Here is a 55,666-nt window from a genome sequence, read left to right as displayed (position 1 = left end):
TGCGGCGGAAGGCCGGACCGGCGGCGGCCTCCTGCTGCAGGGCGATCTGGAGGTGGTGGCCGGGGACGGCCTCGTGCAGCGTCAGGGCGGGCAGTTCGTAGAGCGGACGCTGGTCCAGCTTGCCGGTGTTGACGATATAGCCGCCGGGCGTCCCCTCCTCGAGCGAGCCGCCGTTGTAGCGGCCGGTCGTATAGTTGTCCTCGATGTCCAGCGGCACGGGGCGGACGTTGTAGGTCAGGCGCGGCAGGGTGCGGAACAGGGCGGGCAGGCCGCCGTCGGCCCGTTTGGCCATCTCCGAGGCCTTCTCCAGCATGTCCTCGCGCGAGGTGGCGTAGAACTGCGGATCGGTCCGCAGATGATTGAGGAAGCCGGCGAAGTCGCCGGTCCAGCCGGAGGCCCGCATCTCCGTGTCCATGCGGGCCCGGATGCGGGCGACTTCGTCCAGCCCGATCTGGTGGATCTGGTCGGGGGTCAGGTCGGTGGTGGTGTAGCGGCGGGCCTCGAAGGCGTAGAACTCGCGCCCGCCGGGACGTGAGCCGATGCCGACCTCGGCCGGGGCGGCGGGAAGGTACTCATTGGCGGTGAAGTCGACCCAGGCCTGGCGGCGCGGGACGATCCGTTCGGCAACGATGGCGGCGGCGCGGGTTCGGAGGCTTTCCTGATCCGCGGCGGAGATGGTCGCGGGCAGGCTGGCGAAGGGCCGAAGGAGGGGGTCGGTCGCGGGCGTGAAGGCCGCCTCGTTGCGGAAGATGGCGAGGGCGCTTTCGACGACGGATTTCGGCTGGACGAAGCCAGTCTCGAGCCCGCGCCGGGCGTCGGCCAGGCCTTCGTCGTACCATGCAGGCAGGGCGGCGAGGCGGCTGAGCCAGGCGTCGGCGTCGGCGCGGCTGGTGATACGGGTGCCGGCGGCGAGGAAGCCGGCGCTCTGTCCCGGCCCGCCCTCGGAGTTGAAGGCCAGACGACCGCCGTCGAGGCCGATGGACTCGATCGACCGGTCGACGATGTCGGCGAGGAAGTCGCGGTTCAGGCCGTCGTTCGACGACAGGGTCGAGGCGTCGAGGGCGGCCAGGCGTCGCTTGAATTCGTTCAAGGGTTGTAGGCGGGCGATCTCGGCGGCGCGGGATTGATCGGACAGGCGGGACTTGGCGGCCTGGTCGCCCTCGCGTGCCGCCTGGATCGGGTTCAGGCTCAGCTGCCAGGCGTCGTAGTCGGCGATGATCGAGGCGAGGGCGGGGTTCTCTGCGGTCGCGGCTGTCGTCGCGGGCTGGATCTGGGCGGCGGCGGAGATGGCCGTCACGGAGAGGAGCAGACCGGCGACTGCGGCGATGGCGAAGCGATTCATGTAGACCCTCGAACTGAGGGCGGCATGGGGACGGAAGAGGGGGGCGAGGTCAATGGGGAACGGCTTGACCCGAAGCCTCGCGACATCGCAACTGGCGCCCCGGAGGCTTCACGATGCGACATGTTCCCCTGACCGCCCTCAGTCTGATCCTAGCGCTCGGCGCGGGTGCGGCGGCCGCGCAGATTCAGGATCCGGCGGCGGAAGCGGACGCCGCCTTCGCGCGCTGGAGCGGCGACAGTACGCCCGGCTGCGCCGTTGCGGTCGAGCGGGACGGTCGCACCCTTCTGAGCCGCGGCTACGGCATGGCCAATCTGGAGCACGGGGTGCGGGCGACAGACGAAACGGTCTTCGAGGCCGGTTCGGTGGCCAAGCAATTCGTCGCGGCCGGCATCGTCATGCTGGCGCTGGACGGCCGGCTGTCGCTGGACGACGACGTGCGTCGGCATGTGCCGGAACTGCCTGACTACGGCACGCCCATCACGCTCAGGCATATGCTGAACCACACCAGCGGCCTGAGGGACTGGGGGGCGATGGTGGCGATCGAGGGCTGGCCGCGTGGGCAGCGCTATATGACCAACGCGCGGGTGCTGGACGTCATCACGCGCCAGCGGGCCCTCAACAACGTGCCCGGAGCCGAGTTCATCTATTCAAACTCGAACTACAACCTTCTGACCATCGTACTGGAGCGGGTGTCGGGGCAGAGCCTGCAGAGTTTCACCGAGGCGCGAATCTTCCAGCCTCTGGGCATGAGCCATAGCCGATGGCGCGACGACTACGCCGCCGTGGTGCCGGGTCGGGCGACGGCCTATGGCCGCGACGGCGCCGGTCGCTGGCGCGCGGACATGCCGCTGGAGGATGCGCATGGAAACGGCGGTCTGCTGACCACGGTCGGCGATCTGCTGATCTGGAACCGGGCCCTGGACGACGGGCGGTTCGGCCCGATCTTCATGGCCGAAATGCTGCGTCCGGGCGTGCTGAACGACGGGCGGGCCATCTCCTATGCCTCGGGTCTGTTCGTGTCGGGCGAGCCGGGGCGAAGGGAGGTCTCGCATGCGGGGGCGACGGCCGGCTATCGAGCCTGGCTCGGCTTCTATCCGGACCAGCATCTGTCCCTGGCCCTGCTGTGCAACGCCGCCGACGTGAACTCCGGCGCGCTGGCCCTGCGAACCCTCGTAGCCTTTGCGCCCGAGCTGGCCCCGCCGGTCCTGCCGCCCGTCGTGCTGCCGCCGACCGGGGATTTCGTGAGCGATGCGTCGGGTGAGCTTCTGGCCATCGCGGCGGCCGATGGGGTGGCCCGCACGGCGGACGGGCGGGTGATCGCCGCCGGGGAGGGCGGGCGGTTCAACCTGGGCGACGAGGTCCTGATCTTCGACGGACCGGACCGGTTCGAGCGGACGGACCGGCAGGGCCGGCGTATCCGGTATCAGCGTGCGGCGGCCCCCGCCCTGGCCGCCGAGATGGTCTCGAGCCTGATCGGCGACTGGCGCAGCGACGAGGCCTTGGCCACGGCGCGGATCCGGGCCGGGGATCAAGGCGGACTGACCCTTCAGTTCCCGAACGGGCGACCTCAGGCCGTGACGGCGACCCGGGGAGAGGCGCTGGCCTTTCCCCAGGGCGAGATCCTGATCGATCGGGACGCGTCCGGGGCGCCGGTCGCGCTGAGGATCACCGTCGACCGGTCGCGCGGGATCGTGTTCCGGCGGGTGGGTTAGCCCGCCAGAGCCGCCCGCACGGCCGCGAGACCGTCTTCAGCCTTCGACCCGTCGGGCGCTCCCCCTTGCGCGAAGTCTGCCTTGCCGCCGGCGCCCTGGCCGCCCATCGCGATGACGGCGGCGCGGGCGAGGTCTGCGGCGTTGACCCGGTCGGTGACGTCACTGGTCGCGGCGACGGTGACCGCCGCCTTGCCGTCGGTGACACCGATCAGGGCGACGACGCCGGAGCCGACCTGGGTGCGGAACTCCTCGGCCACGCCGCGCAGGCCCTTGCCGTCGACGCCGTCGAGGATGCGGGCGATCAGTTTGACGCCGTTGATCTCTTCCGGCGCGGCATTGGCCGATGCGCCGCCGCCTCCGAGGGCCAGTTGCTTCTTCAGGTCGGCGACCTGTTTCTCCAGCGCCTTGCGTTCGGCCGTAAGGGCCTCGACGCGGGCGGGCACGTCCAGCGGCTGAACCTTGAAGGACTGGGCCAGCGTCTTCGCCACCCCGGCCTGAGCCAGGAGATACTGGCGCGCGGCCTCGCCGGTCACGCCCTCGACGCGGCGGATGCCGGCGGCGATGCCGGTCTCGCCCGTGATCTTGAACAGGGCGATGTCGCCGGTGCGGGCGACGTGGGTGCCGCCGCACAGTTCGACGGAGTAGGGGCCGTTGTTGTCGCCCGTCAGGGCGCGGCCGAGGGTGACCACGCGGACCTCGTCGCCGTATTTCTCGCCGAACAGGGCGACGGCGCCGGCGTCGATGGCGTCCTGGGGCGTCATCAGCTGGGTCGTGACGGGGACGTTCTGGCGGATGACCGCGTTCACCTCGGTCTCGATGGCGGCCAACTGGTCCTCGGTGACCGGGGCGTTGTGGCTGAAGTCGAAACGCATGCGTTCGGCGTCGACCAGCTGACCCTTCTGGGCCACGTGCGGGCCGAGCACGTTCTTCAGCGCCGCGTGCACCAGGTGGGCGGCTGAGTGGTTGGCGCGGGTGGTCAGACGTTGTTCGGCGCCGGCGCGCAGCTGGGCGCGGGCGCCGATGGTCAGGGTCCCGGACTCGATCTCGATCTTGTGGGCGTAGAGGTCGCCGCCAGCGTGCTTCTGGACGTCGAGAACGACGCCGAAGCCCTGCTGGCCCGAGGCGTCGGTCCACTCGACCTCGCCGCGATCGCCGGTCTGGCCGCCGCCTTCGCCGTAGAAGGGGGTCTGGTCGAACAGGACCTCGGCGGTCTGGCCGGGCTCAAGGGCGTCGATGGATTCGCCGCCGCGCACGAGAGCCAGCACCTCGCCGGAGCCTTCGATGGCGTCGTAACCGGTGAAGACGGTGGGGCCGAGGCGGTCGCGCAGGCTGAGCCATTCGCCGGCGGACGCCGTCTGGCCCGAGCCCTTCCAGTTGGCCTTACCGCGTTCGCGCTGCTGGGCCATCGCGGCCTCGAAGGCGTCGTTGTCGACGGTCAGGCCGCGACGGCGGGCCTCGTCCTGGGTCAGGTCGAGCGGGAAGCCGTAGGTGTCGGACAGGGTGAAGGCCGTCTGGCCCGAGATGACGCCGCCGGCGGACAGACCGCTGGTGGCCTCGTCGAGCAGGGCCATGCCGCGGCCGAGGGTGGTGCGGAAGCGGATTTCCTCCTGCTTCATCGTGTCTTCGATGGAGGCCTGGGCACGGCTGAGTTCCGGGAAGGCCTCGCCCATCTCGGAGACGAGCGTCGGCACCAGGCGGTGCATCAGGGGATCGGCGGCGCCGAGCAGGTGGGCGTGGCGCATGGCGCGGCGCATGATGCGGCGCAGGACATAGCCGCGCCCCTCGTTCGACGGGGTCACGCCGTCGGCGATCAGGAAGGACGACGAGCGCAGGTGGTCGGCGATGACCCGGTGGCTGGCGGCGCGGTCGCCTTCGGCCTTCGTCGAGGTGGCGTCTTCGGAAGTGGCGATCAGGGTCTGGAACAGGTCGGTGTCGAAGACGGAGTTCTTGCCCTGGAGCACCGAGGTCATGCGTTCCAGGCCCATGCCGGTATCCACCGAGGGCTTGGGAAGGCTGCGAACGATCTCGTCGTTCTCCTTCTCGAACTGCATGAAGACGTTGTTCCAGATCTCCCCGTAGCGGTCGCCGTCTTCATCGGGCGAGCCGGGAGGGCCGCCCGGGACGTGGTCGCCGTAGTCCCAGAAGATCTCGGTGCAGGGGCCGCAGGGGCCGTTGTCGCCCATGGCCCAGAAGTTGTCGGAGCCGGCGATGCGGATGATCTTGTCGTCGCCGAAGCCGGTGACCTTTTTCCAGATCGCGGCGGCCTCGTCGTCATCGATGTAGACCGTGACCAGCAGACGGTTGGGGTCGAGGCCGTAGTCCTTCGTTACGAGGTTCCACGCCCGGTCGATGGCGTGTTCCTTGAAATAGTCGCCAAAGGAGAAGTTCCCCAGCATCTCGAAGAAGGTCAGGTGGCGGGCGGTGTAACCGACGTTGTCGAGGTCGTTGTGCTTGCCGCCCGCGCGGACGCATTTCTGCGAGGAGGTGGCGCGCGGATACGGAGGCGTCGCCGCCCCGGTGAAGTAATCCTTGAACGGCACCATGCCCGCGTTGACGAACATCAACGTCGGATCGTTCTGCGGCACCAGCGGCGCGGACTGGACCCGGGCGTGACCGTCGGCCGCGAAATAGTCGAGGAAGGTCGAGCGAATCTGTTTCAGGCTGGCCATGGGCTGTTCAGTCGTTTGCGCGTCGAGGATCGGGGAAGGCGCATATAGAGACCGGCGGGGCCGTGAGCCAAGAGTTTCCGGTCAGGCGGGGCTGTCAGTCTCGTCCACGGCGTCGTCATCGTCGGACAGAAGGGCGTCGAGGGCCTCGATGATGGCGTCGATCTGTTCGGCGCTGGCGGCGACGCGAAGCAGGGTCCCGTCCGAGCCGCCGATCTCCAGCAGGTAGCCGTCGTCGCTTTCCGCCAGGTTGAACTGGGTCAGGGTCGGGATGGTTTCGGCCATGGGACGTCTCCTCGGCGGGTGCGCCGCCAGCGTCGTAAGGCTGGTGTTCTAGGGCGTCGGCATGACGCGGGGCAATGACGCGCCCGGGTGATATGCTGGGGAATGTCGACGCTCGAAGTCTGGTTTGATGGTGACTGCCCGCTTTGCCGGCGGGAGATCGCCTTGCTGCGGCGTCTTGATCGACAGGGTGCGATCGTTTTCACCGATGTGGCGACGGGTGAAGGACACTGTCCCATCGATCGCGCCGAACTGCTCAACCGGTTTCATGCGCGGGAGGACGGGCGGCTGGTTTCCGGCGCTGAGGCCTTTGCGGCGATGTGGCGGGCGATCCCCTTGCTGGCCCCTCTCGGACGTCTGGCGAGAAACCGGTACGTGCTGGCCGTTCTCGAACGGCTTTACCTGGCGTTTCTGAGAGTGCGGCCAGGCTTGCAGCGCGCGCTGGGTCGCCTGGGCTGAGCGCGGTCGTCGGGTTTAGAAAACCGCCTGACCGGAAAGAAAAGAGCCCGCCCGGACGAACCGGGCGGGCGGCTCCGCCCGGCCCGAGCCCCGCGGGGGTCGGCGGCGGGTCGCAGGGACCGGCCGGGCGGAGTGTCTTGTTACTCCTCCCCATCGGAGGAGGTGGCGCGTCGCCTCTTCAGCGACGTGGCGGAGGGGGCCGCGAACTCGGTGTCTGGGGTCGCCCCCTCCACCGCGAAGACGCGGTCCACCTCCCCCAACGTGGAAGGACCCTCAGCCTTCGAGATCCTGACCTTCGTCGGGCTCGGGCGTGCCCAGGAGCTCGTCGGCGATCTTGGAGGTCGACTTGCGGACCTTGTCCTCGATGGCGTCGGCCATGTCGGGATTGGCCTTGAGGAAGGCGCGGACGTTCTCGCGGCCCTGGCCGATCCGGGTCGAGTCGTAGGAGAACCAGCTGCCGGACTTCTCGATGATCCCGGCTTTGACGCCCAGGTCGATGATTTCACCCAGCTTGGAGATGCCTTCGCCGTACATGATGTCGAAGATGACCTCACGGAACGGCGGGGCGACCTTGTTCTTGACCACCTTGACCCGGGTCGTGTTGCCCACGACCTCGTCGCGGTCCTTGATCGCGCCGGTGCGGCGGATGTCCAGACGGACCGAGGCGTAGAACTTCAGCGCATTACCGCCGGTCGTCGTTTCCGGCGAGCCGTACATGACGCCGATCTTGTGCCGGATCTGGTTGATGAACAGCACGATGCAGTTCGACTTGGAAATCGAGGCGGTCAGCTTGCGCAGCGCCTGAGACATCAGACGCGCCTGAAGGCCCGGCAGGCTGTCGCCCATCTCGCCCTCGATCTCGGCGCGCGGCGTCAGGGCGGCGACGGAATCGACCACCACGATGTCCACGGCGCCCGAGCGCACCAGGGTGTCGACGATCTCCAGCGCCTGTTCCCCTGTGTCCGGCTGGGACACCAGCAGGTCATCCAGGTTGACGCCCAGCTTCTGGGCATATCCGGGGTCGAGCGCATGTTCGGCATCGACGAAGGCGGCGGTGCCGCCGGCTTTCTGAATCTCGGCCACGGTGTGCAGGGCGAGCGTCGTCTTGCCCGAGGATTCCGGTCCGAAGACCTCGATCACCCGTCCGCGCGGCAGGCCCCCGATGCCCAAGGCCATGTCCAGACCCAGCGAGCCGGTGGACACCGAGGGGATCACGTCGGCGACCCCGCCCTTGCCCAGTTTCATGACCGAGCCCTTGCCGAACGCACGGTCGATCTGTGCGATCGCCGCCTCCAGCGCGCGCTGCTTGTCGCCGTCGTCCTTGCCCACCAATTTCAGATTCGCCTGAGCTGCCACCTTGCCACTCTCCTTTGCCATGATTCCTGTGAAACCCTGGGGAGAGGCCCGCCTTCGGTCCTGTGACCGTGACCCGCTCCCTGTGAGACCGGACAGTACACGGTTTGTTCTGGTTGCCAATATGTTCTTTTCGGAGCGGCTGCTGCAACCTCCGGGGTACGTCCGTTTCTGACGCCTACTCCTTCAGGTGCGCATCCAGCAGGGCGTACCAGCTCGTGCTCAACCGTTCGAACTCGGCCGGGCACTGTTCGGCGCGGTCCTCTGTCAGCCATTCGTCTTCCAGCAGGTTGGCGTATTTCTCGGTGTCGGAGCCGTAAACCAGGCAGGTCAGGGTGTAGTAGCGCTGCTGGCTCAGGCTGTGCTCGCCGGCGAATTCGCTCTCGTCGACGTCGGCGGCCTCTTCCGGGTCGGTGTAGAAGCTGAGGGCGCCGGCGATGGCGGACTGTTCGCCCTCGTCGCCGTCGATCAACCACCAGGCGGCCAGACTGTCGACGGTGTCCTCTTCGCGGCCGGTGAAGGGGATCTCCAGCACATCGACCAGGGCGTGGCCGACCTCGTGGAAGACGGTGAACAGGAACGAGCCGTTGACGGCGTCCTCGATCTCTTCCTCGGTCTCATAGTAGGCGGCGAAGTTTTCGCGCTCGCCTTCAAACATCTCGATGCAGATCTGAATCTCGCGATCGTCGGGGATGTAGTAGGCGTTGTTCTCGCCGCATTCGGCGAAGCGCATGCCGATGTCGACCGGCAGGATCAGGCTCTCGTTCAGGACGTCGGCGACGTCCTCCAGCCAGCGCTCTTCAGAAAGCTGTTGGGCCAGTTCCGTGTATTCGTCGGTCTCAAGGACGGCTGGCCGGACGACGAAGTCCCCCCGGTCCTGGGCAGGACGGGCCACGGCGGACTCAGCCAAGGCCGTGCCCTCCTCGCACGCGGACAGGGTCAGGGCCGCGAAGGCGATGAGCGTGAAGCGGCGTGCGTGCGCTCCGATGGACATGGACATGTTGTTTCCCCCGAACGCGCCGTTCTCTAGCGTCCGCAGGACGCTACGCCAACGTCCGGGACCGGACTGTCAGACCTCGTCAGTGCGAGGTGGGGTCGCGGACGGCGATCAGGGACTTGGTCAGGCCGGCGACGACCTCGTCGTGGTGGGCCGCGTCCGGATAGAGGAAGCGGAACTGGGCCTTGTCCAGCAGGCGGGCATGCTGGACGTCGCGCATGGCCGCGCCCATGTCGGGCGCTTTCTGCGAGAAGCCGTGGCGGCGCCTGAGCAGGGAGCGGGCGCGGCTCTGTTCCGAACGCCAGTGGAAGAAGGGCGCCGAGAAATGGGGTTCCACCGGGAACCAGAAATAGGGCGTCTGGACGTAGTAGCGCGGCGCCAGGCGACGACATTCAGCGGCGAAGGCCTCCATTCGGGTCCAGTCGCCGACGTGCTCGATGACGCTGTTGGAGTGGACCAGGTCGAAGGCGTGGTCGGCGTATTGCGGCAAGGCGCAGGCGTCGCCGTCGATGACGGTGAACAGGCGGGGGTCGGCGACCTCGTCGATGCCGCCCGGATTGACCAGGGTGATCCGCACCTTCGAGGCCTGCAGGAATTGGGGATCGAACAGGGTCCAGTAATTCGCCTCGCCGCCCAGATCGATGATGTTCACCGCGCCCTTTTCGGAGTGGATCCTGGTGATCAGATCGACAATCCGTTTCGCGCGGGCGCGGCGGAAACGCGACACCAGAGAGTTGGGATCGGTGTTGTCCTGGAGGGCGTGGATCAGATTCATGAGCCCCTGACTACAGGACCGGCTTTTCCGTCCGCTTAAGTGGCAGGGTTAGCGGAAACCTAAGTGGGTCCGTCAGCGGCGGGCGGCGGCGCGGGCTCGGCGAACCGGGCGGTCAGGGACAGGCCGCAGGCGAGGATCAGGCAGGCCGCCGCCGCCGCCGCCAGCGTGTTCTTCGAGCGCGGGGCGAGGGGGGCGAGGAACAGCAGGACCAGCACGGTCATCAGGGCGAGGACGCCGGGCAGGTCCATGCCGACGCCGAGGAAGACCTGGTGCGACAGGTTCAGGATCCAGGCGCCGCCGATTACGGTCGCGACGACCGCGGGGATCAGGGACCGGGGGCTCTCCAGCCGGGCGCCGATGACAGCGCAGGCCGCCGCCGCGGCGGCTGCCAACAGGCCTGGCCAGATCAGGATCGAGGCGGCTTCGGGCGCCGCGGCCTGGGCCGCGCAACCGAGGACGAAGATCAGGGCGATAAGGCCGAGCCAGCCGCCCCAGATGGTCTTCGGCGCGGCCTGGGACCACAGCGACAGACCGAGGGCGATGACGCCGGCGCCCAGGACGACGGGATCGAAGCCCCCGAGCGCGAGGCTGATGACCACGGCCCCGAGGATGGCTCCGGCCAGCAGTTTGGGGCTTAGGGCCTGACGTCCGGCGAGAAGAGCGAGGGCGACGGACGCCATGGCCAGACCTGTCCCGGACTCCATCCACGGCAGGCGACGCAGCAGGGTGTAGTAGACATCGGCGGACTCGGCGCGTGACGAGAGCGGCCCGGCCAGCACGCGCACGCCCTGGGCGACTACGATCCCCATGGCCAGGACCCACAGGCCCGACAGCATGCCGCGGCCGACGTCGACGGCGGTCAGCCGGGTCGCGTGGCGCGCGCCCCAGGCCGCGAAGGCGCCGAGCAGGGCGGTGATCGCCAGCAGGGTCCAGCCGAGGTCGAGCGAATGGACGATGGTGAACAGGCCCAGGTAGTCGCCATAGACGACATTGCGGCCCGCGGCGGGCAGGGCCTCGGCGCGGAGAAGGGCGTCGGTCGCCTCAAGCGCCTGGGAGCCGATGTGCTGGACCGCGCCCTGGTCGAGGTTCTCCGGGGTCGACGTCGGGGAATGGTACTGGGACGGGCGGCCGATGAAGGCGAAGTTCAATCCGTCGATGCCCCGGCTCTTCGGGATGGTGAAGTCGGTGCCGTTCGGCATGTTCTCGTAGACGAAGATCGACAGGGAGCTGGACGAGGCCCCGCCGTCGGCGCGGCGCGCCGCCCGGCTGAACAGGTCGATGGTTTCGGCGTTGCCGCGCCCGGTCTCGAACATGAAGGCGCGCCCGCCCCCGCCCCGGGCCTCCAGATTGACCACCGCGCCGATGCGGTCGCGCAGGGGGTGTTCGGAGAAGAAGATGCGGGCGCCGTCGAGATTCAGCTCTTCGGCGTCGGTGAACAGGATGACCAGACTGCGGTCGGCCGGGCCGCGTTCCCTGATCGCGCGCACGGCCTCGAGGACGGCGGCGACGCCGGCGCTGTCGTCGGCCGCGCCGGGAGAGTCCCAGGCGCTGTCGTAGTGGGCCATCATCAAGACGGCGGCGGCGGTGGGGTTCCGGCCGGGCAGGACGCCCACGATGTTGACCGCCTGATTGCCCGCCGCCGCCGGGTCTCCGCCCCATCGCGAAAGACGATTGATCGCATCGGGCGAGAGGGCGCCGGCCTGAAGCGCCGGGTCGAGGCCGAGGGCGGTCATGCGGCCGAACAGATACGACTGCACCCGCGCATGGTCGGCTGATCCGACGGGGTGGGGACGGGCGGCGATGGCGCGCACGTCGGTCATGGCGCGGGCGGCGGAGAAGTCGATGCCCGGGGTTTCGGTTCCGCGCGGCGCGGGGACCTGAAGGGCCCAGACGCCGATCAGCAGGGCGACGGCCAGCGATCCGAGAAACAACGCCCAACGCATAGTGAATTCCCCTCGACGTTCCGCCGACCATAGGAGGGCAAGCGGGGCCGTGTCGACCGGGATCAGGCTGCGCGGCTGAGGGCGGAAGGCGCCTTGACGAACAGTCCCTTGCGTCCCGTCACGGGGCGGAAGGCGACAGTGTCGCCCTCGATCCGTTCGTCCGCTCCCAGGATCAGCACGCCGTCGTCAACCAGCCTGCGTTCCAGGCCGTCGACGACCTGCCCGCGTTTGGCCGGGTCCATCTCAGAGAGGATGTTGCGGCACAGGATGACGTCGAACCGGGCCCCGTCGGCGGGCGCGTCCAGAAGGTTGTGACGGGCGAAGCGGACGGCGTCGCGAAGGGCCGGCTTGGCGACCCATGCGTCGTCCGCCGGGTCGAACCAGTTGAGCATGGTCTGGGCCGCGAGACCGCGCTGGATCTCGAAGGCGGTGTAGGCGCCGGAGCGTCCGCGCTCGACCGCGCGCTGGGACAGGTCGGTGGCGACGATTTCGACATTGGCGCCGGTGTCGAGCGCAGCCATGGCGAGGGAATAGGGCTCCTGTCCGTGGGAGCAGCCGGCGGACCAGACCCGAACCAGACCCTCGGGCCGGGCGCGGCCGATGGCGGGCAGGAGTTCGCGGGCGAAGGTGTCGAACACGGTGCGGTCGCGGCGGAACCAGGTCTCCGGGTTCAGCAGGGCCTCGATGACCGCCCAGCCGAGGCTGGCCACCGGCTTGGCCCAGAGGCTGGCCAGCATGTCGTCGACGCTGTCGAAGCCTTCGCGGCGAGCGACGGGGGCCAGCCGGTGCTCGGCCAGATGGATACGATCGCGCCCGAGTCGGAAGCCGGCGCGCGAGACCATCAGGGCCTGCAGACGGTCGAAGTCGTCCTGGATCATGTGACAGCTACGGGGCGGGTCATGACTGGTTTCAGACCGCTCCGACTTCAGAGAATTTGGAGTGCAGGATCTCGCTGTCGAAAGGTTTCATGACGTAGTCGTCGGCGCCCGCGGACAGGGCCTCGGCGATTCGGTCGGGCGCCGTCTCTATGGTGCAGAACAGGACCTTGGGCCTGTCACCGCCCGGGGTGGCGCGCAGTCGACGCAGGAAGGTCAGGCCGTCCATGACGGGCATGTTCCAGTCCAGCAGGACGACGTCCGGCATCATGCCGGCGCAGTAGGACAGGGCCTCGACACCGTCCGCCGCTTCATCGACCTCGAAGCCCAGACCTTCCACGATGCGGCGCGCGACCTTCCGGATGATCCGGCTGTCGTCGACGATCAGGCAGGTGCGGATGTCCAACGCGGTAGTCTCCCAGCGGCTGGAATCAGGCCCCGCTTCAACCGCCAATATCGCTTCCGGGCGGTTAACGAGGCGTTGGGATTCGGGATTAAGACGGCATCCGCGCCGTCATCGACACGCGGCCTTCCACAGCTTCGACCGTGAGCGTCCCGCCCGCCTGATCGGCCGTCAGCCACAGCCAGTACGGCTGTATCCACTGGCCTGCGAGGCCTTCGGTCAGGCGCTGGCCGGCCAGACCCGTCGCCGCCTCGGCCTTGAGCCGGGCCCGTGCGCCTTCGGCGACACCCTCGATCACCAGTTGCGCGCCCTCGCGCCGCACGGCGACTGTGGCCGCGCCGCCCATCGGCAGGGCGCCGACGGTCAGATAGGCCAGGTTGACCAGGGCCCGGGCCTGGGGCTTGCCGAAGTCGCCGTCTCCGAGGTTCCAGGCCAGGGTCGCCCGGCCACCCGCGACGACATTGTCGACCAGGCCGGTCAGCTCAGCGCCGGTGAACCGCTCGGCGGTGGTGGCGGCCCCGAAGGCGACCCGGCAGAACTGGACCAGGGCGACCATCTTCTTAGCGCTGTCGGCGATCAGGCCCATGGCGTCGTCGCGCATGTCCTGGGCCGTCGGATCGCTCAGCAGGTCCAGACCGGACATGATCGCGCCCGACGGCGAGATGAAGTCGTGGCAGAGCTTGGCCGCGATAAGGCTGGCCAGTTCCTGGCCGTCGACGGGCAGTTCGGCCAACGGCGAACCAGACTGGGCGGAGAAGGCGGCGTCGGTCATGCGGGGACTGGCTCGTCGAGGACTGCGGATTTGACCGGCAGGCTGGCGTGATTTGCCGTTTCGCGAAACCGCCCGCGATGGTCTATCCCCCGGCGAATGAGCAGCAGACTTTCTTCCGACCTCGCCTCCGGCGCCCTGCACGACCACCTCGCAGAGATCGCGGAGGAAGCCGCCGCCGTCATCCTGCCGTTCTGGCGGGCGGACGGAGAGGTCTTCTCCAAGGCCGACGACAGTCCGGTGACCCTGGCGGATCAGCAGGCCGAGGCCCTGATTCTGTCGCGCCTCGCGGCCCTCTATCCCGAGGTCCAGGCCGTGGCCGAGGAGCAGTCCGAGGCGGACGGCAAGCCCGAGAGCGCGGACGAGCGGTTCTGGCTCATCGACCCGCTGGACGGGACCAAGGGCTTCGTCCAGGGCAAGGAGAGCTTTACCGTCAACATCGCCCTGATCGAGGGAAGCCGTCCGACCGTCGGCGTGGTCTCGGCGCCGGCGACGTCGTTGACCTGGCGCTCGGCGCCGGGCGGCGGGGCGCAGATGCGGCGCTATGGCGACGTCTGGCGCGCCATCAAGGTGCGCAACCGGCCGGATGAGGGGTTCGCCCTGCTGAGCCACAGCGTCACGGATGAAGAGGCCGCGCGCCTCGCCGCCCGTCACGGTTGCACCCAATGGCAAGGGACGGACTCGTCACTGAAATTCTGCCTGATCGCCGAGGGGCGGTTCGACGCCTATCCCCGCACCGGTCCAACGATGGAGTGGGACACGGCGGCGGGGCAGGCGGTGCTCGAAGCCGCCGGGGGGCGGGTGCTGGGGCCGGACGGCCAGCCGCTGGCCTATGCCAAGCCGGGGTTCCTGAACGGGGCGTTCGTGGCGATGGGCGGGTAGATTTCGTCAGCAGCCGATCGGTCTGACCGCTTGTCGGTCCGATACGGCAAAGCTACACCGTTCGCTGACATTGCCGATCCGGGGGGATCATGAAGTTTCGTCGTGACGCGCCCGTCGCCCTGATCACCGCGGTGGTGCTGGTGGTCGGGGTGCTCACCGTGGCCTCCAACCTGCTGTTCGGCGGCATGACCACGGCGGTCGAGCGCAGCCAGGTCCAGCTGATGAGCGCCATCATCAGCTTCAACCTCGACGGCGCGTCCGGCAACGCCCTGGCCCGGGCCGAGATCATCGCGGCCGAACCCGAGGTCCGGGCCGCCCTTGCGCGCCAGGACCGGCCGGCCCTGCTGGCCGCGACATCGGGCATGTTCGCCACCCAGAAAGACAAGTACGGCGTCACACAGGTTCAGTTTCATACGGCCCCCGCGACCTCGTTCCTGCGACTTCAGGCGCCCGAGCGGTTTGGTGACGACCTGTCCGGATTCCGGCCGATCGTGGTGGCGGTGAACCGCGAGCAGACGGCCAAGAAGGGGATGGAAACCGCCCGCTCGGGCCCTGCCATCTTCGGCGTCGCCCCGATCACGGCGCCCGACGGCGGACACGCCGGATCGGTCGAGGTCGGAATGGATTTCGGCCCGGTTCTGGACCGGCTGAAGGCGGCCTATGGCCTCGACCTGACCCTGTTCCTCGACGAAGCCCCGCTGCGGCAGACGGCGACCGGGATGGATCCGACCGTTCTGGCGGAACAGAACCGCGTCGGCTCGACCATCAAATACTATTCGACCGACTGGGACCTGATGCGGACCCTGGTCACGGCCGAGGACCTGCGGGTCCATGACGAGGCCTCGGACTATGTGCGCAAGGCCGCCGGCAAGCCCTATGGCGTCATCATCGTGCCGGTGCGCGGGGCGTCGGGTGAACTGCTGGGCGCCGTCGCCGTGACGCAGTCGTTTGCGCCGACGCGTGGGGCGGCGGGCCGATCACTGGTACTGCAGGGTCTGTTCGCCCTGTTCGCCATGATCGTGCTGGTCGGGGTGGTTCTGGTCGTGGTGCGCGGCTTCCTGCTGCGGCCGCTGCGGGCCATCTCGGCGCGTTTCGCCGCCATCGGTACGGACGAGACGGTTGAGGAGGACGAGGACGACGATCGTCTGTCGGTCGAGATGGCCGAACTGGCGGCCGAGCAGAAACGGATCGCGGCGCTGGTCGCGGCCCAGGGCGCGGGCAGGCGAGGCCGGGGGTCGTGAGCGCCCGTCGTCTGATTGCGATCCTGCTGGTTCTCGGCGGGTTGCTGGTCGTCGGCCTGCTGTTGCCGGGTCTGGGCCAGACCCGGAACGCCGCCCAGCTGCCTGAGCCGCCCCTGTCCGCGCCGGCGGCCCAGGGCACGACGATCCCGCTCGGGGCCGGCCTGCCGCTGGTCGTGCGCAGCGGGCTGTCGTTCGTCGATGTCGAATCGATCGACGAGAACGAACAGACCTATGTCGCCACCGTCGACCTGCGCCTGCGCTGGACCGATCAGCGGCTGCGCTATCCGGCGTCGGAGGCCGCCGTCGGCTATCGCGAATGGCGCGGCGAGCCGGCGGTCGAGCAGCTGGCGACGATGTGGACGCCCGATGTCGACATCGCCAATCTGGTCGGCGATCCCGATGCCGACAGCCGGTCGTTGCGGGTCTTCCCCGACGGTCGCGTCGAACTGCTGCGGCGGGTGACCGCGACCTTCAAGGCACCGCTGGACGTGACCCGCTTCCCCTTCGACCACCAGGCGCTGTCGATCGAACTGGTGTCGCGCGGCGAGCCGGTCGACCGCGTCGCGCTCGACTATCGTCAGGAAGACCTGGAGTTCAGCCGGGCCCGCGCAGGTCCGGCCCTGGACGGCTGGGAGATCGGCCGGGTCAGCCTGACGCGCGATCCGATTTCCGGATGGTACGGCGAGACCTATGCCCGGCTGAGGGCCTCGCTGGACGTGGGCCGGGTGGCCGGATCGACCGTGGCGGGGCTGTTCATTCCGCTGCTGGCGTCCCTGCTGATCCCGTTGCTGGCGACCTGGCTGAACTCCGCAAAGGACGGCGAATTCCAGACCGAGGCGTTCGAACTGACCAATATCGTCATCGGCGGCCTGTTCGCGGTCATCGCCCTGAACTTCACGGTGAACACTGACCGCGCCAGCCTTGCCAACGGCCAAAACACGGTCGCGATGCTGTTCGGGTTGAACTACATCACCCTGGCGCTGGCGCTGGCGATCAACATCGTCCTGTTCCGCTTCAATGCCGCCCGCAAGCTGGCGGGACGGCACGTCCAGCACGAGGTTTTCCTCTACATCACCTGGGCCCTGCCGCTGACGGTGGCGGCGACGGCGGCGGCGATCGTGCTGGTCGCGGCGGTCAGCTAGACGCGGGCAATCAGGCCCTTACCGGCAGACTTCCTATCAATCCACGGGCGCGGTCGGCGATGACCGGGACGCCGTGGTCGCGGGCGGCTTCGGCGGCTTCGGCCAGGACGAAGGCGGCCTGATCCGGGTCCGAACCCATCAGTTCGCTGCGGGCGATCATCAGCCGGGCCATGGCGATCTGGTCGACGGCCCAGTCGACGGCCGTGGGGACGACCGTGCGGTCGGCGAGGCGGCGACGGACGCGGGTCTCGATCCGCGTGAGTTCGGTCAGGTCGCCGGCGGTGGCGGCGGCGGCGAGTTCGCGCGCCACCAGCAGGTCCAGCGCCAGCGCGCCGAGGATCGTGCCCCGACCCGTGGTCAGGGCCACGGACTGGCGGATCGGCTCGATGGGGGCGGAAGGGTCGATGGAGCGGGCGATCTGGATCGCGACCCAGTCCAGCGGGCTATGATCGACGAAGAACTGGTCGGCGGCGGCGTCGAACATCTCATTCCCCGTCTTCATGGCCGCGTCGTCATTGGCCATGGCGGCAAGGGCTGAGAGACCGGCGGCGCACAGGGCGAGAGCCCGGGCGCGGGTCAGGGGACGGGTGTCCGGCGAGGAGGCCTCAACGAGGGCGGTCAGGTCGCGACCGGCCTGGTCCAGCAGGCGGGCGTCGCGCTGGATGATGCCGCCTTCGAGGGCGAGGGCGGCGGCGTCGAGGCGCAGGTCGTCGGCCTCAAGCGGATTGTGTTTGGTCAGGGCGTGCAGGGCCGCGTCCATCAGGGCGGCGGCGTCCTGACGGTCGTTGGTCTTTTCGCTCAGCCGGGCCTGGCGGGCGCGGATGCGGGCATGGACTCCGGCGATAGAAGCGAGGGTCGGCAGCCGTTTCGAGGTCGCGTCGCGGGCCATCTCCATCGCCTGGACCACGGCGTCGCGGTCGCCGAACAGGTCGAATTTCGAGATCAGGGCCTGGGCGCCGGCCAGGAGGGCGCGGGCGCGTTCGTCCTCGGTGCGGGCGGCCTTCAGAGCGTCTTCGGCGGTGGCCAGGGCGCGGGCGATACTGTCGGGGGCGCCGCTGCGGCGGGCATGCTCACGCCACAGGATCGAGGCGCGATGCCAGGTCTGGGAAGGACGCGAGCACGAGATGCGGCCGCCGTCGGTGGTCAGGGACTTCGCCTCGCGCGCCAGAAGATTGACCCCGATCAGCTCCAGCCAGCCGAGGTCGTCGCTTTCGCGCGCCTGCACGAAGAGCCGTCTCAGATCCTTGCCGAACTCGAACATGGCCACGTCGTCACTCTCCGCGCGTCCCGGATCGGGACCGTCTCAGGCGTTCGCTTCCCTGTCTAGCAAACCCGACGCCGCGCTGCGGTTCCACGGCGGCCTGTTGCGCTGCACACGACCGGCGCCTACCTGAATCAGACCGCAACACCAGGTGTTTCACATGACGACCCTCTTCGACCCCATCGACCTCGGCGCGATCCATCTCGAGAACAGGATCGCCATGGCGCCCCTGACCCGCAGCCGCGCTATCGCAGGCGAGGTCCCGAACCCGCTGGCGGTCGAATACTACGCCCAGCGCGCCTCGACCGGCCTGATCGTCTCGGAAGCGACCCAGATCAGCCAGTCCGGCCAGGGTTATCCCAACACCCCCGGCATCTTTACCGACGCCCAGGTCGCCGGCTGGAAGGCTATCACCGACGCGGTGCACGCCAAAGGCGGCAAGATGGTCGCCCAGCTGTGGCATGTCGGCCGGGTGTCGATCCCCGACTACCAGCCCGACGGCGGCCAGGCCGTCGCGCCGTCGGCGATCGCCGCCGTCGGCAATGCGATGAAGCGTGACTTCTCCCTGACGCCGTTCGAGACGCCCCGTGCCCTCACAGTCGACGAGATCAAGGGCATCGTCGGCGACTATGTCCATGCGGCCGGGATGGCGAAGAAGGCAGGCTTCGACGGGGTCGAGGTCCACGGCGCTAACGGCTATCTGATCGACCAATTCCTCAAGGACGGCTCGAACCAGCGCGACGACAGCTACGGCGGTTCGGTCGAGAACCGCGCGCGCTTCCTGCTGGAAGTCGTGGCCGCCGTGGCCGCGGTCTGGGGCGCCGACCGCGTCGGCGTGCGCCTGTCGCCGTCCAACGGATCGAACGGGACGCGGGATTCGAACCCTGAGACGATCTTCGTCCACGCGGCCGGCGCCCTGAAACCCTTCGGTCTGGCCTATCTGCACATCATCGAGGGCGAGCCCGGCACGGCCATGGCCAGCTGGGACGGCGCGCCGAAACTGGCGGCGAAGATGCGCGAGGCTTTCGGCGGCCCCGTGATGCTGAACGGCGGCCTGACCCGCGAACTGGCCGAGAAAGCGATCGAGGAAGGTCGCGCCGACCTGGTCAGCCTGGGCGTCCCGGCCCTGTCCAACCCCGACATCGTCGAGCGCTGGAAGCAGAACGCGCCGCTGAACGCGCCCGACAAGGCGACCTTCTATGGCGGCGGGGCCAATGGCTACACCGACTATCCGTTCCTGGAGACGGCGGAGTCGTAGGACTTTAGAACACGTCCGGCTCCGGCGTCCTCGCGCGCCGGGCCGGGCGGTCACCGATCCGGCCCCAGGCCTCCGCCAGGGCGTCGACCGCAGCTTCGAGCTCACGCTCTGGCAGGCAGTAGGGCAGGCGGACGAACCGGTCGAAGGCGCCGTCGACACCGAAGCGGGTGCCCGGCGCGATGATGACTCCGGACTTCTGGGCCTCCGTGACCAGGGCGCCGACGACCGGGCGGGGCAGGGCGACCCACAGGGACAGGCCGCCGGTCGGGCGGGTCGTCTTCCAGTCCGGCAAAACCTGAGCCAGCCGCGCGTGAAGCACGGCCTCCCGCGCGGCCAGTGCGGCGCGGCGTTCAGCGACCGGGGTTTGATCCCCGGCCAGAAGGTGGGCGGCGGCGAGTTGCTCGATCACCGCTGCGCCGAGATCGAGCGAGGCTCGCGCCCGGACGGCGGCGTCGGCGGCCTCGGTCTCCGCCCGCATCCAGCCGATCCGGAGACCGCCCCACCAGGTCTTGCTCATCGAGCCGACCCGGACGACGTGCGGTCCGGGCGCGGCGGGTGGCGGCGGGGGCGTGTCGAACCAGAGCTCGCGCTGGGTGTCGTCCATAACCATCAGTGCGCCGACGCTGGCGACCGCGCGGGCCACCACCGCCTCGTCCTCGGCGGCCATGACGTGGCCGGTCGGGTTCTGGTGCGCACCCAGCAGATAAACGAGTCGCGGTCGGACCCGCTCGATGGTGGCGACGAGACCGTCAATGTCCCAGCCGGCGGGAGTCAGGGCCACGGGCACGGGCCGCATGCCGGCGCGCACGATGGCCTCGATGGCGTGGGGGTAGGTCGGGTGGTCGATCACAACCGCGTCGCCCGGTCGCCCGAAGGCGCGCAGCAGGATGGCGAGACCGTTCTGGGCGCCCGCCGTCACCACGATCTGGTCTGGCGTCGTCGGCAGGCCGGCACGATCATGGGCCTCGGCCGCCGCACGTCTGAGCGGGAGGAGACCGATGGGGTCGTAGCCGTGTCCCGGCAGGTGGGCCGGCAACGAGTCCAGCGCTCGCGCATAGGCGGCGTGGACATGCGCCCCGGCGGGAAGGACGGCCGTCGCCATGTTGACGACCTCCGGCCCCGGGGCGACGTGGAACAGGCCTTCGAGACGCTCGGCGCGTCGGAAGGGCAGGGCGGTATAGGTCCCGGCGCCGACGCGACTGGTCAGGAAGCCGTCAGCGCGGAGCCGGTCCATCGCCGCGCTGACCGTGATGCGGCTGACCCCCAGCGCCTCCGCCAGGCGTCGCTCACCGGGCAGACGGGCGTCGAGCGGCAGGCGGCCGTCGAGCACCAGACCCTTCAGGGCATCGGCCAGGCTGCGATAGGCGACGTCCTCCGCGCCGGACGCGCGCCAGTCGCCGAGGTGGCGGGACAGGCTGATGAGGTTGATGACGGACATGAGGCCACCGTCGCCAAAGTGGCTATGGATTACAAGGCCGGTTGTTCTAGCGTAGCCGCATGTTCATTCGTCGCTTCATCCAGCTCCAGATCGGCCTGCTTCTGTACGGGATGTCGCTGGCCCTCATGGTCCGCGCCGACCTCGGGCTGAATCCGTGGAGCGTCTTCCATCAGGGTCTGTCGGAGATGACCGGGCTCAGCCTCGGGCTGATCGTCAATATCGTCGGGGCTCTGGTGCTGCTGATCTGGATCCCGCTGAGGCAGAAGCCGGGCGTGGGGACGATCTGCAATGTGCTGGTCATCGGCACGGCGGCGGATGTGAGCCTGCATTTCCTGCCGGAGATCCACGGACTGGGGCTGCAGATCGGGTTCCTGATCGCGGCCATCCTGCTGAATGGCGTGGCGACCGGGGCCTATATCGGCGCGGGTCTGGGGCCGGGGCCTCGCGACGGGCTGACGACCGGCGGGGTGCGGGCGACCGGCTGGGAGGTGCGGTGGGTGCGGATGGCGATCGAGGGGCTGGTCCTGGTCATGGGCTGGATGCTGGGCGGCACGATCGGAGTCGGCACTGTGGCATACGCCCTGTCGAACGGGCCGCTGCTGCAGGTCTTCCTGCCGATGTTCGAGATCAGGCCGGAGTCGAAGGTCGTTCCGGCGCCCTCGCCGACCTGACGCCTAGGAGCCGAAGCGGGCGTTCTCGGGCACGTCTTCCAGACGGCAGAAGTTCCACAGGTCGTCCTCGGCGGTGTCGATATCATCGCCCAGCCGGGCCTGCCGCCTGATGACGTCCGTGCCGAGCACTTCGTAGGTGACGTTGTAGGCGCCCGCGTCGCCGCCGCGCTCGGTCCTGCAGCGCTGTTCCTCACCCCAGCTGTTGGGCCCGGTCTGCAGGAACTGGCCGGGCTCGCATCCGCCATAGTCGATGGTGAAGGCGGTCGGCGTCAGGAAGGCCAGATCGCCCTCGCCGGGCCAGACCTGTTCGCAGTCCTTGTCGCCCCGGACATAGTAGCCCAGCGTCATCGGGATGGGCTCGGGCTCGGTCTGGCCGGGGGCGAGGGTGACGCCGGTGGGACGTTCGGTCCCGGCGGTCTCGCCCAAGAGGTCTTCGAGGGTGCGGTCGGCGGTTGAAGCTGGCGGGCGCGTCGTTTGCGGGCGCGCCGCTTGCGGCCGTTCGGCGGCGCTCAGCGGCGGCTGCGCGTTGGGGCGAGGCGTCAGGGTCGATTGGGTCGGGGCAGTGTTCAGCGAGCGTGTGGTGGCCGAGCTTTGGCTCTGCTGGGCCGAGGCGCCGCCCGCAAGCAGCAGGGCGCCGGCCGCCAGGGCCAGGGTCGTTCCACAGGTCTTAACTCGTTCGATCATGTCGTACCTTCGATCATGCATGAACGACAGAACGATGGCGAACCGCCGAGGTTCAGAGCCGAAACGACTGACGGAACGTGACGCCTAGCCGCGTTCCTTCGTCTTGGTGAACGCCACCTTCGGGAACCGCTCCATGACGTAGCCGGTCTCCCAGCTCGACTTGGCCAGGAAGACCGGGGCCTGGTCGATATCGCGGGCCATCTGGCCGCGGTATTTGGACATGAAGTCCTCGACATCGGCTTTGTCCCCGTCGATCCAGCGGGCCTCGGCATAGGGGCTGTGCTCGAAGATGACCTCCAGGCCGTATTCCTCGCCCAGACGGTCGGCCATCACCTCGAACTGAAGCTGACCCACGGCGCCGACGATGAAGTCCGCGCCAATCTCGGGGCGGAACAACTGGGTCACGCCTTCCTCGGCCAGGCCGTCGAGCGCCTTCTTCAGGTGTTTGGCCTTGAGCGGATCCTTGACCCGCACGCGCTGAAGGATTTCCGGGGCAAAGTTGGGCAGGCCGGCGAAGCGGATCAGACCGCTCTCCGACAGGCTGTCGCCGACGCGGAGCACGCCGTGGTTGGGGATGCCGATCACGTCGCCGGCGAAGGCGTCGTCCGCCAGCTCGCGGTCGCTGGCGAAGAACATGATGGGGGCGTTCACCGACAGCTGTTTGCCGGTGTTCTGGACCTTCAGCTTCATGCCGCGCTTGAAACTGCCCGAGGCCATGCGGAACATGGCGATCCGGTCGCGGTGGTTGGGGTCCATATTGGCCTGGACCTTGAAGACAAAGCCGGTGACCTCGGCATTGCCGGGCTCGACCGTCAGTTCGACGGGCGTGGGGGCGTTGCGGGTCTCGGGCGGCGCTTCCTTGCGGGCGGGCATGGTCTTCGGCGGCGGGGCCCATTCGCCGATGGCGGCCAGAAGCTCGTCGATGCCGAAGTGGCGGAGCGCAGAACCCCAGAGGACCGGGGTCATGTGGCCTTCGAGGAAGGACTGCCGGTCGAACGCGGGGTAGCCGCCCTCCACCAGTTCCCGGGCGTCCATCAGGGCCTGGAGCTCGCCCGCCTCGAAGTATTCGCCGGCGTCGGCGAGCGGCAGGGCGGCCGGGTGAGGCACGTCGTCCTTCGAACCGGCGGGCTTCTTGGCATAGGGCTGGAACTTTCCGGTGCCCATCTCGACCATGCCGCGCAGGCGGTTGCCGCTTTCGGCCGGCCACCAGATGGGGGAGGGGTCGAGCTGCAGGCGCGAGGCGATCTCGTCCAGCAGGGCCATCGGATCCTGGGCCTCGCGGTCCAGCTTGTTGATGAAGGTGATGATCGGGATGTCGCGCAGCCGGCAGACCTCGAACAGCTTCAGGGTCTGCGGCTCAATGCCCTTGGCGGCGTCCAGCACCATGATGGCGCAGTCGGCGGCGGTCAGGGTGCGGTAGGTGTCTTCCGAGAAGTCCTCGTGCCCGGGCGTGTCGAGCAGGTTGAACATCTTGCCGTCGTGCTCGAACGTCATGACCGAGGCGGAGACGGAGATGCCGCGCTCCTTTTCGATCTTCATCCAGTCGGATTGGGTGCGCCGGTTCTCGCCGCGCGCCCGCACCGCGCCGGCCGCCCGGATGGCCCCCCCGGACAGCAGGATATGCTCCGTCAGCGTCGTCTTGCCGGCGTCCGGGTGCGCGATGATCGCGAAGGTCCTGCGCCTCGCCGCCTCGGCGGCGAGTTTCTTGTTGGAAGGCTGGGGGGCCTCCTGTTCGAGGGTCAGTTTCGACATGGGGGCGGGAGGTAGCGCGCGACGGCGTCAAAGTCACGCGGACGGGCGCGAGGGCTTATTCTCGAAGATCCGTCGAGAACCGGCGAGATTCTCCTCGCCAGGCAGGGTCTTTGGAGCCATCCTCCGATTGCGAGACGTTCCGGACACGAGCCGGACGCCGCAGGGAAGAAGGAAACGGCTATGGCTTTGCTGGACTCAGCACACCGCGTTTCGAGGGTCCGGGCTCCGTCGAAGCACTTCACGGAGCGCGAGATTCACCCCGCGATCTGCCTGCTTTCGGGCTTCGGCGTGATCATCGGGGCGGCGGCCCTCGTGCATGTGGTGTTCAACGTCCTGATGTAGGGACGTCAGTCGTCGACCAGTTCGGCACCTTCCGGCGAAGCCTCTTCCGAGGTCGCCAAACCGAGCTGGGCGCGTGCCTGGGCGATCAGACGACGACCTTCCGTGCGTAGGCCGCCGCCGTGTGGACTGTTCGCTACGGAATGCAGGATCGCAACAGCGCGCTCGGGTTCCCCGCGCGACATCAACACACGCGCATAGCGCATTCGTGCATCGAAAGACTGGGGCGCGAGGGCCACTGCGATCTCGAGCGTGGCCATGTCGTTGGCGCTGGGGTAACCCGACATGCCCTGCCGCATGCGATCCAGCTCCAGATAGGTCAGGAAATCCAGCGGATCGATCTCCAACGCCTGGACCAGGCGGCTGCGCGCCTGCCGTATCTGCTCCAGCCGCTCGTCGCCCTCACTCTTCGCCGCCTGGTCCAGGTAGGCCTCGGCGGAGTAGCGCAGGGCGCGCGAATCCCGGGATTCCGGGCGGGTGAGGGGCTCCAGAGCAGCGATGGCTGCGCCTGGGTCGCCGGCCAGCCGATGCGCCCTCGCCCGAGCCTTCACACTGGCGGGATCGTCCGGATGGATGGCCGAGGCCGTCAGGGCATCGCGTATCAGGGTCTGGCGTTCCTCGGCAAATGCCTGGATCACTTCTTCCCGCCTTTCAGCGAAGGCCCGGTCCGTCTCGCCCTCACGTTGCTCCGGCGAGGGTTCGGGACGGTTCGGATCCTGCCGGCCCAGGCGAAGATCGATCCAGGCCAGCCGCCCCTCGTTCGGGGTCATCGGGGATACGGTGACCGTCGGCGAAGGCAGATCGATCTGCGGTGTCAGGTAAGGGATGGACCCGCTCAGATACCGCCACACATCGTCGCGGAGCTCAGCCGGCGTTCGGTTGATTGTCCCGTCAAGCGCCGCGATGGGGTCCGCCCCCTGGGACACAGCCGAAAGATAGGCGCCCAGGAGCCGGGTCCGTGCCGGATCGCTAAGCATGTAGTGGGTCAGGGCCCAGGAAACGGAGTAGTATTCCGAACCGCGATACCTACCGCCCGGCGAAACGCGCCAGCGCAGCACGTCCTCCATCGGCACCCAGCTATTCGCCGGCCTGGTCAGCGCATTCATTCGGCCGGGCTGATGTAGTCCGATCTGATAGCGACCGTTCCGGATTCGCATCGTGGCGTAGTATTCCGCGAACCCTTCCACGAACCAGGCAGGGTAGGCGGTGGACTTCATCTGGAACATGAAGTGGTGGGCGTATTCGTGGAAGATGACGTCGTCCGACAGCGTACTTTCGACATTGGCGATCGCGAAGATCCGGCCGCTGTTGGGAGCGTAGAAGCCGAGAACGCTTCGACTGATGTTCGGCTCTGCGCGCTTCAGGTCGTCGGCGCTGTTGGCCATGTAAAGTTCGAGCTTGGGAACTTCATGATCGACCGCGATGGGATAGTAGGTGCGCACCAGGGCGTCGAAGCGCTCCACCTTCTCGGCATAGGCCCGAATGTTCCGCTCGGACGTGTCGCCATAGATAATGAAATGATCCGTTTCCGCCCGGAGCCATTCGGCCCGCGCAGGAGACGCGAGACCCAGAGTGGCCGAGACCACGGCGACGACCGCCGGGACAAAACGCATCGACAAGACGAACCCTCCAAACCGACTTCCATTCTAACGTGCGGAAGACGGGAGAGCCAGTAAGGATCAGGCGGCCATTCGGCCCCAGACGGCGCGGTCGGCGGAGACCGCGTCCAGCTTGCCCTTGCGGCCGCGCGACATCAGCTGGTCGAGCACGGCGGCGGGCAGGGCGCAGAACTGCGGTTCGACCAGGGCCGGGTCGCAGTCGGTCTCGGGCGCGGCGAACAGGGCGGCGTTCACTTCCGGCGAGCGGTCGTGGATCAGCCAGGCCAGGCGACGGGCGCGTTCCGGATCGTTCCGATGCAGCATCGGGTCTTCGGCGAACAGCTCGCAGCCGAGTTCCATCAGATAGTCGAAGCCCAGCTTCTCGAACCGGCGCGCATCGGCCGACGTGACCGGAGAGGCCTCGTTCAGGTCGAAGACGACGTCGTTCATGAGAAACAGCATAGGGAGGGCACTCGCCTGACGCCGACGTTTCTCGCCGACACCGTGACCCTAGGCCCGAGTGGTTTTCGGTTCCGTTCCCGAACGGGGTTAGCGAGGGGTTATCCTCCCCAGAGCGCAGCGAAGGGGGAGAATCATTCTCCCTCGACCCTTTCCGTCAGGAAATGCCGGCCCTGGCGGTCTTCCACCTCGACCACCCAGATGTCCGGGTCATAGCCGCGCTGGCGTTCGATGTAGGCGTCGATGTCGCTCTCGGTCCCCGCCGTTGGCTGGATCCACAGGCGCTCGCCGTCGCTGCCAAAGGCTTCGCTATAGATCCGCGCGGTCCGTTCGGACGTATTGTAGGCCTTCACGATCACGGTCCCCGCGCGCATGTCGCCCTTGCGCACGACGGTCGCATTGGCCCCCTCGATCTGGGCGCGACGGATCAGGGCGCCGACCCACAGGTCTGAGTTCAGAAGCAAATCGGTAACCCTGCTCGGAAACGGGACCGGAACGCCGTGGCGCTACGATGGGCACATGAGGATAGGCCATTCGACCCGCACCGCCAGAGCCGTGATCGCCGCCGTCGTGATGGCGACGACCCCCGTGGCCGCCTTTGCCGACGGCACGGGGACCTTCTACGACCGGACCTTCGTCCTGGCCGCGCACGAGAAATGCCGGCTATTCGGCGCGCCGGTCGCCGGGGCGCTGTCGGCCGCGACCCTGCAGTCGCGGGGCGCGGCCCTGCGCGCCGGCACGACCGAGGCGACGCTTCAGGCGACGGCTACACGGGCAAGGTCGCGGGCGCGTCAGGTCGCCTGCGCCAACCCCGAACTGGCCATGGTGCGCGACCGGGTCGCTGACGCCTTCGCCGGATGGCAGCGTATTCCCCGCATGGACTTCAACGGAGACCACGCGATGTGGACCGCCGACCGCGTCCGGCGCGAGGCCGCGACCTGGCGGCTGGTGCAGACCTCGCTGACCGGGGCCTCGCCCGTCCGCTTCGGTCTCAGCGCCGCCGCGCCGGGTTCAGGCAATGTGTCCGGCGGCGAGACCCTTTCCGCCGTCGTCTCCTTCGTGGGGCGCCCGCGTCCCTATGCGGCGCGGATGGTGATGCGCGACCCGGCCTTGGCCGCCCGTCCGTGGCTGACCGCCGCCGGTCGCGCGGTCCTGCCGCCAGAGAACGCGCGCCAGGAGGTCTGGTCCGCCGGAACCGCGCCCGCACCCGCGACCCTGTTGGCGACCGGCAAGACCCAGGGCGAGACCTGGTATTTCCCCGCGAGCGGCGGCGATCGCCTGTCGCGCCTCGATCCGCGCGAGCCGTTCCTGATCCAATTCCTGTTCAGGGACGGCAGCGTCGCGACAGCCACGTTCGAGGCCGGGGACTTCGCGGCGGCAAGAGCGTTCGTGGCGCTGGGAACGGTCTGACGGTCCCGCCGCGGACGGTAAGGAGAGGGATCTAGCCGCCCACGTTGAGGGGGATGATCTCCGCCCCGCCGTCGGGCGCCGGCGCGCGCACCGCAACCGCCACCGGCATCCGCACCGTGACCGCCGTGCCTTCGCCGAGAGTGCTTTCCAGACTCATCCGGCCGCCGTGCAACTCGGCAAGGGCGCGGACCAGTGACAGGCCGAGGCCGGTGCCCTGGACCTTCTGCTCGACGGCGCCGGCCTGTTCGAACGGGCGGCCCAGGCGCTTCAGGTCGCGAGAGGCGATGCCGACACCGGTGTCGGAAACGACCAGCTCCAGATAGGGGCCGATCACTTCCAGCGTCAGGGTCACGGAGCCGCCCGCCGGAGTGAATTTGATGGCGTTGGAGAGCAGGTTCAGCGTGATCTGCTTCAGCGCGCGACGGTCGGCGTCGACGCTCAATGGCTCGTCCGGGACAAGGCTGTTCAGGCCCACGCCCTTGTCGGTCGCGGTGACGCGGACGAGGGCGACGGCGGCGGAGACGACCTCTCGGGCGTCAAAGGTCTCTCGCGAAAGCTCGTAGCGTTCCGCCTCGATCTTGGACACGTCCAGAACGTCGTTGATCAGGTCCAGAAGGTGGCCGCCGGCCTCGTGGATGCTGTCGGCATAGTCGGCGTATTTCTGGGGCAGGGGGCCGAAGAGGCGCTGGCGCATGATGTCGGAGAAACCGAGCACGGCGTTCAGCGGCGTGCGCAGCTCGTGGGACATGTTGGCCAGGAAGCGGGTCTTGCCGCTGTCGCGCGCCTCTGCTTCTGCGCGGGCGGCCTCCAGACCGATTTCGGTGGCGAACTGGCGGGTGGCGTCAAAAGCCTGGGCGATGAGGCGCGGGCCGGTCTCGCCGTCGTCCATGCGGCGCAGGATCAGATTGACGCGGCGGTCCAGCGCGATGCGCGGTGCGAACTGGGCCTGGCCCTCCTGACCCGCCACCGCCCGGTCGATGGCGGCAAGAATCGCAGGACGGTCGGGGGCGTGGACCGCGGCGAACAGGCCGGACTGGAACAGGGCCTCTGGCTGCAGAGCGGGCGGGGGCGAGCCATAGGCGGCGAGGACACGACCGGACGGCTCGAGCACCAGGGTGAGCGCCGGCTGGGCGGCGAGCAGGGTTTCGACGCGCAGGGTCATGGCCTCGGCGGCGTTCAGCCTGATCTCACGCAGCCGCCAGGCGAGCCGCACGGCCAGCACGGCCGCGATCATGGCGAGGAGGACGGAGATTGCGGCCGGCAGGGGCTGGCTTTGCGGCGGACCGACGAACAGGGCCGACAACTGGCCGCCGAGGGCGACGACGCCCGAGCCTACCGCTCCCGCCTGGGCCAGTCTGACGCCATGGCGGGGTCCGCCCAGGGCCAGAGCCGCCACGAACGGCATGCCGACATAGCCCACCAGCGGCCCCGCCAGTCCGCCGGACAGCATGGAAGCCGCCAAGGCCGCCAGGGTCCAGACCACCAGCAACAGCGACCGCTCCCCCGTCCCGTCCCGCCACACCAAAGCCAGGCCGGCGAGGCCAGGCACAACCATGGCGGCGACTCCGAAGATCGCTGAGCCGCCGAGCCAGCCCAGTGTGGCGCCGGCCACGAGCGTCAGAATCACGCCCACGGCCCAGGCAGCATGCCAGGCTGTCAGCGCCGACAGGCCCTCGCCCATCGCGCGCGTGGGCGATGGAGAGGCGTCCGGGTCGGGGCGGGCGACAGAGGTCAAACAGATGTCCGGGCGGCCGGGGCGAGGGGCCGGGGAGGGGAGCGCGCCGACCGACGAGACTAGCGTCGCAGCCGAGTCGTCTAAAGCCTGCACCCGCAGGAGGCGACTCGGTCGGGGGGCTGTGAAGCCGACGACTGGGGATGGACAGGCCGGTTGTCGTTAATCCGCGCGCGGCCTATCTGGCGGACCATGACCGAACCGGCTGACACCATCGACGCGACCCTGGACGAACTGGCCGAGGATTTCGAGGTGCTGGAGGACTGGGAACAGCGCATCGCCTACGTCATCGACCTGGGCAAGGATCTGGCGCCGTTGCCGGAGGTCGACCGGATCGAGGCGAATAAGGTGCCCGGATGCGCAGCCCAGGTCTGGCTTGCGACCGGGCGGGACGGCGACCGGCTGACGTTCCGCGCTGACTCGGACAGCGCGATCTCCAAGGGCAATGTGGCCTTGCTGCTGAAACTCTATTCCGGGCGTCCGGCTGACCAGATTCTGGCCTTCGACGCGAAGGCGGCGCTGGACCGGCTGGGGTTGCCGCAGGCGCTTACGCGGCAGAGGGCCAATGGGCTGAACGCGATGGTCGGGCGGATCCGACAGGAGGCGATGGCGGCGGCCTGATCAGCCGATGCCGTAGTGCCGCGCCAGCGTCTGGAGGCCGGCCTTCAGAACCGCCCTCCCCTCGCGCCGTCGACAGCCCGCCTCCTGTTCGGCGAGCTGCAGGCTGCCCTGGCGGATGCAGACCTGTTCGACGAGGGCGCGCGTTCGGGGATCGATCGATGCGAGGGCAAGGGCCGCGCGACGTCCGGCCGCGAGGGCGCGGTCGCCGGGTTCGACACGCGCCGAAGAGCCGCTGCTGCCCGTGCGGGGCAGGGCGTCCCAGCGCATGGTCATGGATGGACCCGATCGGGCCAGCTCGGCGTCGAGCCTGAGGCGTTCCGCGGCCGCGATCTCGGCGGGGGTCAGCCAGGGGCGGCCCTCGACGTCCTTGCGGCGGGCCAGCCAGGCGACGGGGCTCTCGCCCAGATTGGCGCGGCGCAGGGTCAGGCGACCGTCGGGCTCCATGATCGCCCGTTCTCCCTCTATGCGGCCGGGGGCCCCGGGGGGGTACGAGACTGTTTCGGCGGATGTCGGACGCTCGACCCAGCCGCCCCCGGGCCGGGCCTTGAGGCCGGGGCTGTCGATGAGTGCGCGGAACGTCCCTTCGTTCAGGGTCATGGCCGCGCGCGCCCGGCGGTCGCCGCCGATCCGGAGGGCGTAGCTTCCGTCCAGAGCCGCGACGTCGATCCAGCCGCCGCGCGCCAGCAGACCGCGCGCCCGGGCCGCCGGGCCGCTCACGCCACCTCAGGCAGGTCAGTGACCGGCGGGGCATCGCACAGGCCGAGGATGGTGGCCGAAAGTTCGTCGAGGAGGTCGTTCAGGTGAGGTTCGTCGCGCGCCTCCTCCATTCGGGTGCAGGCTCTCGCCACTGTCTGGCGGTTCAGCCCGAAGGCGTGACCCACGCGTTCGAGCGTCCAGCCCAGCGCCACATGGGCGAGATAGAGCGACACGCGCCGGACCCGCAGCGCCGGCAGCGACAGCCGGCTTTTGCGGGTCAGGGTCTCCATCGGCGTTCCCAGACGCATGGCCACCACGTGAACGGTCAGGTCGGCCCGGTCGCGATCCTGTGACGGCACGATGATCCGATAGGGTTTGTTCAAAGCGGTCCTCCAAAGCCGATGCGCGATCGCCAGACTAAATGCGACCGAGCACCATGCTAGGAATATGGTCCGTTGCGACGTCAGGATCGGTCGTACCTCCAGTTGCGGCGGGGCCGAGAGGTTTTTGATGAGGGCGCATAGGGCGTGCCCGAACGCCCATCGCGAAATAATTCGAATCGTTGACTCGTGGAGTCTCGACGCGATTCGCAAATCACCCCAGATTCGCCTTCATGGGGTGACGTTAATACTTCTTAAGGGTTCGACGGGTTAACTCTCGAACAAGGTTACCCGGACGTATGCGCCGGGTCATATGGTCTAGCTTTTGCCTGGAGGGGCATGGATGCGCGTTCTGCTTATCGAAGACGATCATGCGACAGCGCAGAGCATCGAGCTGATGCTGAAGTCGGAAGGCTTCAACGTCTACACGACTGACCTGGGTGAAGAAGGCATCGATCTGGGAAAGATCTATGACTACGATCTCATTCTTCTGGACCTGAACCTTCCGGACATGAGCGGTCTGGAGGTCCTGCGCCAGCTACGCGTTGGAAAGGTCAACACCCCGGTGATGATCCTGTCGGGCTCGACCGAGATCGAAACCAAGGTCAAGACCTTCGGCGGCGGCGCCGACGACGACATGACCAAGCCCTGCCACAAGGACGAGCTGATCGCGCGCACCCACGCCGTGGTCCGCCGCTCCAAGGGTCACGCGCAGGCGATCATCCACACCGGCGAGATCGCCGTGAACCTGGATGGCAAGACGGTCGAGGTGCACGGTCACCGCGTCCATCTGACCGGCAAGGAATACCAGATGCTGGAGCTGCTCTCACTCCGCAAGGGCACGACCCTGACCAAGGAAATGTTCCTGAACCACCTCTACGGCGGCATGGACGAGCCCGAGCTGAAGATCATCGACGTCTTCATCTGCAAGCTGCGCAAGAAGCTGGCGACGGCCGCAGGCGGCAAGCACTACATCGAGACCGTCTGGGGCCGCGGCTATGTCCTGCGCGATCCGTCGGAAGTGTCGGCGCCCGCGCCCCAGAGCGCCGCCGCCTAAGAGCTTCGCCCTCAGCAATAGTCAAACGCCCGCCGGTCATGCCGGCGGGCGTTTTGGTCCGTGCAGTGCGAGGGCGCGCGAGGCCGAACGCCGGCCGCCCGCTCAGGCGTGTTTGCGGTCGGCTTTGAAATCGTGAGCCCAGGTCACGGCAGGCAGGCTTGCGACCGCCGGCTTGCCCAGCAGATAGCCCTGCATCAGGTCGACCCCGAGATCGACAAGGGCGTCATGTTCGCCGACCGTCTCAATCCCCTCGCAGACCGGCTCGATGCCCAGGTCGCGCATCATGTTCAGCGTGTTGCGGACGATCGTCCGCTTGACCGGATCCGTGTCGATATCCCGGACGAGGGCCATGTCCAGCTTGACGATGTCCGGCTGGAAGCGGGTCAACAAACCCAGGCCCGCAAAACCCGCACCGAAGTCGTCGATCGCCGTCTTGAACCCCATCGCGCGGTAGGAGCGCAGAATGTTCAGGAGATGGTTGGCATCCAGCGCTTCCTCCTCGGTGAACTCAAAGATGATCCGGTTCAGCGGGAAGCCGGTCCGCATCGCGGCTTCGAGCGTGATCCGGATGCAGGCGCGGGGTTCGTAGACGGCGTTGGGCAGGAAGTTGATCGAAAGGTGCGCCCCGTCAGCAGCGAGGTCCAGCCCGGCCGCGAGTTCGATCGCGGTCTTGCGGCAAACCTGATCGAAGGCATAGCGATTGTCCGCCGACACCTGCGCCAGAACAGCGCCGGCCCCTTGACCGTCCTGGCCACGAACGAGCGCCTCGTAGGCGAAAACCGTCTCGTTGCGTACGTCGACTATGGGCTGAAACGCCATTGTGATCGGCACATCAAAACCGGCGCCATCCCTGCAGCCAACGCAAGACATCATTCCACTCCGTTAGAAGTCGATGGTGACGCAGAAGGATTAATATTGGTCTTTCATAGGCGCAAAAAGCAGTGTCCCCGCCTACCGGAAAGCCCCGGCCACCGCTTCGAACATCGGATTGGGATGGCTGGCGGCGTTGAACAGCAGGGGGCTGTCCTTGCCGTCGTCGCGGGCGTCGCGACGCAGCCAGCTGTCAGTGTCGCGCAGGCCCCAGACGGTGAAGGCGAACCGTTGCGCGGCCGGCAGGTCCATGAAGGCGGCGGTCAGTTCGGCGACGCGGGCGGTCTGTTGCTCGATCTTCCGGCTCGGCGAGCGGGTGTCGAACCTGCCCTCGGACCGCAGGGAGGCATCCAGCTCGGAGACATGGATCGGCAGGCCGAACTGCGCGGCCTCCCGGAAAAAGGCGGCGGTCTGGCCGGCGGGGATCTCGATGTCGAGGTGGGACTGGGTGCCGATGCCACCGATCGGGACGCCGGCCTTCAGCAACCGCTCGACCAGCCGCAGGAAGGTCGCGCCCTTGGTCGGGAGGTTCTCCAGATTGTAGTCGTTCAGGAACAGGACCGCGTCCGGATCGGCGAGCTTCGCCTGTTCGAAGGCGCGGGCGATGTAGCCGTCCTGGCCCAAGGCCTCGGACCACAGGCAGGATCGCAGGCCGTTTCCGTCTTCGGCCACGGCCTCATTGACGACATCCCAGCCGGTGGCGCGGCCGCGATAGCGCTGTGCAACGGTGACGATGTAGCGGTCATACTCGGTGCGGAATCGCCCCGGGGCGAGCGAGCGGAAGAAGGCACTGTCCTGCGAGTACCAGATCAGCGTCGTGCCGAAGAGGCGCAGGCCGTGGGTTGTGCAGAAGTCGGCGATCCGGTCAGGCGCGTCCCAGCGGTATTCGCCAGTCTCCGACAGGATGTATTCCATCTTCATCTCCCACTCGGGCGTGAGCTGGGAGACGTGGGTCAGGGCGAGATCCACCCAGGCCCGGTCCTGGAACTGGCCGGTCATGGCCGAGGTCCCGATGGGGAAGGGGGCAATGGACTTCAGCGGGGTCGCGGCGATCGCGGGCGCGGCGGAGGCATTCTTCTCACAGGCGGCCAGCGCCAGTGCGGAGGCGAGAAGGGCGCGGCGATCGATCATGCCGCGCAGGACCTCAGGCGCTGCGGCGACGCAGGCCCATCTCGTCGAAGGCGGCGGTTTCACGCTTGCCGGCGGCGATAAGGGCGTTGAGGCGGGTCGTCTCGGCGACGTGTTCGAACTTCTTCAGTTCGGAATAGGCTCCGGTCAGGGCGTCGCGGGCGCCTTCCTCCTCGGCGTCGAGGGCGATCAGGTCGGTCTCGGCAGCGCCCTTGCGGGCCTTCCAGCCGGCCATATAGGCCTGGAGCAGCAGACCGGCCTCGGCGTCGGCGCGGGCGCGTTCGCGTTCGACCTCGACCTCGGCGTCCAGCACGGCCAGGCGCATTTCGGCGGAGACCTTGCGCGACGAGATTTCGGCCAGGCGCTTCTGCAGCGTCTCGACCTCGTAGTTCGAGATGCGGATCAGCGAGTGGGCCCAGGCGGTCATGCGTACGTACTCCGTTGGGCGTGCATCACTGCAGCATGCCCTGGTTCAGAATTGCCTCCAGGCGGGTAAAGGAATCGGAAAGACGGGTGACGTCCTCCTTGTCCTGACCGAGGAAGGCCTCAAGTGCGGGGTTCAGGGCGATGGCCCGGTCGGTGATCGGATCGGCGCCGGCGCGATAGGCGCCGATCTTGATCAGCTCTTCCATCGAGGCGTAGGCGCTAAGGCACTGGCGGGCGCGCTTGTTGAGTTCGCGCTCAGGCGGCGTCTGGCAGGCGGGCATGGTCCGGCTGACGGATTTCAGTACGTCAATGGCGGGGAAACGGCCGCGTTCGGCGATCTTGCGATCCATAACGATGTGGCCGTCCAGGATGCCTCGAACCGCGTCGGCGATGGGCTCGTCATGATCGCCGCCGTCTACCAGCACGGTGAACAGTGCGGTGATCGGTCCTGCCGTGGTGCCGTCCGGGCGCACGGGGCCCGGCCCGGCGCGCTCCAGCAGCTTGGGCAGTTCGGTGAAGACGGTGGGGGTGTAGCCCTTGGTCGTCGGCGGTTCGCCGGCGGCCAGCCCGATCTCGCGCTGGGCCATAGCGAAGCGGGTGACCGAATCCATCAGGCAGAGGACTTCGAGGTCCTGGTCCCGGAAGTATTCGGCGATTGCCAGGGTCATGTAGGCGGACTGACGGCGCTTCAGCGCGGGCTCGTCGGAGGTGGCGACGACGACGACAGCACGGCGCAGACCTTCCTCGCCCAGGGTCTCCTCGATGAACTCGCGGACCTCCCGGCCCCGTTCGCCGATCAGGCCGACGACGACCACGTCGCAGGTGGCCTGTTTGGCCAGCATCGACAGAAGTACCGACTTGCCGACGCCGGAACCGGCGAAGATGCCCAGCCGCTGGCCGCGGCAGGTGGTGGTGAAGACATCCATGGAGCGGACGCCGAGATCGAGACGTTCACCCACCCGGCCGCGAGAATGGGCCGGCGGCGGCGAGGCGCGCAGGGTGTAGGGGGCCGCGCCTTGGGGCAGGGGGCCCTTGCCGTCGATGGGCTGGCCGAAGGCGTCGATGATGCGGCCGAGCCAGGCCTTGGTCGGGCGGACGCTGGCCTGTTCGCCAATGATGTGGATGTCCGCCCCGGGGGCCACGCCTTCGACAGGGCCGAACGGCATCAAGAGGGCCTTGGAGTCGCGAAAGCCGACGACCTCGGCGGGCAGGGGCGTCGTGCCGCGTCGCCCGATCTCGGCCCGGGCGCCGACGGCCAGCCGGGACAGACCGCCGCGCGCCTCGATCAGCAGGCCGCTGACCCCCGCCACCTTGCCGGTGACGACCAGCGGATCGATCGCTTCGACGGCTGAGACGAGATTGTGCATCGACAGAGGGATGCGGGATCGTGGTTAACGAGGAGTGAAGGTCAGGTGTCGACGCCTGAAGTCACTCGTTTCGGTTCGTGTATCCGTCCTGCGGCGGTCATTCACCGAGCCCCGGTTAACGCAGTTGGGCAAAGATCGTCACGACCGATGCGGCGAAGACAGCGAAACCGGCGACCATGAGCACGAGCGACGGACTGACGTCGAACGTGGCCCTGGCTTGTTCTCCCAGCCGACCCATCAGCTCCGGCCAAGTGTAGCTGACGAAGTCACCCTGGCTCATCATGCTGATGATGACACCCTGGTCATCGATGACCGGAAGGTGGCGGAACCGCTCATTGGACATCAGCCGCAACCAGTCCAAAAGATCATCGTCGGCACGGGCCATCTTCAGGTCCACCGTCATGATCTGCGCCAGCGTCGTTTCGTCGGGGTTCAATCGCTTGTTCAGTAGACGGCGCATGAAATCGCGTTCGGTCACGATGCCGAGCGGCCTGTGATCGGCGTCAACGATCACTGCAGCACCGTAATTCTTCTCGCTCATCACCGCGACGGCGTCGGAAACCACCGCCTCTGGACCAAAGGTCAGGACTGGCGCCTTGCTTCGAAACTCCGGTCTATCCTTGATTTTCATGGCTCTCTCCAGTGGCGCCCGTTCAGGGTGTTGGGTTGGTATTCAGATATGCGTCCTGGCGAGACAGACGGGCGGCGATCATCGGGGCAAGCATGTGCGGCACCGTCAGGGTCGACAGCGTCATGAAGCTGGCCGCCATGATCTGATCCGTGAGGGCGGTTCTGAGTTCCAGCCCGAAAATCAGAACGGCGATGGCTCCCGCCGCCAGACTGAGCGGCAGAACCACGCCCCACCACTGCCGAAGATTGACCCACGACAGCGACGTAAGGCTTTCGTGAAAATGGCGGGGTGAATGGAACAGGCAGAAGTAGAGTGCGAACCCCAAGATCGGCGGCAAGACGATCATGGCTGTCAGAGCCGCCAATCCGCCCAGCGCCTGAGCACGCCGGCCCGCGCGCCACAGGGACACCAAGGCGATCAGGCCTACTCCGAGCGTGATGGGCAGGACCAGTATCAAGGCATCAGTTACGTTGGTCGCCTCGACCCGGCCGGTCAGCCCGATGAAGATCGTGTCCAGCTCAGCACGGTGAAACAGGGTCGGGGCCGACAACAGGGCCAGGGCGAGACCAGCTCTCAACAGGACCGAGCCCGCCCCCTGCCAGTCTTCCGAGAAATGCACGACGGCGATTCCGATGAAGGCGGCCAGGGCCACGACGGGTTCGACCCGCCAAAGGCCATACATCAAGGCTGCCAGCGCCAGATAGATTGCCACTAGGGCCGCCATCCCCATCCAGGGGCCTGACGAGCGAGCGCGAATGAGCTCAAGGTCCAGGGTGCCGTGGGGCAATCCGAAAACCAGCAACGCCAGACAGGCCATGCTCGTGGCCGTCTGTCCGGACAGGGGCACGCCGACCCACAAGCCCACGAGCGCCAGAGCCAGGGCGCCGAGGATAAGCCGCACCCCGGGGGGCGCCTTGGCTCCACAGCTCGGGAGGCCCGATGACGAGGTCATGACTGCGCCTTCTGTTGTGACCGAGCCCGGGCAGGCGCTTGGCCTGCCCGGATCCGTCATGCTTTGGCCGATCAGGCCTTGGCGGTTTCGTAGGCGGCTTCACCATATTCGACCCGCGATTTGCGGACGGCGATGATGTAGATCAGCACGCCGACGCCGGCCTTGGCGATGATGTCGGCGATCGTATATCCGACCTGGACATAGGTCTCGGCGGCCGCTCCCCCGATGCTGGTGTAGGGGATCATGTACACGATCGGGTAGAAGCCCCACGATGCAAAGGTCAGCAGTCTGGCTTTCTTGATTAGTCCCCTGACGCTTTCAGGCTGACGCTCGATCGAGGCGCCCAGACCCTTGAACAATTCCCAGACGATGTAGACGAAGGGAATGCTGGACAAGGTGCCCCAGATGGCCCGGGTCGTGTTGTCGTCGGCGATCTCGCCGGGATAGCCGAGAATGATCATCAGGGCGGCGGCGAAGCCGAGCTTGAGAGACTTCGACATCGTCTCTTCCTGGCTGAGGCGCATGACCAGGATCAGCTCGATCAGCAGAAGCGGCACTGTCAGCAGCCAGTCGACGTAGCGATAGGCGTCGTTGAACGCCAGACCCGTTACGGTGATGACGCCGTTACGGACCTCGTAGGCGGACTCCCAGCTCTCGAAGATGCGGAAATAATGATAGGCCGCGATGGCCGTCACCAATCCGGAAATCGTCAGGGCTGTCTTGTAGGCGGGTCCGACCTGGGACCGGCCGAACCACAGGAACAGCGTCGCCGCCGCCATAGTTGCGAATGTGAATGAAAAAGCATTGTAGACGAGCAGGTATTGCCCGATTTCGACAGTCGGCATTGCAGTCATCCTCTCCTGTCGGCTCTGTTAAGTCCGGATCGGAAACATCGCCAAGACAGGCGAAACCGGACGTGGGCCGTATGCGGAGGGTTAAGCACTCGGGCGATGTCGCACCATACGGCCTTTAGGCCGTATTCAGGCCTTGGTGGCGCGTGCGAAAGCTACAGGCCGGCCTCGACCGCTAGTCGGATGGCGTCAGCGACATTGTGGGTGCCGATTTTTTCCAGGATCAGGGCGCGGTGCATCTTCACCGTCTTTTCGCTGAGGCCCAGGTTGAACGAAATCTGCTTGCTGCGGTATCCGGCCGCGATCTGCTGCAGCACCTCGCGCTGGCGGGGCGACAGGGTCCGCACAACCTCGACGGCATGGTGGTGGCGGCTGGACGACGGGCCAACGGCGTCCTGATCCAGTTCGACCTGGGAGCCGATGAAATATTCCAGCTCTCCGTCGGGCAAGAATACGGGCGCGACAAGGACGGCGTTGCGGAACGGCTGTCCATCGCGCTTGTAGTTCAGGATTTCGACCAAGGTCGGCTTCCGGTCCCGCGTGCCCTGACGGATGCGTTCGGTGAGCCACGGCTCCGTCGCCGGTCCGGCCAGGAAGCGGCAGTTCCGCCCCACGATTTCGTCGTCGTCATAACCCGTCAGGTCACAGAACGCCTGATTTACTGCGATGATCGGATTGTCGGGCAGGCGAGGATTGCTGATCACCGAGGCGATCGGACTGTTGACGATCGAAGACAACAGCGTGCTGCCGTCCTCGTCCAGGTCATAGTCGATCACCGCGTCGCCCTCCCCCTGTTCAGAGCATAGGCCGGGACCGAGAAAAAGCGAAGCTGAAGCCGTCGTCGCAGGTTGGCCGGGATCGGAGACTCGGTCGGCACTCGCACAGGCGGCCACGTGGTGGAGCCGTTGGAGCATTTCGCGTGGTGCGGATCAGATAATCTGGCTTGTGCGCAATGGACGACGGCCTATGTCACGAGTTGCGCGGTCTCGGTCGCGTCCCGTCGAACCACATGATGCGCACGATCTGCACTGTGATTTCGACGGTGCATTTTTCCAGCCGGAGAAGCCCCGATGTCCGACTACGCAGCCTCGAAGCGCACCACCCAGGGCCGCGGCAAGGTCTATGACTCGATCATCGACACCATCGGCGATACGCCGCTGGTCGGTCTGCCGCGCCTGTCGGCCGAATACGCGCCCAAGGCCCGGGTGCTGGCCAAGCTGGAGTTCTTCAACCCGATCTCGTCGGTGAAAGACCGGATCGGGGTGGCGATGATCGAGGCCCTGGAGGCGGCGGGCAGGATCTCGGCGGGCAGTGTGCTCATTGAACCGACATCCGGCAACACCGGCATCGCCCTGGCCTTCGTGGCCGCCGCCAAGGGTTACCGGCTGATCCTGGTCATGCCGGAATCGATGTCTATAGAGCGGCGGAAGATGTTGGCCCTTCTGGGCGCCGAACTGGTCCTGACGCCCGCCGAGAAGGGGATGAAGGGCGCCATCGCCATGGCGACCGAACTGCTGGAACGCACCCCCGGCGCGGTCAGTCCGTCGCAGTTCGACAACCCGGCCAACCCGGAAATTCACAAGTCCACGACGGCGGAAGAGATCTGGAACGATACGGCGGGCGCCGTCGATATCGTCGTCGCCGGTGTCGGCACCGGGGGCACCATCACCGGCGTCGGCCAGGCGCTGAAGGAAAGGAAGCCGTCGGTGCGCATGATTGCGGTCGAGCCGACCGCCTCGCCGGTCCTGTCGGGGGGCGAGCCCGGCCCGCACAAGATCCAGGGCATCGGCGCGGGCTTCATCCCCACGATCGTCGACCGCTCGGTCATCGATGGTGTCGAACAGGTCTCCAACGAGAACAGTTTCGAGATGGCGCGCAAGGTCGCCCGTATAGAGGGCATCCCCGTCGGCATTTCCTCGGGCGCTGCCCTGACCGCCGCGTTCCGCCTCGCCGGACTGGACGAGAACGCGGGCAAGACGATCGTCGTCATCATTCCCAGCTTCGCCGAACGCTATCTGTCGACCGCGCTGTTCGAGGGGCTTTAATTCCCCGGCCGTTGACAGCGGCGCCGTTCTGTCCGCTCCTCGGGGCGGGCCGGACAGGGCGGGCCAAGTCACGCCTGGGAAGCGGCCTGAGCGTCATCGGCGGTTAACCCGTCCACCGTTACGCTAGCGGCATCATGTCCGAGCCGGCGCCCGTTCCAGACCAAGAGGCCCCGAAACCCGCATTCAGGGCGCGGCATGCGCTGCTGAAGCGGCTGGCCGACGTCGTGTCGCTGCCGGGGAGTCGGGTAAACGCCTTCGAACGTGCGGTAACCGGAGACCTGCTTGTCGAGATGTTGCGGCTGGCGGCCCCGCGCGAACGTCAGCGGGTCGCGGCGCGGCTGGCGCCGCTGGCCGAGCTGCCCAACAGCCTGGCGCGGATGCTGCTGAGGGACGAGCCCTCCATCGCCGGCCTTCTGCTGGAGCAATGCGCCTCTCTTACAGACGCGGATCTGGTCGCCTGCGCCCGCGATACGGGGCCTGAGCACCGCTTCCTGATGGCCGGCCGTCGCGGTCTGGCCGAGGTTGTGACGGAGACCCTGATCGGCTTTGGCGAGCAGGGCGTGCTTGAATGCCTGTTGCGTAACACCACCGCCCGCCTGTCCCAGACCGGGGTCGAGGCGATCGTAGGGCTGAGCCGGCAGATGCCGGTGCTATGCGGCCATCTGTTGCGGCGACCCGAGCTTCGTCCGTCGGGCGCCTATGTGATGTTCTGGTGGGCCCCGGCCGAGGATCGCAAGACTATCCTCCAGCGCTTCGCCGTCTCCAGAGAGGTCATGCAGGAGGTCGTCGAGGACGTCTTCGCCATGGCTGCCGAAGAGGGTTGGCAGGACCCGGTATCCAGAAAGGCGCTGCAGTTCATTGAGCGCCGCCAGAGGAACCGGGCGGCCATCGACAAGAGTCCCTACGACAGCCTGGAACACGCCGTCACCGTTGCGGCTCGCGACGGTCTGAACCGCGAGGTCGCGGCCGAGATAGCCTATCTCGCCGGCGTCAAGCCGCTGACCGGCGCCAAGATCATGGGCGATGTCGGCGGTGAACCACTGGCCATTCTGTGCAAGGCGACCGGCATGTCCCGCATCGATCTGCAGAACTTGTGGCGGTCAGTCCGTCGACCGGAGACTTTGCCGGATGGTCGCGTGCATCCCGACTGGGACCGCGTTCAGGTGACCTATGAGATGTTGGCCGTCGATCGAGCCCAGACGGTGTTGCGTTACTGGAACTGGTCTCTGTCTTCGGCCCTGTCCCCCGACCTGCTCAGGGCGATTCGCGACGGTGACGACCTGGCCCTGGATGAATATTCGACGCCCGAACGTGCGGCGATGATGGCCCTGGCGGAAAACTTCGGCCGCTGAACCCCATGCGTCCGGACTGAATACAGTCCTGCCGGGTTGCTCGACGCGCTTCTGGTGCATTGAGTTCAGACACGCATTGCTTTCGGCGCCGAACATCCGTATTTCACAAAACCACAATCGCCATTGTCCGGCAAGATTAGGCAAGGAAACGCTCGTGGACGCTGCAAGACTGGACGAACGGTCCGAACTTCTGGAAATGACGGCGGACATCGTGTCGGCCTACGTCGGCAACAACAGCGTGTCGGCCAACGACCTGCCGTCGTTGATCTCCAATATCCACGCGGCCCTGTCCCAGGTTTCGACCGGCGTTGTCGAGGTCGAACCCGAGGTCAAGGAACCGGCCGTGCCGATCCGCAAGTCGATCAGCCCGGATTTCCTGATCTGCCTGGAGGACGGCCGCAAGTTCAAGTCGTTGAAGCGCCACCTGCGCACCAAGTACGACATGAGCCCCGAAGAATACCGCGCCAAATGGGGCCTGGCCAAGGACTACCCGATGGTCGCCCCGAACTACGCCAAGGCCCGTTCGGACCTGGCCAAGCAGATGGGCCTCGGCCAGGGCGGTCGCAAACCGGCCCGCGCTCCCCGCGCCAAGAAGTAGTCTTCGGATTTAACCAAGATCAGACGCCCGCTTCCGCAAGGAGGCGGGCGTTTCTGTATCAGGCTGCGGCCGCCGTTCCGCGGCGCATGCGCCAGAAACGCAGGGTACGCAGGGCAGCCTCGCGCTGAAGTTCGGCATAGAGCTTGGCGTAGCTGTGGGCCTTGCCCATCGCATTGTCCTCGCCGCCGATGATGACCACGGCGAAGGTCAGGAACAGGGATCGATCCAGGTCGGCCGACTTGCAGACGACGGCCAGGGCGTCGAGTTCCTTCTTTTCCACGATCTGGCTGGCTGTGTGGAAGTCCACGTCGGCCAACTGGGCCAGGGCGATCAGGAACGAGGTCCGGCTGCCCGAACGAAGGAAGCGCGCCAGCATGGTCGGGCTGAGTTGGTTGGCCGCCTTGAGCTCTTCCACATAGGCGAGGCATTCGGAGTAGTCGGCGGGCAGGGCGCCGTCCCCGGTCGCGACGCGCGCACGACCGGCGGCGAGAGCGCTTTCCAGCAGGGCGGGGTCCATAGCGGCGTTCTGTTCGAGGATCTGCTGCCGCAGCCGCGCCTCGACGACGAAATACATGTCGTTCAGCAGGTCGGCGGGCAGGCCCTTGCGCTGGACCGTCGCTTCGTGAAGCGCCGGATTGACCTTGGCGCGTTCGACGGCCGTTTCCGTCGCGGCGCGTGACAGGCGGGCTCCGTCATTGCGGAGCAGGGTCCCGAGGGTCTCGTCGTCGCCACGTTCGACGATGACGTCGGAGACCGCCTCGGACACGCTCGCGCGTTCGGAGACGGCGCGCAGGTGTTCCTGGCCCCTGGAGCGGACGACGCCGAGCAGGTCATCGTCGGTCAGCACCGTGGAAGCGCGCAGGACAGCGTCGGCGACCGCGACCTCGTCATTGGCCAGCCGGCGGATCAGGCCGCGCGGGGCGTCCGGCGACAGGGCGAACCGGGCCGACAGCTCGGCGCGGACGGCCGTTTCCATCTCGGAGGTCAGGTCGCTGAGGACGGAATCGTAGAGGGCGTCCTCAGCCGCGCTGCGCTGGCCGGCGCCGAAGAAGTGCTCGGTCAGCTCACGAAGCAGGGCGCGGCGTTTCTCGCTGGAGGTTTCCTGGGCCAGGACGATCAGATCGGGCAGGCGCGATCCGGTTTCGGCCGGGACGAAGGCGGCGTCGGTCATGGCAGGCTCGGATCGGCATTGGGGACCACGCGGCGGCGGCCCTGGGCGTCGCGCATTTGTGGCTCGTTCTCCGGAGGCTCGGCGAGGTCCAGCGTGACGCTGTCGAAATAGACGGGTTCGGGCAGGGCGGTGGGATCCGGGCGATGCCCCGCGTCGCGGTGCACCGAATAGTAGCGGGCGCCCGATTGACCCGCCTGAACCGAGGCCTCGGTGGATGGAGCCTGCGGGGTCGGTGCGGGGAGAGCGGCCTGTTCCTGGCCCTGGGGCGGGCCCTGCTGCATCTGGAAAATGCGGGCGTCGCGGCGCGGAGCCATGGGATCATTCGGGTCGGCGGCGACCGATTGCGGCGCTTGCTGCGGCGCTGAAGCCTGAGCTGTCGAGGCGGCAGCTTGACGCTGCATGTTGAAGACCGGGGCATCACGGCGGGGAGCCATGGGGTCGACGGCGGCGCGCTCGACGGGCGCCGACGGAGGCGAATAGACCGGGGCGGGCGGGGCTATCTCGGTCGTGGCGTAGACCATCGGATCCGGGGAGCCCGGCGCATAGGCGGGGACGACGCGAGGGCCCAGCCAGGCGCTGGCGGGGGTCAGGCCGCGGGAGGCCGGAAGCGGCATCGAGGTCGGCTGCAACATGGGGCGATACGGCGCCTGGGACGGCGCGACCCGGCGCGGGATCATGGCGGTGCGGGCTTGGGCCTGGACGGCTGCGACATCAGCCGGGGTCGTACCGGCCGGGCGGTTGGCCCAGGTCAGATAGCGTCCTGCGGCGGGGGCGGCCTGGGCCTGTGCCTGGACCTGGGCCTGGGCGCCAGAGGCCGCGAGGCACGCGCCGGCCGTCGCCAGAAGCAGGGTCAGGATGCGAGGGGCGCGGTGCGGCAAAGGCGAGGCTCCCGTTCGAGAGGAACGTACCGGAAGCCTAGGCGGCCTCGGCTTAACCCCGCGCTAACAGCCGTAAAGACTTCAGGCCCGATCGCGCAGCAGGCGGCGCTCGATCAGTCGGGTCGCGCCGTTGAGCAACAGGCCGAGGATGGCCAGGCAGACGAGGGCCGCCAGGAGTTCGGCGGTGCGTAGTCGATTGCCCGCCTCGAGCAGACGCCAGGCGAGGCCCTGTGAGGCGCCTGAGCCGGAAACGAACTCGGCCACCACCGCGCCGACCACAGCCTGCCCCGCCGCGACGCGCAGGCCTTCGAGGGCGAAGGGCAGGGCGGAGGGCAGGCGGAGCCGCCACAGTCGCTGGAGCGGCGAGGCGGCATGCAGGTCGAACAGCCGCTCCAGATCCGGATCGGCGGACTTCAGCCCGGTCAGGACGCCGGAAAAGATCGGAAAGAAGGCGATGGCCGCGGCGAGCGCCGTGACCGCGCGATCGGCATGGTCAAGGCCGAACCAGATGAGAACCAGGGGCGCGATGGCGACGACGGGCGTGACCTGAAGCGTTACCGCCAGCGGAGCTACGGCGCGCTCCGCCGGGCGGCTGAGCGAGACGCTGATCGCCAGACCGCCGCCGATCAGGGCCGCCACAATCAGGGCCTTCAGCGCCATCCAGAAGGTTTGCAGGGCCGAGCCCGCGAGGACCGCGCCGTTATCGATCAGGGCGAGGGCGACGTCGCTCGGCGGGGGCAGGAAATAGACAGGGACATCGAGCAGGCGGCAGGCAGTTTCCCAGATGGCCAGCAGGACGGCGGTCAGGGTCAATGCGGGAAGGGCGTCGAGGAGGCGTCTCACGGCGTCCGATCCATCGAGCTGCCGAGGGCGTCAGCGACGGCCTCGACGGCCTCACGATAGGCGGCGTCGCGGCGCCAGCCCTCGGGGCGGGGCAGGGGGCCGGGCATGGGGATGTCGGTCACCGCCCGGCCGTCGACGGCGGACAGGACGACGACCCGACCTGCGAGATAGGCAGCCTCCTCCACGTCGTGGGTGACGAAGACCATAGCCACCGACCGGGCCGCCCAGAGACGGTGAAGGTCCTCGATCAGGCCGCGCCGGGTGATGGAGTCCAGTGCGGCGAAAGGTTCGTCCAGCAGCAGGAGATCGGGCTCGACCGACAGGGCGCGTGCGAGGGAGACGCGCATGGCCATACCGCCGGACAGCTGGTGCGGCCGAGCGGAGGGGCGGTCGCCGAGGCCTACGGCGGCGAGGCTGGCGTCGGCGCGGCGGCGGGCTTCGGCGGCGGAGAGTCCGGACAGCTCCAGCGGCAGGGCGACGTTGGTGCGGGCGTCGGCCCAGGGCATCAGGGTCGGGCTCTGGAAGACGAAGCCTGTGCGGCCAGGCTCGACGGGGCGGACCACCGCTCCCGATGCGGGGCGTTCAAGCCCTGCGAGGAGGCGAAGCGCCGTAGACTTTCCAGCTCCGGAAGCGCCGACGACGGCGATGATCTCGCGCGGACCGACTGACAGGTCCAGCGGACCCAGCGGGGCACGGCCGGGATAGTCGATCATGACGTTCGAAAGGCCGGCGACCGGCGCCCTGCCTTCGTCAGCCACGGCCGGGCAGGAAGTCGTCTGTGAAGGCGGTGCGCCAGCGCAGGTCAGCAGGATAGACGCCCGCCTGTGAGGTCACGTCGAAGAAGGCCTGCCACCGCTCGGCGGTCATCGCACCGAGGCCGTAGAGGGCTGCGTCTCCGGAATCGACGATGCCGTTCTCGCTGAGCTTGGTGCGGGCCTGGTCCAGGATGTCCTGGGTCATCTCCGGATTGGCCTTTCTGATCAGGGCGTCGGCGGCGGCCGGATCGCCCCGAATATAGTCGCGCCACCCCTCGGCCGAGGCGGCGATGAAGCTTCGCAAGGCCGCCGCGTTGTCGCGGGCGAAACCGTCCGGCGACAGCACCATGGTGGCGTAGGAGGGGTAGCCCTCATCGGCGAGCAGGAAGACCCGGGGTTCGAAGCCCGCCACCTTCTCGATCGTGTAGGGCTCGGACGTCAGATAGCCCTGCTGAACCGCACGGTCATCGGCCAGGAAGGGAGCCGGATTGAAGTTGTATTTGCGGACCTGATCGTCGGTGAAGCCGTACTTCGCCTTCAGCCAGACCCAGAAGGCGGTGATGGAGGCGTCTGCCAGGAGGAACGGGCGATCCGCCAGGTCGGCGATCCCGGTAAGGGACGGGTCAGGGTGGGCGATGAGAACCTGGGGGTCCTTCTGGAAGAAGGCGGCAACGGCTTTCACCGGGGCGCCTTCGGCGACGAGGTTGAGAGGGATGAAGCTGTTAGACCCCATTCCGAGTTCGACGGCGCCGGAGGCCAGCAACTGAGGCACGTTGACGCCGGGGCCGCCCTGGATGATCTGGACGTTGAGGCCGCGCCGTTCGTAGGCGCCGGAGGCGAGGGCCTGGTAGAAGCCGCCGTGTTCGGCCTGGGCCCGCCAGTCGGTGGCGAAGCGGATGGTGGTGGCGCCGCTCGGCGCGACGGCCTCCTGCTTGGCCGGAGAGCAGGCGCAAACCAGCGCGGCGAGCGCGACGGCGGCGAAACGCAAGAGCCTCATGGAAATCCCCCGGCTGGAACGGGCGCGAGCCTAGTCGGCGGCGGGCGCGCTTCCAAGGCCCGGGGCCCGGGAATTCGGAATTCTAGGCGGCGGCCTCGGCTTCGGTATTGGCCTGCGGTCGCTCCAACCATTTGACCAGGGCCGCGTGCAGCACCTGGATCTGGATGGGCTTGCCGACCGCGTCGTTCATCCCGGCCTTGAGGCAGGCAGCCTCCATTTCCGGCATAACGTCGGCGCTCATGGCGATGATCGGGATGTCGGCGCTTTCGCCGCCTAGCGCTCGGATCTGCCGGGTGGCTTCCAACCCGTCCATGCGCGGCATGTGCACGTCCATGAGAATCAGGTCGCAGTCGCCGACGCGGGCGGCCTCGACGGCCTCCTCGCCATTCTCGGCGAGCACGACCTCGCAGCCCAGCAAGCCCAGGACGGTGGCGCCGAGCTCGCGGTTCATCGGGTGATCGTCGACCAGCAGGATGCGCGCGCCGAGCCCCTGTGCGGTCGCAGGGGCGGGCGCCGCCGCGGGGCTCGCCGCCTCGGCTGGCGCGGCGGGGATCTCAAACCAGAACACCGAGCCCGCGCCCACGCCGCTCTCGACGCCGATCTGGCCGCCCATCAGTTCGGTCAGTCCCTTGCAGATGGCCAGGCCCAGGCCGGTGCCGCCGTGCGCCCGGCTGACGGATGAGTCCACCTGGCTGAAGCGCCTGAACAGCCGCTCGACCTTGTCGGACGGCACGCCCACGCCGCTGTCGGTGATGGTGAAACGCAGGGCGCGGGCGACATCGTCCTCGTGGACCTGGACGTCCAGGCGCACGCGACCTGTCTCTGTGAACTTGATGGCGTTGGAGAGCAGGTTCAACAGCACCTGGCGCACGCGCAGGTCGTCGATCATCAACGGCCGCTCCACCGGACCGATGAAGCCGAGCTGCAGGTCCAGACCCTTGCGGCGCGCGGCCTCGGCGACGATGGCCAGCGCGTCCTGCGCGATGACGCGAGGTGCGACGGCGCGGCGGACCAGCGCGACCTCGCCAGCCTCCATCTTAGAGAAATCGAGCACGTCGTTGACCACGGCCAGCAGCGAAGCGCCGGCGCGATCGATCAGGCCGAGCTGGCGGCGAGCGGCCTCGGGCAGGTCGTCGCGGCGCAACAGAACCTCGGTGAAGCCGATGATCGAGTTCATCGGGGTGCGGACTTCGTGGCTCATGGTGGCGAGAAACTCCGCCTTGGCCTGACCCGCGGCGATCGCGCGGGCCTGGGCGGCGCGCGCCACGCGGGTGCGGCCGGCCCAGAGCCGTTTGAGCCGCTTCTGGTCGGCGATCGCCAGCGCCATGGCGAGGCTGGTGAAGAAGGAGACAGCGATCAGGAATTGCAGGCTGCGGGTCTTCTCCAGCAGGGTCCATGTCGCCCCGGTGGCTGGGCGGAAGTCGTTCAGCATCAGGCCGGCGGAGATGGCGGCCAGGATCAGCGCCGAAATGGCCGCTCCGCGCGGTCCCAATCTCACGGCGATGAGCGTCACGATCGGAAACACCGTTAGGGCCATGGGAAAGCGAACGGGCAGGAAGCAGAAGACGCTGGCGGCGGCGATCAGGCCATAAAGGCCGACCTGCTCCAAGGTCCCGCGCCGGAAGTCCGCGCTGAGGTCACGTCGGGCCACCATGAGGGCCACGGGCAGCACGATCGCCACGCCCAATCCGTGGGAGTAAAACCAGGCGCCCAGCACGTCGTTGAAGCTGCGGCCGAAGAGAGTGAGCACGTCGGCGGCCAGAACCGCGCTGGCGGCGGTGGCCGGGGCGACAGCGAAGACGATGAGCCGGCTGACGCGCTTGAGGCTGGTCAGGCGCATGGTCTGGCCGCAGGTCTTGCGCGCGAGCCAGGCGATGGCGACGGACTCGCCCAAGCACAGCAAGGAGAAAGCCAGGCTTATCAACGGCGGATTGAACCGCAGATTGAACGCGGCTTGGAAGCTGAAGCAGACGGCGGTGACGCCAAGCGCCCAACGCCTCGGCAGCAATAGGAGGGCCGCGGCGAGGATGCCGCTGCCCAACCAGATCGTCGCCACCCCGGCCGAGGCGCGGGTCAGGTTGAGACCGAATACGACGCTCACCACGAAGGCCGCGATGAGGCCCACGCTCAGCGTCAGATAGCGCGACCTTTCGGATCGCGCGCCTATGGCAGTCCCCTGCGTCATCCGGCGATTTTCGCGCGGGGTGGCGACCAAAGCCTTAAGGATGCAGGCGAAACGTCAGTTTGTCGCAGTGGCGCATAGCAAGAGGGCGGCGCCACGGTCGCCCGGTGCGTCGCCCTCTAATCCAGATCCGGTGAAGGATCTGCGCTTTCAAGGTCGGTCGGTGACTTCGAATACGGGCTTCCCCGCAGGTTTCCGTCACAACCGTTGTCCTCAAGAGAGCCAGTCTCCAGGTCGCCCCGGTCCCAGTCCTCCGAGAACCTTCCACTCGCTCCACGGTTCGGTTTCCCGATCCCTCCGCGCCGCGGTCCCTCTCAGCCCCTTGACCGTCCCACCACGCCCGATATGAGGCAAGCGCCCGAGTTCGCCGCCATGTGGGCGAGACCTCGCCGTCCGGTGGACGACCTGTGAACAGGTCGTGGATTTCGGCGAATTTTCATTAGTTTTCAGATGCTAAAATCACTCACAGGATTGCTGTGCGCCTCAGTCGCGTGGCCGTAGGGGCGCATTCCGCGCGGGCGGTCTGGAGCGCGAGGGCGATCTGTGCGACGACCGGATGACACGGCTAAGATCGCGCGTTGAAGGGTCCGCGGCGGTTCGCGGGGGCAGGGATGAGTATTCAGGGTCTGGGCGCTGGGCTGGCGGTCGCCCTTGTTCTGGCGGGTGCGTCCGCCGCCCAGGATTTCGATGGTTCGCTAAGCCCGGCCGAGCGCCGCGCTGTGGTGGCCAGCGGCCTGCCTCGCTCCCAGGTGGTGTCGATCAAGCGCGACCTCGTGGTCGCCATCCGCAGCCGAGGGACCACCAAGGGCGGCGTCCTGTTCGAGGGCGTTCAGCTCCACGGCGAGGCGGTCAGCGCCGAGGCGGCGCGAAATCTTGGCTATCGCTCCATGCGCTCGACGGTAAATGTGGACTGCGGCCGCCGCCGCGACATGGTCGTGCGGATGACGATCTACCCGGAGCCCAACGGCAAGGGCGAGCCTATCTTGCGCCAGGTCCCGGGAGGCTGGATTCAGCCCTCGCCCAGCGCCTTCCTGTCCGACGTGATCGCTTCGATCTGCAGCGACGCGCCTACTGTTGCCGTCGCGCCGCCAGAACCCCGCGAGCGGCCCGCCCCGTCGCCGCCGAAACCCTCCGTCACGCCCGCCTTGATCGGGCAGGCCACGCCGCCGCCGCCGCCCGCTCGCGAACCGGAGCCGGCGTCGCCTGCCGCCGACTCCGAGGCCATCTCCACGGCCCTGACCGCGCGGCGTCCTCGCCTGGCCTTGCCACCTGAGGAGGCTGTCCCGCCACCGGCGATCGCGCCATCCAGGCCTGTCGCCGTATCCAAGGCTGCCCAAGCGCCGACGCCCACGCCCGTCCCGATGGTCCCCGTGAGCCGAACGGCGCCACGCGCAGGCGGCGCGAGCGTGCAGATCGCCGCCTTCAGTGGCGCGCGTCAGGCGCAAGAAGCCCTGGGCAAGCTTGGCGCGCTGCCGGATCCCTTGAGCACGACCGTCCAGAGCGTGCAGGTCGACGGCAAGACGATCTTCCGCGCGCTGGTCACGGGGTTCGAGACCCGCGCCAACGCGAAGATATTCTGCGAAATCGTCGTTGAGTCCGGCGGCGCCTGCTTCGTTCGCTAGCGCCCGGCCTCCAGCGCCTCGCGACGCTCTTCCAGCTCCATCCAGGCTTCTTCAGCCGTGGTGAGTTCGGCGCGAGCGGCCTCCAGCGTCTTGTTGATCGCCTGGAACCTGGCCGGATCGCGAGCGTAGAGCGCAGGGTCGGCCAGATCGGCCTCCAGCTTGGCGATTTTGCCGGGCAGGGCGGCGACGGCGGTCTCCAGCTCCTCCAGCCGCCGTTGGTCCTTGTAGGAAAGCTTGGTCGGTTTGGCGGCCTCAGACCGGACGGGCGCCGGCTTGGTCGCCGCCGGCGCGGCCTTGGCCCCGACGGCCTGGAAGAAACCCGGGTTCTGAGACAGGAAATCCTGCCAGCCGCCCGGGGTCTCCACCACCTTGCCTCGGCCGTCCAGGGCGATGGTCGACGTCGCCAGGCGGTCGATGAAGTCGCGGTCGTGGCTGACCAGGATCAGGGTGCCCTCATAGTCGGCCAGCAGGTCCTCCAGCAGGTCCAGCGTGTCCATGTCGAGGTCGTTGGTCGGTTCGTCGAGGACCAACAGATTGGCCGGGGTGGCAAGCGCGCGGGCCAGTAGCAGGCGGTTGCGCTCGCCCCCTGACAGGCTGCGCACCGGCTGGCGAAGCTGGGCGTCGCTGAACAGGAATTCGCGCGCGTAGGAGGCCACGTGCTTTGGCTGGCCGCGCACCATCACCTGGTCGCCGCCCAATGGGGTCAGCACGTCGCGCAGCAACATCTCGGGCTTCAGGTCGGCCCGGGCCTGGTCGATATAGGCGACGTCCAGATTGGCGCCGAGATTCACGCTGCCCGCGTCGGGGGTGATCTCGCCCAGCAGCAGCTTGACGAGCGTGGTCTTGCCCGCGCCGTTGGGGCCCACGATGGCCACCCGGTCGCCGCGCAGGATGCGGGTGGAAAAGCCCTTCAGAAGGGTTCGGTCGCCGTAGGTCTTCTCGATTCCCTTCACCTCGGCCACCCGCTGGCCCGAGGTTCCGGAGGAGGCGATGTTCATGGACAACGCCCCGCGCGCCTCCTTCAGGCGCTCGGCCTTGGTCTGGCGCAGGTCCATCAGGGCGCGGCGACGGCCCTCGTTACGGGCGCGGCGGCCGGTGACCCCGCGTTGCAGCCAGTACTCCTCGCGCTCCAACTGCTTGTCGAGCCGGCGACCCTCCTCGGCTTCGGCGGCCAGGATGCGTTCGACCCAGTCGTCGAAGTGGCTGAACCCCTTGTCCAGGCGGCGGACCTTGCGGTGCTCCAGCCAGAACGAGCGATTGGTGGTGCGTTCCAGGAAGGCGCGGTCGTGGCTGACGATCAGCAGGGCCGCCTTCGACCTGGAAAGCTCGGTCTCCAGGGTCTCGATGGCCAGGATGTCCAGGTGGTTGGTCGGCTCGTCCAGCAGCAGGATGTCCGGCGTCTCGGCGATGGCGCGGGCCAGGGCCGCGCGGCGGATCTCGCCGCCCGAGAGGCCTGAGGTCGACTTGCCGGGATCAACGCCGAACAACTCCAACGCCGCCTGCGCCTCGTGCGCCGCGGCGCCGCCGGCCATGGCGTGGTCCAGCAGGGTGGCCCCGACGATCTGCGGCTCCTGGGGCACGTAGGCCACCCGGGTTCCGGGCTGTATGGAGCGTTCGCCGTCGTCGGCCTGGGTCTGGCCGGCCAGGACCCGCAGCAGGGTCGACTTCCCCGCGCCGTTGCGCCCGACCAGGCAGGCGCGCGACCGCGGCTCGACCGCGAGATCGACGCCGTCGAACAGCATCTTGGGCCCGTCGGCGAGGCGAACGTCCTTGAGCGCGAGGATGGGGGGCTTCATGCGGGGAGGGACATAGCCGCCACCGGCCCGCTTACCAAGCCCGTCAGTTCGGCGCGCGCTCGTCGCGATACGGCTCGGGATCGCGCGGATAGGGCTCAGGGTCGTCGGGTTCATCCGCCAGCGACGGTTCCGGATCGGGTTCGGCGGCCTGCGAGAACTCGTCGGCCAGGCCGTCGTAGAAGTCGTTGCGCGGGTCGTCGCGGTAGGTGACCGGCCCGGTGCGGATGTCCTCGTCCCCGCCCCCCACGGGGTCGGGCAGCAGCCAGTCGAACTCCCGGACCGGCAGGGTTTCATGGGCGACCAGCATGTAGCGCCGCCAGACCTCAGCGGCGACCTCGCCGCCCGTGATCCGGTTCATGGGCCGGTCGTCGTCATTGCCGACCCAGACCCCGGCGGTCATGTCGGGGGTGAAGCCGATGAACCAGGCGTCGCGCCAGTTCTGGCTGGTGCCGGTCTTGCCGGCGGCGGGTCGTCCAATGGCTGCGCCCGTCCCGGTGCCCGAGGTGATCACCTTCATCATCATCCGCACCATCATGCTGGCGCGCGGCAGGTCGTAGACCGGGACCGGGGAGGCGGTCTTGTGGCTGAACACCGGCTGGCCGCTGACCGTCTGGATCTCGTCGATCACATAGGGGGTGACGCGATTGCCGGCCTGCTGGAACACCTGATAGCCGGAGACCATCTGGATCAGCGGAACCTCATAGGCGCCCAGCGCGACCGAAAGGTTTGGATTGCCCGGGATGGTCGTCAGGCCAAACCTCTTGGACAGCTCGCCGATGGCCACCGTTCCGGCCTCGTAGCCCAGCTTGACCGCCACGGTGTTGATGGAGAGCGCCAGGGCCGTGCTCACGCTGACCGCGCCGCGATAGCCGCCGCCATAGTTGCCCGGTCGCCAGTCGCCGTACCGCACCGGTCCGTCGATGCGGGTGTCGGAGGGCAGGATCCCGTGCTCCAGGGCCGCGGCGTAGATGAAGGGCTTGAAGGACGATCCCGGCTGGCGCCTAGCCTGGACCGCGCGGTTGAAGACGCTGCGGCTGTAGTCGACGCCGCCCACCATGGTGCGGATGGCGCCGCGGTCGTCGATGGCCAGCAGGGCCCCCTGGCTTGGGCCGCCGCGGCCTTGGTCCGCCACCACCCGGCGCAGGGCCTTGGCGCCGGTCGTCTGCAGGCGCGGATCGATGGTCAGGCGCACCATGAGATCGGGGGAGTTGGGCCCGACCATCGCTAGGACCTCGTTGGTCGCATAGTCGAGGACGTAGCCATTGTCGCCGCCGTCCGACATGGCCCGCGAGCCGATCTTCGGGCGTTCGGCCAGGGCGGTTTGGAGCTGGGTGTCGCTGATCCAGCCCTCCTCGCGCATCCGACCCAGCACCATGCGCTGGCGCACGAGCGCCTTGTCCATGTTCCGATGCAGCGCCATGCGTGACGGCGCCTTGGGCAGGGCCGCCAGCAGGGCGGCCTCGGCGAGGGTGAGCTGGCTGGCAGGCTTGTCGAAGTAGGTTCGCGCCGCGCCATCCAGGCCGAACGTGTTGGCCCCGAAGTAGATGCGGTTGAGGTAGAGCTCCAGCACCTCGTCCTTCGTCAGCATCGCCTCCAGCCGATAGGCGAGCACCGCCTCCTGGATCTTGCGCTTCAGCGTCTGGTCCGGCGTGAGGAACATGTTCTTCGTGATCTGCTGGGCGAGCGTCGAGCCGCCCTCGACCACCGCCCCGGCCCGATAGTTGGCGTAGGCGGCGCGGGCGATGGCCCAGGGGTCCACGGCGCCGTGCCGATAGAATCGCCGGTCCTCGGCGGCCAGGAAGGCGTAGGGCACATGCGCCGGCAGGTCCGCGACCCGCACACGGTCGCCGTACTTCGGCCCGCGCGACGCGATCAGGGTCCCGGTGCGGTCGAAGAACTTAATCGCTGGCGACCGATTGACCGCGTACAGCCGTTCACGGCCGGGCAGGGCCGGCAGGTCTGTCAGGAAGACCTGTTGCAGATAGTAGGCGCCGCCCGCCGCGGCCAAGATAAGGGCCGCCCCCAGCGCGATCAGCAGCCGCAGCGCCCAGGCCCAAGGCCGGCGCGTCGGCTTGCCGCCCTTGCCTTTCCGTGGCTGACGCGGCAGGTCGGCGCGGAACGGCGTCTCCGCGTCCGGTCGAGCCTCGCCTTGAGGCCCTGGCCGCAGGCCGTTCGGTTGGTCGTTCGCGTCGGTCACGGTTACTCTGGGCCGGTCGGGCTCATTTGGTGCAGGACGCCCATAGCATGGCTTCGAGACCTTTCTGGGAAACGAAGGCGCTGACGCACATGACCGTGCGTGAGTGGGAAAGTCTGTGCGACGGCTGTGGCCTGTGCTGCCTGGTGCGTTTCGAGGACGAGGATTCCGGCGAGGTGATCCCGACCCGAGTCCACTGCCGGCTGTTCGATCCCGACCGCTGCACCTGCACCGACTACGCCAACCGCAAGCGCCATGTGCCCGACTGCATCAAGCTGACGCCGCACAATATCGACGCCCTGGCCTGGATGCCCCTGAGCTGCGCCTACCGGCGGATCAACGAGGGCCGCGGCTTGGCCGATTGGCACCCGCTCGTGTCAGGCGATCCGCAAAGCGTGCACGCGGCTGGCGTGTCGATCCGCGGCCAGACGATCAGCGAGGAAACCCTGCCCGACCCGGAGGACGCCCTTGACTACGCCGCCTGGGATTTGATGGAGGAGCGCGGAAGAGACTAGTCGAACAGGTCCTGGTCGTCCGGCGGCTCGCCATAGCGGGTGACATAGGTCAGGCCGGGCTTGGTGCCGATCCAGGCCATGAAGCCCAGGATGAAGCCGATGGCGCAGGCCATGGGGATCGAGAACACCACCATGCGCAGGGCCGAGGTCGTCCCCTCTGAGCTGTTGGCGAAGCTGAGCGCCAGGCCGCCCGCGAAAAGGCCGCCGCCGGGGGCGATGGCCCACAATCCGGTCCACCCGACATCATGCAGGCGTTTGACGAGCAAGGCCGATTGGACATAGCTCCACAACGCCCA

General features: G+C 68.0%; 52 protein-coding genes and 2 pseudogenes (1 of these 54 cut by a window edge). 16 read left to right on the top strand and 38 right to left on the bottom strand.

Annotated features, from left to right (window positions below; all coding sequences use genetic code 11):
* Positions 1–1,342 carry the 5' portion of a DUF885 family protein gene (locus RMO01_RS04000; RefSeq protein WP_309627752.1) on the bottom strand. It extends 443 nt beyond the left edge of the window, so only the first 1,342 of its 1,785 coding nucleotides appear in the window; it begins with the start codon at positions 1,340–1,342; the stop codon falls past the left edge of the window.
* A 113-nt stretch (positions 1,343–1,455) separates the two neighbouring features.
* On the opposite strand from RMO01_RS04000, the gene RMO01_RS03995 reads away from it, so the two are divergent.
* On the top strand, positions 1,456–3,054 hold the full coding sequence (locus tag RMO01_RS03995; RefSeq protein ID WP_309627751.1) for a serine hydrolase domain-containing protein: 1,599 nt from the start codon (positions 1,456–1,458) through the stop codon (positions 3,052–3,054).
* Here the strand turns inward: RMO01_RS03995 and alaS are convergent.
* On the bottom strand, positions 3,051–5,723 hold the full coding sequence (gene alaS / locus RMO01_RS03990; RefSeq protein WP_309627750.1) for an alanine--tRNA ligase: 2,673 nt from the start codon (positions 5,721–5,723) through the stop codon (positions 3,051–3,053). The genes RMO01_RS03995 and alaS overlap by 4 nt on opposite strands.
* 81 nt (positions 5,724–5,804) lie before the next feature.
* Positions 5,805–6,005, bottom strand: a complete 201-nt coding sequence (locus RMO01_RS03985) for a hypothetical protein (protein WP_309627749.1) — start codon at positions 6,003–6,005, stop codon at positions 5,805–5,807.
* Between the two features lie 102 nt (positions 6,006–6,107).
* Here RMO01_RS03985 and RMO01_RS03980 point away from each other — a divergent pair, with 102 nt between their 5' ends.
* Positions 6,108–6,461 (top strand): DUF393 domain-containing protein, encoded by a 354-nt coding sequence (locus RMO01_RS03980; RefSeq protein WP_309627748.1) that lies wholly within the window; start codon positions 6,108–6,110, stop codon positions 6,459–6,461.
* Between the two features lie 273 nt (positions 6,462–6,734).
* Here RMO01_RS03980 and recA read toward each other — a convergent pair whose 3' ends face one another.
* The 7 genes from recA to chpT form a co-directional block, all read right to left on the bottom strand.
* On the bottom strand, positions 6,735–7,817 hold the full coding sequence (recA, locus tag RMO01_RS03975; protein ID WP_309627747.1) for a recombinase RecA: 1,083 nt from the start codon (positions 7,815–7,817) through the stop codon (positions 6,735–6,737).
* Between the two features lie 175 nt (positions 7,818–7,992).
* A complete protein-coding gene (locus RMO01_RS03970; protein WP_309627746.1) occupies positions 7,993–8,814 on the bottom strand; it encodes a DUF4344 domain-containing metallopeptidase in 822 nt (273 codons plus the stop codon).
* A gap of 79 nt (positions 8,815–8,893) precedes the next feature.
* Positions 8,894–9,586, bottom strand: a complete 693-nt coding sequence (locus RMO01_RS03965) for a methyltransferase domain-containing protein (protein ID WP_309627745.1) — start codon at positions 9,584–9,586, stop codon at positions 8,894–8,896.
* A gap of 59 nt (positions 9,587–9,645) precedes the next feature.
* Positions 9,646–11,529, bottom strand: a complete 1,884-nt coding sequence (locus RMO01_RS03960; protein WP_309627744.1) for a M20/M25/M40 family metallo-hydrolase — start codon at positions 11,527–11,529, stop codon at positions 9,646–9,648.
* Between the two features lie 62 nt (positions 11,530–11,591).
* Positions 11,592–12,407 (bottom strand): protein-glutamate O-methyltransferase CheR, encoded by an 816-nt coding sequence (locus RMO01_RS03955; RefSeq protein WP_309627743.1) that lies wholly within the window; start codon positions 12,405–12,407, stop codon positions 11,592–11,594.
* 31 nt (positions 12,408–12,438) lie between these two features.
* Positions 12,439–12,804, bottom strand: coding sequence for a PleD family two-component system response regulator (locus RMO01_RS03950; protein WP_298162411.1), 366 nt, complete (start codon positions 12,802–12,804; stop codon positions 12,439–12,441).
* A 94-nt stretch (positions 12,805–12,898) separates the two neighbouring features.
* Positions 12,899–13,579, bottom strand: a complete 681-nt coding sequence (gene chpT, locus RMO01_RS03945; protein WP_309627742.1) for a histidine phosphotransferase ChpT — start codon at positions 13,577–13,579, stop codon at positions 12,899–12,901.
* 96 nt (positions 13,580–13,675) lie between these two features.
* Here chpT and cysQ point away from each other — a divergent pair, with 96 nt between their 5' ends.
* From cysQ to RMO01_RS03930, 3 genes are all read left to right on the top strand, one after another.
* Positions 13,676–14,458, top strand: a complete 783-nt coding sequence (gene cysQ / locus RMO01_RS03940) for a 3'(2'),5'-bisphosphate nucleotidase CysQ (RefSeq protein WP_309627741.1) — start codon at positions 13,676–13,678, stop codon at positions 14,456–14,458.
* Between the two features lie 89 nt (positions 14,459–14,547).
* Positions 14,548–15,699 carry a cache domain-containing protein gene (locus RMO01_RS03935; RefSeq protein ID WP_309627740.1) on the top strand — a complete coding sequence of 384 codons (1,152 nt, stop codon included), beginning with the start codon at positions 14,548–14,550 and terminating at the stop codon, positions 15,697–15,699.
* Positions 15,696–16,841, top strand: a complete 1,146-nt coding sequence (locus RMO01_RS03930; protein WP_309627739.1) for a hypothetical protein — start codon at positions 15,696–15,698, stop codon at positions 16,839–16,841. The genes RMO01_RS03935 and RMO01_RS03930 overlap by 4 nt, the downstream gene beginning before the upstream one ends.
* A gap of 10 nt (positions 16,842–16,851) precedes the next feature.
* Here RMO01_RS03930 and RMO01_RS03925 read toward each other — a convergent pair whose 3' ends face one another.
* On the bottom strand, positions 16,852–18,102 hold the full coding sequence (locus RMO01_RS03925) for a hypothetical protein (protein ID WP_309627772.1): 1,251 nt from the start codon (positions 18,100–18,102) through the stop codon (positions 16,852–16,854).
* Between the two features lie 160 nt (positions 18,103–18,262).
* On the opposite strand from RMO01_RS03925, the gene RMO01_RS03920 reads away from it, so the two are divergent.
* Positions 18,263–19,360 carry an alkene reductase gene (locus RMO01_RS03920; protein ID WP_309627738.1) on the top strand — a complete coding sequence of 366 codons (1,098 nt, stop codon included), beginning with the start codon at positions 18,263–18,265 and terminating at the stop codon, positions 19,358–19,360.
* A 4-nt stretch (positions 19,361–19,364) separates the two neighbouring features.
* Here the strand turns inward: RMO01_RS03920 and RMO01_RS03915 are convergent, their stop codons facing one another.
* Positions 19,365–20,798: a PLP-dependent aminotransferase family protein gene (locus RMO01_RS03915; RefSeq protein WP_309627737.1), complete on the bottom strand. Its 1,434-nt coding sequence runs from the start codon at positions 20,796–20,798 to the stop codon at positions 19,365–19,367.
* A gap of 59 nt (positions 20,799–20,857) precedes the next feature.
* On the opposite strand from RMO01_RS03915, the gene RMO01_RS03910 reads away from it, so the two are divergent.
* Positions 20,858–21,469 carry a hypothetical protein gene (locus RMO01_RS03910; RefSeq protein WP_309627736.1) on the top strand — a complete coding sequence of 204 codons (612 nt, stop codon included), beginning with the start codon at positions 20,858–20,860 and terminating at the stop codon, positions 21,467–21,469.
* A 3-nt stretch (positions 21,470–21,472) separates the two neighbouring features.
* Here the strand turns inward: RMO01_RS03910 and RMO01_RS03905 are convergent, their stop codons facing one another.
* Positions 21,473–22,153 (bottom strand): hypothetical protein, encoded by a 681-nt coding sequence (locus RMO01_RS03905; RefSeq protein WP_309627735.1) that lies wholly within the window; start codon positions 22,151–22,153, stop codon positions 21,473–21,475.
* A gap of 84 nt (positions 22,154–22,237) precedes the next feature.
* Positions 22,238–23,905 carry a peptide chain release factor 3 gene (locus tag RMO01_RS03900; RefSeq protein ID WP_309627734.1) on the bottom strand — a complete coding sequence of 556 codons (1,668 nt, stop codon included), beginning with the start codon at positions 23,903–23,905 and terminating at the stop codon, positions 22,238–22,240.
* Positions 23,906–24,085: 180 nt separating this feature from the next.
* Between RMO01_RS03900 and RMO01_RS03895 the strand changes: the two genes are divergently transcribed.
* A complete protein-coding gene (locus tag RMO01_RS03895; protein ID WP_309627733.1) occupies positions 24,086–24,247 on the top strand; it encodes a hypothetical protein in 162 nt (53 codons plus the stop codon).
* 5 nt (positions 24,248–24,252) lie between these two features.
* On the opposite strand, the gene RMO01_RS03890 is transcribed toward RMO01_RS03895, so the two are convergent.
* The 3 genes from RMO01_RS03890 to RMO01_RS03880 all read right to left on the bottom strand — a co-directional run bounded on the left by RMO01_RS03890 (position 24,253) and on the right by RMO01_RS03880 (position 26,765).
* Positions 24,253–25,857 carry a DUF1570 domain-containing protein gene (locus RMO01_RS03890; RefSeq protein WP_309627771.1) on the bottom strand — a complete coding sequence of 535 codons (1,605 nt, stop codon included), beginning with the start codon at positions 25,855–25,857 and terminating at the stop codon, positions 24,253–24,255.
* A 66-nt stretch (positions 25,858–25,923) separates the two neighbouring features.
* On the bottom strand, positions 25,924–26,304 hold the full coding sequence (locus RMO01_RS03885) for a hypothetical protein (RefSeq protein WP_309627732.1): 381 nt from the start codon (positions 26,302–26,304) through the stop codon (positions 25,924–25,926).
* A 131-nt stretch (positions 26,305–26,435) separates the two neighbouring features.
* The gene (locus RMO01_RS03880; protein ID WP_309627731.1) at positions 26,436–26,765 is read right to left on the bottom strand and encodes a DUF1491 family protein; all 330 of its coding nucleotides are present in this window, start codon (positions 26,763–26,765) and stop codon (positions 26,436–26,438) included.
* A gap of 55 nt (positions 26,766–26,820) precedes the next feature.
* Between RMO01_RS03880 and RMO01_RS03875 the strand changes: the two genes are divergently transcribed.
* A complete protein-coding gene (locus tag RMO01_RS03875) occupies positions 26,821–27,711 on the top strand; it encodes a hypothetical protein (protein WP_309627730.1) in 891 nt (296 codons plus the stop codon).
* A gap of 31 nt (positions 27,712–27,742) precedes the next feature.
* Here the strand turns inward: RMO01_RS03875 and RMO01_RS03870 are convergent, their stop codons facing one another.
* Positions 27,743–29,446, bottom strand: coding sequence for a HAMP domain-containing sensor histidine kinase (locus RMO01_RS03870; RefSeq protein ID WP_309627729.1), 1,704 nt, complete (start codon positions 29,444–29,446; stop codon positions 27,743–27,745).
* A gap of 189 nt (positions 29,447–29,635) precedes the next feature.
* On the opposite strand from RMO01_RS03870, the gene RMO01_RS03865 reads away from it, so the two are divergent.
* Positions 29,636–30,064, top strand: a complete 429-nt coding sequence (locus tag RMO01_RS03865) for a SufE family protein (RefSeq protein WP_309627728.1) — start codon at positions 29,636–29,638, stop codon at positions 30,062–30,064.
* Here the strand turns inward: RMO01_RS03865 and RMO01_RS03860 are convergent, their stop codons facing one another.
* On the bottom strand, positions 30,065–30,781 hold the full coding sequence (locus RMO01_RS03860) for a DUF6456 domain-containing protein (RefSeq protein WP_309627727.1): 717 nt from the start codon (positions 30,779–30,781) through the stop codon (positions 30,065–30,067).
* Entirely contained in the window at positions 30,778–31,143 is a 366-nt protein-coding gene (locus RMO01_RS03855; RefSeq protein ID WP_309627726.1) for a chromosomal replication initiator DnaA, read from the bottom strand. Before RMO01_RS03855 ends, RMO01_RS03860 begins: the two co-directional genes overlap by 4 nt.
* A gap of 340 nt (positions 31,144–31,483) precedes the next feature.
* Here RMO01_RS03855 and ctrA point away from each other — a divergent pair, with 340 nt between their 5' ends.
* Positions 31,484–32,197 (top strand): response regulator transcription factor CtrA, encoded by a 714-nt coding sequence (ctrA, locus tag RMO01_RS03850; RefSeq protein WP_309627725.1) that lies wholly within the window; start codon positions 31,484–31,486, stop codon positions 32,195–32,197.
* A gap of 102 nt (positions 32,198–32,299) precedes the next feature.
* Here the strand turns inward: ctrA and RMO01_RS03845 are convergent, their stop codons facing one another.
* The 8 genes from RMO01_RS03845 to RMO01_RS03810 form a co-directional block, all read right to left on the bottom strand.
* The gene (locus RMO01_RS03845; RefSeq protein WP_309627724.1) at positions 32,300–33,016 is read right to left on the bottom strand and encodes an EAL domain-containing protein; all 717 of its coding nucleotides are present in this window, start codon (positions 33,014–33,016) and stop codon (positions 32,300–32,302) included.
* Between the two features lie 132 nt (positions 33,017–33,148).
* Positions 33,149–34,198 (bottom strand): endo-1,4-beta-xylanase, encoded by a 1,050-nt coding sequence (locus RMO01_RS03840; RefSeq protein WP_309627723.1) that lies wholly within the window; start codon positions 34,196–34,198, stop codon positions 33,149–33,151.
* A gap of 13 nt (positions 34,199–34,211) precedes the next feature.
* The gene (locus RMO01_RS03835) at positions 34,212–34,622 is read right to left on the bottom strand and encodes a flagellar export protein FliJ (protein ID WP_309627722.1); all 411 of its coding nucleotides are present in this window, start codon (positions 34,620–34,622) and stop codon (positions 34,212–34,214) included.
* A gap of 25 nt (positions 34,623–34,647) precedes the next feature.
* Positions 34,648–35,988, bottom strand: a complete 1,341-nt coding sequence (gene fliI, locus RMO01_RS03830; RefSeq protein WP_309627721.1) for a flagellar protein export ATPase FliI — start codon at positions 35,986–35,988, stop codon at positions 34,648–34,650.
* A 115-nt stretch (positions 35,989–36,103) separates the two neighbouring features.
* Entirely contained in the window at positions 36,104–36,619 is a 516-nt protein-coding gene (locus RMO01_RS03825) for a CBS domain-containing protein (protein WP_309627720.1), read from the bottom strand.
* A 22-nt stretch (positions 36,620–36,641) separates the two neighbouring features.
* Positions 36,642–37,571: a Brp/Blh family beta-carotene 15,15'-dioxygenase gene (locus RMO01_RS03820; RefSeq protein WP_309627719.1), complete on the bottom strand. Its 930-nt coding sequence runs from the start codon at positions 37,569–37,571 to the stop codon at positions 36,642–36,644.
* Between the two features lie 71 nt (positions 37,572–37,642).
* A complete protein-coding gene (locus tag RMO01_RS03815) occupies positions 37,643–38,416 on the bottom strand; it encodes a bacteriorhodopsin-like (RefSeq protein WP_309627718.1) in 774 nt (257 codons plus the stop codon).
* A gap of 161 nt (positions 38,417–38,577) precedes the next feature.
* On the bottom strand, positions 38,578–39,198 hold the full coding sequence (locus RMO01_RS03810; protein ID WP_309627717.1) for a LuxR C-terminal-related transcriptional regulator: 621 nt from the start codon (positions 39,196–39,198) through the stop codon (positions 38,578–38,580).
* A gap of 294 nt (positions 39,199–39,492) precedes the next feature.
* Between RMO01_RS03810 and cysK the strand changes: the two genes are divergently transcribed.
* From cysK to RMO01_RS03795, 3 genes are all read left to right on the top strand, one after another.
* Positions 39,493–40,467, top strand: a complete 975-nt coding sequence (gene cysK, locus RMO01_RS03805) for a cysteine synthase A (RefSeq protein ID WP_309627716.1) — start codon at positions 39,493–39,495, stop codon at positions 40,465–40,467.
* A gap of 134 nt (positions 40,468–40,601) precedes the next feature.
* Positions 40,602–41,819 (top strand): DUF2336 domain-containing protein, encoded by a 1,218-nt coding sequence (locus tag RMO01_RS03800; protein WP_309627715.1) that lies wholly within the window; start codon positions 40,602–40,604, stop codon positions 41,817–41,819.
* A gap of 196 nt (positions 41,820–42,015) precedes the next feature.
* On the top strand, positions 42,016–42,417 hold the full coding sequence (locus RMO01_RS03795; RefSeq protein WP_409013041.1) for a MucR family transcriptional regulator: 402 nt from the start codon (positions 42,016–42,018) through the stop codon (positions 42,415–42,417).
* Positions 42,418–42,475: 58 nt separating this feature from the next.
* On the opposite strand, the gene RMO01_RS03790 is transcribed toward RMO01_RS03795, so the two are convergent.
* From RMO01_RS03790 to RMO01_RS03765, 6 genes are all read right to left on the bottom strand, one after another.
* Complete coding sequence (locus RMO01_RS03790) at positions 42,476–43,588, bottom strand: DUF2336 domain-containing protein (RefSeq protein WP_309627714.1); 1,113 nt, start codon at positions 43,586–43,588, stop codon at positions 42,476–42,478.
* Positions 43,585–44,466, bottom strand: coding sequence for a hypothetical protein (locus RMO01_RS03785; protein WP_309627713.1), 882 nt, complete (start codon positions 44,464–44,466; stop codon positions 43,585–43,587). Before RMO01_RS03785 ends, RMO01_RS03790 begins: the two co-directional genes overlap by 4 nt.
* 81 nt (positions 44,467–44,547) lie before the next feature.
* Complete coding sequence (locus RMO01_RS03780) at positions 44,548–45,309, bottom strand: ABC transporter permease (RefSeq protein WP_309627712.1); 762 nt, start codon at positions 45,307–45,309, stop codon at positions 44,548–44,550.
* On the bottom strand, positions 45,306–46,022 hold the full coding sequence (locus RMO01_RS03775; protein ID WP_309627769.1) for an ABC transporter ATP-binding protein: 717 nt from the start codon (positions 46,020–46,022) through the stop codon (positions 45,306–45,308). The genes RMO01_RS03780 and RMO01_RS03775 overlap by 4 nt, the downstream gene beginning before the upstream one ends.
* A gap of 37 nt (positions 46,023–46,059) precedes the next feature.
* A complete protein-coding gene (locus tag RMO01_RS03770; protein ID WP_309627711.1) occupies positions 46,060–47,061 on the bottom strand; it encodes an ABC transporter substrate-binding protein in 1,002 nt (333 codons plus the stop codon).
* 82 nt (positions 47,062–47,143) lie between these two features.
* Positions 47,144–49,246, bottom strand: a complete 2,103-nt coding sequence (locus RMO01_RS03765; RefSeq protein WP_309627710.1) for an ATP-binding protein — start codon at positions 49,244–49,246, stop codon at positions 47,144–47,146.
* 608 nt (positions 49,247–49,854) lie between these two features.
* Here RMO01_RS03765 and RMO01_RS03760 point away from each other — a divergent pair.
* On the top strand, positions 49,855–50,865 hold the full coding sequence (locus tag RMO01_RS03760) for an SPOR domain-containing protein (RefSeq protein WP_309627709.1): 1,011 nt from the start codon (positions 49,855–49,857) through the stop codon (positions 50,863–50,865).
* Here RMO01_RS03760 and RMO01_RS03755 read toward each other — a convergent pair.
* The 3 genes and pseudogenes from RMO01_RS03755 to RMO01_RS03745 all read right to left on the bottom strand — a co-directional run.
* Positions 50,862–52,661, bottom strand: a complete 1,800-nt coding sequence (locus RMO01_RS03755) for an ATP-binding cassette domain-containing protein (protein WP_309627708.1) — start codon at positions 52,659–52,661, stop codon at positions 50,862–50,864. The genes RMO01_RS03760 and RMO01_RS03755 overlap by 4 nt on opposite strands.
* Positions 52,662–52,704: 43 nt before the next feature.
* Positions 52,705–54,534 carry a PBP1A family penicillin-binding protein gene (locus RMO01_RS03750; protein ID WP_309627768.1) on the bottom strand — a complete coding sequence of 610 codons (1,830 nt, stop codon included), beginning with the start codon at positions 54,532–54,534 and terminating at the stop codon, positions 52,705–52,707.
* A 24-nt stretch (positions 54,535–54,558) separates the two neighbouring features.
* Positions 54,559–54,879: pseudogene (locus RMO01_RS03745) on the bottom strand (hypothetical protein); the annotation flags it as partial.
* Between the two features lie 26 nt (positions 54,880–54,905).
* Between RMO01_RS03745 and RMO01_RS03740 the strand changes: the two are divergent.
* Positions 54,906–55,370, top strand: coding sequence for a YcgN family cysteine cluster protein (locus RMO01_RS03740; RefSeq protein ID WP_309627707.1), 465 nt, complete (start codon positions 54,906–54,908; stop codon positions 55,368–55,370).
* Here the strand turns inward: RMO01_RS03740 and RMO01_RS03735 are convergent.
* A pseudogene (locus tag RMO01_RS03735) lies at positions 55,367–55,666 on the bottom strand (hypothetical protein); the annotation flags it as partial. The gene RMO01_RS03740 and the pseudogene RMO01_RS03735 sit on opposite strands and share 4 nt — an antisense overlap.

The organism is Brevundimonas sp. (assembly GCF_031412435.1).
Lineage (GTDB): Bacteria > Pseudomonadota > Alphaproteobacteria > Caulobacterales > Caulobacteraceae > Brevundimonas.
The sequence above is the reverse complement of the archived record's forward strand: the minus strand, read 5'-3'. Positions and strand labels throughout refer to the sequence as shown.

Excerpts from the sequence above, each read along its gene's own strand:
- RMO01_RS03970 (WP_309627746.1), bottom strand. The coding sequence starts at position 8,814 with ATGTCCATGTCCATCGGAGCGCACGCACGCCGCTTCACGCTCATCGCC.
- RMO01_RS03910 (WP_309627736.1), top strand. The coding sequence starts at position 20,858 with ATGTTCATTCGTCGCTTCATCCAGCTCCAGATCGGCCTGCTTCTGTAC.
- RMO01_RS03840 (WP_309627723.1), bottom strand. The coding sequence starts at position 34,198 with ATGATCGATCGCCGCGCCCTTCTCGCCTCCGCACTGGCGCTGGCCGCC.
- RMO01_RS03905 (WP_309627735.1), bottom strand. The coding sequence starts at position 22,153 with ATGATCGAACGAGTTAAGACCTGTGGAACGACCCTGGCCCTGGCGGCC.
- RMO01_RS03875 (WP_309627730.1), top strand. The coding sequence starts at position 26,821 with ATGAGGATAGGCCATTCGACCCGCACCGCCAGAGCCGTGATCGCCGCC.
- RMO01_RS03845 (WP_309627724.1), bottom strand. The coding sequence starts at position 33,016 with ATGGCGTTTCAGCCCATAGTCGACGTACGCAACGAGACGGTTTTCGCC.
- RMO01_RS03865 (WP_309627728.1), top strand. The coding sequence starts at position 29,636 with ATGACCGAACCGGCTGACACCATCGACGCGACCCTGGACGAACTGGCC.
- RMO01_RS03915 (WP_309627737.1), bottom strand. The coding sequence starts at position 20,798 with ATGTCCGTCATCAACCTCATCAGCCTGTCCCGCCACCTCGGCGACTGG.
- RMO01_RS03835 (WP_309627722.1), bottom strand. The coding sequence starts at position 34,622 with ATGACCGCCTGGGCCCACTCGCTGATCCGCATCTCGAACTACGAGGTC.
- RMO01_RS03885 (WP_309627732.1), bottom strand. The coding sequence starts at position 26,304 with ATGCTGTTTCTCATGAACGACGTCGTCTTCGACCTGAACGAGGCCTCT.
- RMO01_RS03925 (WP_309627772.1), bottom strand. The coding sequence starts at position 18,102 with ATGTTCGAGTTCGGCAAGGATCTGAGACGGCTCTTCGTGCAGGCGCGC.
- alaS (WP_309627750.1), bottom strand. The coding sequence starts at position 5,723 with ATGGCCAGCCTGAAACAGATTCGCTCGACCTTCCTCGACTATTTCGCG.
- cysQ (WP_309627741.1), top strand. The coding sequence starts at position 13,676 with ATGAGCAGCAGACTTTCTTCCGACCTCGCCTCCGGCGCCCTGCACGAC.
- RMO01_RS03890 (WP_309627771.1), bottom strand. The coding sequence starts at position 25,857 with ATGCGTTTTGTCCCGGCGGTCGTCGCCGTGGTCTCGGCCACTCTGGGT.
- RMO01_RS03935 (WP_309627740.1), top strand. The coding sequence starts at position 14,548 with ATGAAGTTTCGTCGTGACGCGCCCGTCGCCCTGATCACCGCGGTGGTG.
- RMO01_RS03800 (WP_309627715.1), top strand. The coding sequence starts at position 40,602 with ATGTCCGAGCCGGCGCCCGTTCCAGACCAAGAGGCCCCGAAACCCGCA.
- chpT (WP_309627742.1), bottom strand. The coding sequence starts at position 13,579 with ATGACCGACGCCGCCTTCTCCGCCCAGTCTGGTTCGCCGTTGGCCGAA.
- cysK (WP_309627716.1), top strand. The coding sequence starts at position 39,493 with ATGTCCGACTACGCAGCCTCGAAGCGCACCACCCAGGGCCGCGGCAAG.
- RMO01_RS03955 (WP_309627743.1), bottom strand. The coding sequence starts at position 12,407 with ATGATCCAGGACGACTTCGACCGTCTGCAGGCCCTGATGGTCTCGCGC.
- RMO01_RS03995 (WP_309627751.1), top strand. The coding sequence starts at position 1,456 with ATGCGACATGTTCCCCTGACCGCCCTCAGTCTGATCCTAGCGCTCGGC.
- RMO01_RS03790 (WP_309627714.1), bottom strand. The coding sequence starts at position 43,588 with ATGACCGACGCCGCCTTCGTCCCGGCCGAAACCGGATCGCGCCTGCCC.
- fliI (WP_309627721.1), bottom strand. The coding sequence starts at position 35,988 with ATGCACAATCTCGTCTCAGCCGTCGAAGCGATCGATCCGCTGGTCGTC.
- RMO01_RS03775 (WP_309627769.1), bottom strand. The coding sequence starts at position 46,022 with ATGATCGACTATCCCGGCCGTGCCCCGCTGGGTCCGCTGGACCTGTCA.
- RMO01_RS03985 (WP_309627749.1), bottom strand. The coding sequence starts at position 6,005 with ATGGCCGAAACCATCCCGACCCTGACCCAGTTCAACCTGGCGGAAAGC.
- RMO01_RS03980 (WP_309627748.1), top strand. The coding sequence starts at position 6,108 with ATGTCGACGCTCGAAGTCTGGTTTGATGGTGACTGCCCGCTTTGCCGG.
- RMO01_RS03755 (WP_309627708.1), bottom strand. The coding sequence starts at position 52,661 with ATGAAGCCCCCCATCCTCGCGCTCAAGGACGTTCGCCTCGCCGACGGG.
- RMO01_RS03900 (WP_309627734.1), bottom strand. The coding sequence starts at position 23,905 with ATGTCGAAACTGACCCTCGAACAGGAGGCCCCCCAGCCTTCCAACAAG.
- RMO01_RS03825 (WP_309627720.1), bottom strand. The coding sequence starts at position 36,619 with ATGAAAATCAAGGATAGACCGGAGTTTCGAAGCAAGGCGCCAGTCCTG.
- RMO01_RS03965 (WP_309627745.1), bottom strand. The coding sequence starts at position 9,586 with ATGAATCTGATCCACGCCCTCCAGGACAACACCGATCCCAACTCTCTG.
- RMO01_RS03765 (WP_309627710.1), bottom strand. The coding sequence starts at position 49,246 with ATGACGCAGGGGACTGCCATAGGCGCGCGATCCGAAAGGTCGCGCTAT.
- RMO01_RS03795 (WP_409013041.1), top strand. The coding sequence starts at position 42,016 with ATGACGGCGGACATCGTGTCGGCCTACGTCGGCAACAACAGCGTGTCG.
- RMO01_RS03820 (WP_309627719.1), bottom strand. The coding sequence starts at position 37,571 with ATGACCTCGTCATCGGGCCTCCCGAGCTGTGGAGCCAAGGCGCCCCCC.
- RMO01_RS03770 (WP_309627711.1), bottom strand. The coding sequence starts at position 47,061 with ATGAGGCTCTTGCGTTTCGCCGCCGTCGCGCTCGCCGCGCTGGTTTGC.
- RMO01_RS03895 (WP_309627733.1), top strand. The coding sequence starts at position 24,086 with ATGGCTTTGCTGGACTCAGCACACCGCGTTTCGAGGGTCCGGGCTCCG.
- RMO01_RS03920 (WP_309627738.1), top strand. The coding sequence starts at position 18,263 with ATGACGACCCTCTTCGACCCCATCGACCTCGGCGCGATCCATCTCGAG.
- ctrA (WP_309627725.1), top strand. The coding sequence starts at position 31,484 with ATGCGCGTTCTGCTTATCGAAGACGATCATGCGACAGCGCAGAGCATC.
- RMO01_RS03960 (WP_309627744.1), bottom strand. The coding sequence starts at position 11,529 with ATGCGTTGGGCGTTGTTTCTCGGATCGCTGGCCGTCGCCCTGCTGATC.
- RMO01_RS03760 (WP_309627709.1), top strand. The coding sequence starts at position 49,855 with ATGAGTATTCAGGGTCTGGGCGCTGGGCTGGCGGTCGCCCTTGTTCTG.
- RMO01_RS03740 (WP_309627707.1), top strand. The coding sequence starts at position 54,906 with ATGGCTTCGAGACCTTTCTGGGAAACGAAGGCGCTGACGCACATGACC.
- RMO01_RS03815 (WP_309627718.1), bottom strand. The coding sequence starts at position 38,416 with ATGCCGACTGTCGAAATCGGGCAATACCTGCTCGTCTACAATGCTTTT.